Annotated in this window: 32 protein-coding genes (2 of these 32 cut by a window edge); 25 read left to right on the plus strand and 7 right to left on the minus strand. The window is 34.7% G+C overall.

The window, feature by feature from the left end:
• Positions 1-1,083 carry the 3' portion of an NADP-dependent glyceraldehyde-3-phosphate dehydrogenase gene (locus tag AC4FQ3_RS19460; protein ID WP_491182956.1) on the plus strand. The gene continues 552 nt to the left of window position 1, outside the view, so only the last 1,083 of its 1,635 coding nucleotides appear in the window; its start codon lies off the left edge, out of view; its stop codon occupies positions 1,081-1,083.
• A gap of 85 nt (positions 1,084-1,168) precedes the next feature.
• On the opposite strand, the gene acnA is transcribed toward AC4FQ3_RS19460, so the two are convergent.
• From acnA to AC4FQ3_RS19475, 3 genes are all read right to left on the minus strand, one after another.
• The gene (acnA, locus tag AC4FQ3_RS19465; protein WP_491182957.1) at positions 1,169-3,943 is read right to left on the minus strand and encodes an aconitate hydratase AcnA; all 2,775 of its coding nucleotides are present in this window, start codon (positions 3,941-3,943) and stop codon (positions 1,169-1,171) included.
• 321 nt (positions 3,944-4,264) lie between these two features.
• Complete coding sequence (locus AC4FQ3_RS19470; RefSeq protein ID WP_491182958.1) at positions 4,265-5,056, minus strand: DUF2490 domain-containing protein; 792 nt, start codon at positions 5,054-5,056, stop codon at positions 4,265-4,267.
• On the minus strand, positions 5,056-5,808 hold the full coding sequence (locus AC4FQ3_RS19475; protein WP_491182959.1) for a carbonic anhydrase family protein: 753 nt from the start codon (positions 5,806-5,808) through the stop codon (positions 5,056-5,058). Before AC4FQ3_RS19475 ends, AC4FQ3_RS19470 begins: the two co-directional genes overlap by 1 nt.
• A gap of 401 nt (positions 5,809-6,209) precedes the next feature.
• Here AC4FQ3_RS19475 and AC4FQ3_RS19480 point away from each other — a divergent pair, with 401 nt between their 5' ends.
• Entirely contained in the window at positions 6,210-7,565 is a 1,356-nt protein-coding gene (locus tag AC4FQ3_RS19480) for an MATE family efflux transporter (protein ID WP_491182960.1), read from the plus strand.
• Between the two features lie 24 nt (positions 7,566-7,589).
• Here the strand turns inward: AC4FQ3_RS19480 and AC4FQ3_RS19485 are convergent, their stop codons facing one another.
• The 3 genes from AC4FQ3_RS19485 to AC4FQ3_RS19495 are packed head-to-tail and all read right to left on the minus strand — an operon-like array spanning position 7,590 to position 11,111.
• Positions 7,590-8,891: a sensor histidine kinase gene (locus AC4FQ3_RS19485; RefSeq protein ID WP_491182961.1), complete on the minus strand. Its 1,302-nt coding sequence runs from the start codon at positions 8,889-8,891 to the stop codon at positions 7,590-7,592.
• A 33-nt stretch (positions 8,892-8,924) separates the two neighbouring features.
• On the minus strand, positions 8,925-9,365 hold the full coding sequence (locus AC4FQ3_RS19490) for a response regulator (RefSeq protein ID WP_073397923.1): 441 nt from the start codon (positions 9,363-9,365) through the stop codon (positions 8,925-8,927).
• 12 nt (positions 9,366-9,377) lie between these two features.
• Positions 9,378-11,111 (minus strand): PAS domain-containing sensor histidine kinase, encoded by a 1,734-nt coding sequence (locus tag AC4FQ3_RS19495; RefSeq protein ID WP_491182962.1) that lies wholly within the window; start codon positions 11,109-11,111, stop codon positions 9,378-9,380.
• 303 nt (positions 11,112-11,414) lie between these two features.
• Here AC4FQ3_RS19495 and AC4FQ3_RS19500 point away from each other — a divergent pair, with 303 nt between their 5' ends.
• From AC4FQ3_RS19500 to AC4FQ3_RS19540, 9 genes are all read left to right on the plus strand, one after another.
• Positions 11,415-11,840, plus strand: a complete 426-nt coding sequence (locus AC4FQ3_RS19500) for a response regulator (protein WP_073397924.1) — start codon at positions 11,415-11,417, stop codon at positions 11,838-11,840.
• Positions 11,841-12,261: 421 nt separating this feature from the next.
• Positions 12,262-15,000 (plus strand): substrate-binding domain-containing protein, encoded by a 2,739-nt coding sequence (locus AC4FQ3_RS19505; protein WP_491182963.1) that lies wholly within the window; start codon positions 12,262-12,264, stop codon positions 14,998-15,000.
• A 230-nt stretch (positions 15,001-15,230) separates the two neighbouring features.
• The gene (locus tag AC4FQ3_RS19510; protein ID WP_491182964.1) at positions 15,231-16,589 is read left to right on the plus strand and encodes a sugar porter family MFS transporter; all 1,359 of its coding nucleotides are present in this window, start codon (positions 15,231-15,233) and stop codon (positions 16,587-16,589) included.
• Positions 16,552-18,162, plus strand: a complete 1,611-nt coding sequence (locus AC4FQ3_RS19515) for a glycoside hydrolase family 32 protein (protein WP_491182965.1) — start codon at positions 16,552-16,554, stop codon at positions 18,160-18,162. Before AC4FQ3_RS19510 ends, AC4FQ3_RS19515 begins: the two co-directional genes overlap by 38 nt.
• Before the next feature lie 18 nt (positions 18,163-18,180).
• Entirely contained in the window at positions 18,181-21,285 is a 3,105-nt protein-coding gene (locus tag AC4FQ3_RS19520; RefSeq protein WP_491182966.1) for a SusC/RagA family TonB-linked outer membrane protein, read from the plus strand.
• Positions 21,286-21,305: 20 nt separating this feature from the next.
• Positions 21,306-22,997 (plus strand): RagB/SusD family nutrient uptake outer membrane protein, encoded by a 1,692-nt coding sequence (locus AC4FQ3_RS19525; RefSeq protein WP_491182967.1) that lies wholly within the window; start codon positions 21,306-21,308, stop codon positions 22,995-22,997.
• An 18-nt stretch (positions 22,998-23,015) separates the two neighbouring features.
• Positions 23,016-24,413 carry a DUF4960 domain-containing protein gene (locus AC4FQ3_RS19530; protein WP_491182968.1) on the plus strand — a complete coding sequence of 466 codons (1,398 nt, stop codon included), beginning with the start codon at positions 23,016-23,018 and terminating at the stop codon, positions 24,411-24,413.
• 21 nt (positions 24,414-24,434) lie between these two features.
• Positions 24,435-25,991 carry a family 43 glycosylhydrolase gene (locus AC4FQ3_RS19535; protein ID WP_491182969.1) on the plus strand — a complete coding sequence of 519 codons (1,557 nt, stop codon included), beginning with the start codon at positions 24,435-24,437 and terminating at the stop codon, positions 25,989-25,991.
• Between the two features lie 23 nt (positions 25,992-26,014).
• Complete coding sequence (locus AC4FQ3_RS19540) at positions 26,015-26,926, plus strand: carbohydrate kinase family protein (protein WP_491182970.1); 912 nt, start codon at positions 26,015-26,017, stop codon at positions 26,924-26,926.
• A 106-nt stretch (positions 26,927-27,032) separates the two neighbouring features.
• Here AC4FQ3_RS19540 and AC4FQ3_RS19545 read toward each other — a convergent pair whose 3' ends face one another.
• A complete protein-coding gene (locus AC4FQ3_RS19545) occupies positions 27,033-28,322 on the minus strand; it encodes a M20 metallopeptidase family protein (RefSeq protein WP_491182971.1) in 1,290 nt (429 codons plus the stop codon).
• 502 nt (positions 28,323-28,824) lie between these two features.
• Here AC4FQ3_RS19545 and AC4FQ3_RS19550 point away from each other — a divergent pair.
• From AC4FQ3_RS19550 to AC4FQ3_RS19615, 14 genes are all read left to right on the plus strand, one after another.
• Entirely contained in the window at positions 28,825-30,999 is a 2,175-nt protein-coding gene (locus AC4FQ3_RS19550) for an alpha-N-acetylglucosaminidase (protein WP_491182972.1), read from the plus strand.
• A gap of 280 nt (positions 31,000-31,279) precedes the next feature.
• Entirely contained in the window at positions 31,280-34,291 is a 3,012-nt protein-coding gene (locus AC4FQ3_RS19555) for a SusC/RagA family TonB-linked outer membrane protein (RefSeq protein ID WP_491182973.1), read from the plus strand.
• An 18-nt stretch (positions 34,292-34,309) separates the two neighbouring features.
• Positions 34,310-35,923 (plus strand): RagB/SusD family nutrient uptake outer membrane protein, encoded by a 1,614-nt coding sequence (locus AC4FQ3_RS19560; protein WP_491182974.1) that lies wholly within the window; start codon positions 34,310-34,312, stop codon positions 35,921-35,923.
• Between the two features lie 281 nt (positions 35,924-36,204).
• Complete coding sequence (locus AC4FQ3_RS19565) at positions 36,205-38,523, plus strand: GH92 family glycosyl hydrolase (RefSeq protein WP_491182975.1); 2,319 nt, start codon at positions 36,205-36,207, stop codon at positions 38,521-38,523.
• A 114-nt stretch (positions 38,524-38,637) separates the two neighbouring features.
• On the plus strand, positions 38,638-40,914 hold the full coding sequence (locus AC4FQ3_RS19570) for a GH92 family glycosyl hydrolase (RefSeq protein WP_042562784.1): 2,277 nt from the start codon (positions 38,638-38,640) through the stop codon (positions 40,912-40,914).
• Positions 40,915-40,927: 13 nt separating this feature from the next.
• Positions 40,928-41,494: a hypothetical protein gene (locus AC4FQ3_RS19575; RefSeq protein ID WP_042562783.1), complete on the plus strand. Its 567-nt coding sequence runs from the start codon at positions 40,928-40,930 to the stop codon at positions 41,492-41,494.
• Positions 41,495-41,650: 156 nt separating this feature from the next.
• The gene (locus tag AC4FQ3_RS19580; RefSeq protein WP_042562782.1) at positions 41,651-42,502 is read left to right on the plus strand and encodes a DUF4861 family protein; all 852 of its coding nucleotides are present in this window, start codon (positions 41,651-41,653) and stop codon (positions 42,500-42,502) included.
• A 20-nt stretch (positions 42,503-42,522) separates the two neighbouring features.
• On the plus strand, positions 42,523-44,352 hold the full coding sequence (locus AC4FQ3_RS19585; RefSeq protein WP_491182976.1) for a metallophosphoesterase family protein: 1,830 nt from the start codon (positions 42,523-42,525) through the stop codon (positions 44,350-44,352).
• Positions 44,353-44,404: 52 nt separating this feature from the next.
• The gene (locus AC4FQ3_RS19590) at positions 44,405-48,439 is read left to right on the plus strand and encodes a hybrid sensor histidine kinase/response regulator (protein ID WP_491182977.1); all 4,035 of its coding nucleotides are present in this window, start codon (positions 44,405-44,407) and stop codon (positions 48,437-48,439) included.
• Positions 48,440-49,017: 578 nt separating this feature from the next.
• A complete protein-coding gene (locus AC4FQ3_RS19595; protein ID WP_491182978.1) occupies positions 49,018-49,896 on the plus strand; it encodes an inositol oxygenase family protein in 879 nt (292 codons plus the stop codon).
• Positions 49,897-49,939: 43 nt separating this feature from the next.
• Complete coding sequence (gene lacZ, locus AC4FQ3_RS19600; protein ID WP_491182979.1) at positions 49,940-53,080, plus strand: beta-galactosidase, LacZ type; 3,141 nt, start codon at positions 49,940-49,942, stop codon at positions 53,078-53,080.
• Positions 53,081-53,225: 145 nt separating this feature from the next.
• Positions 53,226-54,368 carry an acyltransferase family protein gene (locus AC4FQ3_RS19605; RefSeq protein WP_491182980.1) on the plus strand — a complete coding sequence of 381 codons (1,143 nt, stop codon included), beginning with the start codon at positions 53,226-53,228 and terminating at the stop codon, positions 54,366-54,368.
• A 56-nt stretch (positions 54,369-54,424) separates the two neighbouring features.
• A complete protein-coding gene (locus tag AC4FQ3_RS19610) occupies positions 54,425-56,062 on the plus strand; it encodes a sodium/sugar symporter (RefSeq protein ID WP_491182981.1) in 1,638 nt (545 codons plus the stop codon).
• Between the two features lie 159 nt (positions 56,063-56,221).
• Positions 56,222-57,671, plus strand: the 5' portion of a protein-coding gene (locus AC4FQ3_RS19615) for a glycoside hydrolase family 28 protein (RefSeq protein ID WP_491182982.1). Its footprint extends 80 nt past the window's final position; the window shows 1,450 of its 1,530 coding nt (coding positions 1-1,450); its start codon is at positions 56,222-56,224; the stop codon falls past the right edge of the window.

Consider the following 57,671-nt stretch of genomic DNA (forward strand, 5'->3'; position numbering starts at 1 on the left):
CTAAGTATGGGACCATTTAATTATCCTCTTAATGAAATTTTCACCACTTTGATTCCCGCTCTTATAATGGGAAATACTATTTTGTTTAAATTACCTAAACATGGAGTTTTAGCGCATTATCCTTTGCTTAATGCTTTTAAAGAAGCATTTCCTCCGGGAACGGTAAATACGCTTTACGGTAGAGGAGCTGAGATAATTTCTCCGTTAATGGAGAGTGGTAAAGTCAATGTATTGGCTTTTATAGGCTCTAGTAATGTCGCAAATGGCTTAAAGAAATTGCATCCAAAAGCAAACAGACTAAGATCTATTTTAAGTCTTGACGCCAAAAATGCAGCAATTGTCACCAAACACGCCGATATTGACGTGGCAGTAAGTGAATGCCTTTTAGGATCGTTATCATTTAACGGACAACGTTGTACGGCATTAAAACTAATTTTTGTACAAAAAGAAATCGCAGATGAGTTTGTTAAAAAATTAAGTGATGCTGTAGCAGCTCTTAAACCGGGACTTCCGTGGGAAAAAGATGTTAAAATAACACCACTTCCTGAATTTGACAAGCCGGCTTATCTTAAAACTTGTTTAGACGATGCTTTGGCAAATGGAGCAAAAATCATAAATGAGAATGGCGGTTATTCTAATCATTCACTTGTTTTTCCTGCTGTTGTATATCCTGTAAATGATAAAATGAAATTGTATCATGAAGAGCAATTTGGACCCATAATTCCGGTTGTACCTTTTGATTCTATAGACGAACCTATAGACTATCAGATTAATGCCTCTCACGGTATGCAGGTTAGTATTTTTAGCGAAGACCCAAAAGAAGTTTCAAGCCTTATTGATCCGTTTGTTAATCTGGTAAGCCGCGTTAATATTAATTGTCTTTCACAGCGCGGACCGGATGTATTTCCTTTTACAGGAAGAAAAGACAGCGCAGAAGGAACTTTATCAATATCTGATGCTTTGCGATCTTTTTCAATACGTTCGCTTGTGGCGACTAAATCTACAGATGCAAATAAAAAATTATTTAATTCTATTATAAGGGATCATGATTCTAATTTTCTAAGTACAGATTATATATTTTAGAATTTAGACAACAAACTATATTAGTTGGTTATAAAACAAAGGCTGCAATAATTGCAGCCTTTGTTTTTTTAATTGCTTATAATTTTTATTCCGCTGCTTGAAGAAATTGTCTTAAAACATACTGTAATATTCCATCGTTTCTGTAATATTCAATTTCAATTTTTGAATCCAGTCTTGCAATAACATCAAAGCTAATCACTTCACCATTTTCTTTTTGAGCGGTTACTTGTAGCTCTTTTAAAGGTTTTATATCCTGTGCGATTCCGGATATAGAAAAAGTTTCCGTTCCGGTAAGTCCAAGACTTAAAGCATTTTCTCCATTTTTATATTGTAAAGGCAGAACTCCCATACCAACTAAATTGCTTCGGTGAATACGTTCGTAGCTTTCAGCAAGTACAGCTTTTACCCCCAATAAAAAAGTTCCTTTTGCGGCCCAGTCTCTTGATGATCCGCTGCCGTATTCTTTTCCTGCAAGGATGATTAACGGAGTATTAGCGGCTTTATATTGTATCGAGGCATCATAAACACTCATTTCTTCACCTGTTGGAAGATATTTAGTATACCCGCCTTCTTTATCTGCCAAAGCATTTTTAATACGCACATTGGCAAAGGTTCCTCTAACCATAACTTCATCATGACCACGACGGGAACCGTAAGAATTGAAATCGGCTTTTTCAACATTTCGGCCCAATAAATATTTGCCGGCTGCAGAATTTTCATTAAAAGAACCCGCAGGTGAAATGTGGTCTGTCGTAATACTGTCTCCAAGTACTAATAAAGTACGGGCATTTTCAATATCTTGTAATTCTTTTGGAAATTCGGTAAGATTTTTAAAAAATGGAGCTTCCTTAATGTACGTAGACTGATCATCCCAGGCATATATTTTTTGTTCCGGTATTTTTAATTTTTGCCATGTTTCGTTTCCGTCAAAAATAGTTTCATAACTTTTAGCAAATTGTTTAGGAGATAAAACATCGCTTAAAACCTGATGGATTTCATCATCTGTTGGCCAGATATCTTTCAGGTAAACCGGCAGCTGATTTGGATCAAAACTTACAGGTTCATTCATTAAGTCAATATCTACTTTGCCTGCAAGTGCAAAAACGACTACAAGCATGGGCGACATTAAAAAATTCATTTTAATCTGAGGATGAATTCTCGCCTCAAAATTTCGATTACCAGATAAAACAGATGCCAAAACAAGGTCGTGGTCTTCAATAGCTTTGGCAATATGGGCAGGCAAAGGACCTGAATTACCAATGCAGGAAGTACATCCGTAGCCCACAACGTGAAATTTTAAAGCTTCAAGATCTCCTAATAAATCTGCTTTGGCAAGATAGTCGGTTACTACTTTTGAGCCTGGCGCAAGTGAAGTTTTTACCCACGGCTTTACGCTAAGCCCTCTTTCTCTGGCTTTTTTGGCAACAAGTCCCGCACCAATCATTACATAAGGATTGGAAGTGTTGGTACATGATGTAATAGCAGCAATAGCAACTGCGCCATCAGAGAGCATAAATTGTTCATTGCCTAAAGTTACGGCAACGCTTTTTATACCATCTTCTACTTTTTCTTCAATTTTTGCATTCTCGGAAATTACGGCATCTCCCTGTATTGGCTGCGAACCTCCTTCGCCCGACCAACGAACAACTTGTTTTTGGGGAAGACTTTTTCTTCCAAAGCTTTTGTCGAGCATATCTACTAGAGAAGGCTGTAAATTCTTAAGCAAAATTTTATCCTGCGGTCTTTTTGGTCCCGCAATAGTAGGTTCTATAGTAGACAAATCAAGTTCAAGAATGTCGGTGTAGGTTATAGATTCATCGCCTGTTCTCCACAATAAATTAGCTTTACAATATTCTTCGACCAAATCAATCTGATCTTCAGAACGGTTGCTTAGGCGCATATATTCCAATGTTTTTTCATCAATAGGAAAGTAGGTAACAGTACAGCCAAATTCAGGAGACATATTACCAATAGTAGCACGATCAGGAACACTTAAACTGTCAAGCCCGGGACCAAATACTTCTACAAATTTACCGACAACACCATATTTTCGAAGTAGCTCTGCAATAGTAAGTACCATATCTGTGGCTGTTGAACCAAGCGGAATTTTTCCCGTAAGCTTAAGTCCGATAACCTCGGGCATAATAAAATAAATAGGCTGTCCTAAAATAGCGGCCTCGGCTTCGATACCTCCAACACCCCATGCGATTACACCTATTCCGTTTACCATTGGCGTATGACTGTCGGTTCCAACCAAAGTATCCGGAAAAATCTCTCCATTTCTTTCAATCACACCTTTAGATAAATATTCTAAATTAACCTGATGGCAGATTCCCATACCTGGAGGAACAACACTAAAATTACTAAAGGACTGCTGGGCCCATTTTAAGAATTCATAACGTTCAGAATTACGCTTGTATTCTTCTTCCATATTACTTAAGTAGGAATATTCCGTTCCAAAATAATCAACCTGTACAGAATGATCGATAACCAGGTCTACAGGAATCAATGGATTTATCATATCAGGATTTTTCCCTCTGCGCTGTGCTTCAGCCCTTAGAGAGGCAATATCCACAACAGCCGGAACTCCCGTAAAATCCTGCATAAGTACACGCGCAGGTTTAAAGGGAATATCTTTATCAGAAGCTTCTGGTTTCCAGTTCAGCAGGGTTTCGATGTTTTCTTTTGTGATGGCAAAATCATCATAATTTCGTAGTACATTTTCTAAAAGAATCCGAATAGAAAATGGCATTTTTTTAATATTAAATCCCTGGTTTTCCATCTCGGCAAGACTGTAATAAGAAAAAGTCTTGTTTTTAGAAGTTAACAGCCTTTTAATTTGATAAATGTCGTTTTGCATAATTAACAGTATTTAATTTAAAATGGTGTGATACAATTGAACGTGTAGATATACAGCTATTGATCAATTACTTTTTTGGTTCATAAACTTAAGTTTTATTGCCAAAAAGTCTGCCGTATTTTTAAAGTATTGATTTTTAGTACTTTTACGTGAAGTTAGTTAATTATGTTTATGATATATCGTTATTTGATAGTGTTTTTTTCGATAATTATGAAAAAAACAGATGAATATTTCGATTCAGAAGTTATTCTAAAAGATATAGAAAATAAAAAAGCTGAAAAGTGTTACTTTTCAGCTTTTTTTATGCGGGTCTTAAAAGCGCTATTCAATCGCTTTATTTGTTTTGGTCAGGTCAAAATTTAAATTGGTATTCAATATAAATCCATTATTGTTTTGAAAAACGTTTTGTCCGTTTATTTGTCGGCCCAATTGTACGGTTTGATTAAGATAACCTCCTTCAATTCGTACATTTTTATTAAATCGGTAACCTAATAAAATTCCGATTCTGTTTTGGTCAAACACATTGACATTTACATTTTTTCCAAAACCAATAAAAATTTCATCGTAGAAAGCCAAATAAGGTGTTTTGTCTTTTATTTCATTCCCTTTTAAAGGAACCTGAACCCTTATCATATATCTGATTCTGTTTAATAACGGAAATTCGTCTTCGGTTGTTTCTGCTAATGAACTGTAACGGCCGACGAATCTTTGTTCCAGCATAAATCGATGCGAAAAATCAACGATTCCTTCTTTATGTCCAAGCTGTACCATTTCAAAAATTCGGTGTTCTGTAAAATCCCTGCCCATTCCATTTATCGGGATTTCGCCATACGGATAAGTTTCTATCCAGCCATATCCAACTCGAAATTGTACTCTTGGATTTAGGTTATAATTTATTCCAACGCGCAATAAACTTTGCTGCCATTCGGTAATATATTCATTTCGGCGCCATTGGTATTCGGTATGGATTCCAAATTTTTCCGATATTTTAAATGTTCCAAAAAAGTTATACCATCCAATCTCGTTATTGGTGTGTATGCGATTGTTTTGTCCAACTGCCGATTGCAAACCACCAACTAAAAGGATGGTCCATAAATAATTCTTAATGCTCATTATTTTAAAAATTCAAGTGTTCCGTCTGTTAAGTTATAAAACACGCCTACAATTTTAATTTCACCTTTATCTTCCATTTCTTTAAGAATAGGACTCTTTTTACGAATTTGATCGATAGTATAAATTACATTGTTTTCTGAAACGTATTTTACAAATTTATCATTTTTAGACGTTTTTTCACCATTAAAATTCTGACTTATTGCTACAGCCGGTTTTATTTTTGAAAGCATAGCTGTAATGTTACCCAATTTTACATCATCAATTGCGCCTTTTATGGCTCCACAATGCTGGTGTCCCATTACTAAAACCAATTTTGCACCCGAAACTTTACAGGCAAATTCCATACTTCCCAATAAATCTTCGTTTACGAAATTTCCAGCTACACGTCCAACAAAAATATCTCCTAACCCTTGGTCAAAAACATCTTCAACAGGAACACGACTGTCTACACAACTTAAAATAACTGCTTTTGGGTACTGACCTGGTGCCGATTTTCTTGCTTGTTTACTGTGATCACGCACAGTTGTTGTACCACTTTGAAAACGTTTATTTCCTTCTATAAATTCCTGTAAAATAGCATCAGGCGTAAGTCTGGTTTGCTCTTCTTTGGTCATTACATGAGAAATTACAGGTTTTAAATCTTCTGCCGGATTAGAAATTAAATTTGATTCTTTCGTTTTTGTTGCGTTGTTGCAAGAAACCAAAAGCACAGCTGCGCATAGCATTACTATTGATTTAAGTTGATTCTCCATTTCTTTTTTTAAATTAATCAGCCTACTTTGTAAAACGGTTTTCGGCATTTCCGTTTATTATGTTTTTAATTTTATATAAAACAAGAAAAGAGACTGTTTCCCTACTTTGAAACAGCCTCTTAAATTTAAGTTGTGCTTTTAATTTTATGATTTTTTCCAAAATTTGCCTTCCATAAATCTGATCATCAGAAGGTTGATGCTATTTGAATATGATATTGACTAGAATAAAATACAAATCACATTATTAAATGAGCTGTAACAAATTACTGCTCATTTTTTTATTTAGAATTTCAATAAATGAAATTAACATTCGCAGGAGTTTAAATGACCTAATTGAGTTGTAGATTTGCAGTAATAATTAATAAAATGAAATTTTGCTTTGCCTGGAATAGTGAATTATTATGTTGAAAAAATACAAATCAAATAAAATATATTATCAAAGTACCATTGCGTTGGCTGGACCTGTTGTTATTTCACAATTGGGGCATACTTTGGTACAAACCGTAGATACTATTATTATAGGCCATTATGCAGGAACTATATCACTGGCAGCAGTTTCGTTGGTGCATTCTGTTTTTATGGTGATTCTGGTCATAGGATTGGGAATTGCCTATGGGTTAACGCCTTTAATTGCACAGGAAAACGGGAAATCAAATTTTAAGGAATGTGCTAAACTTCTTTCCAATAGTTTATGGCTTAATATAATTGCCGCAATCTTGCTTTTTATCATAGTCTATTTTGGCTCCATGTTTGCCATGCAGCATGCCAATCAGGATCCTAATGTTGTAGAAACAGCAAAACCTTATTTACTTATTTTAAGTTTATCGATTTTTCCTTTAATGATTTTTCAAACATTCAAGCAATTTGCAGAAGGACTTGGTTTTACAAAACAAGCCATGAACATTACTATTTGGGGAAATTTGATTAACGTAGTTATCGCAGTTATTCTGGTAAAAGGAATGTTCGGTATTGAACCAATGGGAGTTAAAGGAGTAGGAGTTGCAACTTTAGTCGATAGGGTTTTAATGATGGTGGTAATGGCGTGGTACGTATTCAGGTCACATAATTTTAAAGATTATATGCTGCATTTTTCTGCAAAGTATATCAATATTTCCAAAATCCTTGCGGTTGTAAAAATCGGTCTGCCGGTTGCCATGCAATATGTATTTGAAATAGGGGCGTTTGCAGCTGCAGCTTTAATTGCAGGTCAGTTAGGGGCAACAGAGCAGGCTGCTCATCAAACTGCTATAACCCTTGCGGCAATGACTTACATGATGGCGGGAGGAATTGCCTCTGCAGCAACCATTAAAATTGGAAATAGTTTCGGAAATCAGAATTATATGAGGCTTCAGAAATTTGCTCATGCTTCTTATCATTTAGTGATTATATTCATGCTTTTCTTCGCCGTTATTTTTACGCTTTTCAATCAATATTTGCCTTTTTTAATAACAAGTGATGTGAATGTGGTAGCAATAGCTGCACAATTATTGCTAATTGCCGGAATATTTCAGCTGTTTGATGGTACTCAGGTTGTAGGATTAGGAACTTTGAGAGGAATGGGCGATGTCAATATTCCAACTTTTATCACTTTTGTTGCTTATTGGATAATTGGTCTGCCGTCATGCTACATTCTGGGCATTTATTTCAATATTGGGATTCAGGGAATTTGGTACGGTTTATCTTTAGGTTTGTTAACATCCTCTGTTTTGCTTTATTTGAGATTTAAATATGTGATAAATAAAGCCTTGAGGAAATAATCTAATCTAAATGCATTGGAAATATCATAAAGCGCAATGCAATTCTTTTTGTTTGTGTTTTAATGCTACAGAACTTTGATCAAAACTTTCAGTGACCGGGATATAGATATTAAAACTAACTCCTTTATTTAAATTTCCATCAGCAAATATAATCCCATTATGATTCTCTACAATTTTTTTGACGATAGCCAAACCAATTCCTGTTCCTAAATATTCCTCGCTATGATGAAGCCTTTGAAATATAACAAAAATATTTTCGTTGTATTGGGCATCAAAACCAATTCCATTGTCCTGAAAATTAAGGTTCCAGTAATCACATATCTGCGGGCTATGCGGCAGATTAAGAAGCCTGAAATCTTCATTTTTTAGAATACTGGATTGTATAGTAATTTGAGGTGGAATCTCAGGTATTGAGAATTTTAGCGAGTTGCTGATTAAATTATAGATAAGCTGGCGAAATTGGAAAGCTATTATATTTACCGGCATTAATCCGTTTATTTTAAAAACAGCTTTTTTTTGCTGAATTATATCTGTAAGTTCTGATTTTACATCTTCAATAATATCCTCTAAATCGCTCATCTCATAATGATGATCTGTAGTACTGACTCTTGAAAAGTCCATCAAATCTTCAATGAGCTGTCTCATTCTGGTTGCCGCGACATGTATGCGTTTTAAATTATTTTTTCCTTGCTCTGTAATGTTATTCATTTCTTTTTCCATCATTATTGAAATGAAAATCTGAATTTTCCGAAGTGGTTCCTGAAGGTCATGACTTGAAATAAAATTGAAAGCAAGCAGTTCTTTATTTGCATTGAGCAGTTCAATAGCCCTTTTTTCTTTTTCAGCATTTTGAAATTCCAATTCCTGATTGGCCAATAGTAGTGCAGCAGTCTGAATTTTTAGTTTCTGCAGCAAATCTTCTTTTTCAATTAATTCCTCGGCTTCTTTGAGCGCACGGCTTATCTTTTGCAGTAAGGATGAGAAATTATTTTTAGAGACATAATCTGTTACACCTTCTTTTATAAGCATTACAGCATTTTCTTCTCCAATGGTACCTGAAATTATTATAAAAGGAATATTAAGGTTTTTGTCTTTTATAATTTTAAAGGCAGAAACAGCATCAAATGACGGAAGAGAATAGTCTGATAATATAATATCGGGTAAAAAGTTTTCGAGGGAATCTTCAAATGATTTTCTTGATTCAACGATTTTTGAGACAAACGATAATCCTGATTTTGTTAGATGGCGTACGAGTAAATCCGCATCAGCAGTATTGTCTTCTAATATCAATATTTTAATATCTTCTTTTATGTGATATGGAATCATAATTTTAGATTAAATAAATCGTTTGCTTTAAATTTATGTAGCAGGCTGGCTAAGAATCATCCAGTACATTCCCATTTCTTTTATGGCATTAAAAAAATTATTGCTGTCAACAGGTTTTACTATATAACTGTTGGCACCAAGGCTGTAGCATTTTGCTATATCAGGATCTTCCTGTGAAGAGGTCAGTATAACCACCGGAATTGATTTAAGACCAGGATCACTTTTAACTTTTTCCAATACCTGAATCCCTGACATTTTTGGCATTTTTAAATCTAAGAGAAAAAGTTTTGGATATGCTTTTGGATTTCTTTCGGCATAAATTCCCCTGCAGTATATAAAATCGAGCGCTTCAGCTCCATCTTTTACATGCAAGAGTTTGTTTGTAAAACCGCTTTTATTTAATGCGCGTATTGTTAACAAAGCATCTTCCATGCTGTCTTCGGCAAATAAAATTTCAATATCGTCGTAATTCATTTTTATATTTTTTTAATTTTTAATATCAGGCAGGCTAAAGTAAAATTTAGCGCCTGCGTCTAGTTTTGATTCGGCCCATACAGTTCCGTGGTGGCGGTTTACTATTTTTTGCACAATTGCCAGGCCAATGCCCGTTCCGGAAAACTCTTCCTGTGAATGAAGGCGCTGAAAAACACCAAACAATTTATCGTAATATTCCATATCAAAGCCAGCGCCCCAATCCTGTATGCTATAGATAATTTTATTATTTTTTGATGTTGAAGTTATTTTAATACGGGTTTCAGGTTTATGTTTTGAATATTTTATTGCATTTGAAATTAAGTTTACCCATACCTGTTTAATAAGTGAGGGATCACCATTTGAAGGAGCAAGTTCATCAAGTTCAAATATTGGATTGTTTTCGTCTTTTTCTATCGCTATGTCGCTAATGACTCCGTTTACTAATGCTGTCATATTTATATTGGTAGAAGATACCTGTTTACGTCCTAATTTACTAAATGCCAATAAGTCATCTATTAGTACTCCCATTTTATTGGAGTTTTTAATTATGGCATTAAACATGTTTTTCCCATCTTCATCAATTAAATCAATATGGTCTTCTATTAAAATTTGGGTATAACCATTAATAGCACGTATAGGAGCCCGAAGATCATGAGAAACAGAATAAGAGAAGGATTCCAGCTCTTCCTGGGCTTTTTTAAGCTCATCGTATGCAAGGGTTAGTTCTTTGCTTCGTTTTTCCTGATAAGCAAGTTCTCTGTTTTTTACAATCAATTCGGCTGCACGTTGTTGCTTTTCGACCTTTCTTTTTTCCTTCAGAATATTTTCTGCAGCCAGTTTTTTATTTGCAATTATCAATTCAGCGGCACGTTTTTCTTTTTCTTTGCTCTGTATGGCAAGTTCTTTATTGGCTATAATTAATTCCTTTGCTCTTTGTTCTTTTTGTTCGTTTTGAAATTTTAATTCTTTATTTGCAATTACAAGCTCAGCGGCACGTTTTTCTTTTTCTTTGCTTTGTACGGCAAGTTCTTTATTGGCTACAATTAATTCCTTTGCTCTTTGTTCTTTTTGTTCGTTTTGAAATTTTAATTCTTTATTGGCAATTATCAATTCCGCTGCACGTTTTTCTTTTTCCTCATTCTGAAAAGCAAGCTCTTTATTAGCGACGGCCAATTCAGAGGCGCGTTTTTCTTTTTCCTGTGCCTGTACCGCAAGCTGTAAAAATTGGGTTTTCGAAAGAGTAATATCTGTAGCTAATTTTAAGATTTTATAAGGCTTGCCCATAATATCCAGGATGGGATTGTAACTTCCTAAAAGCCATATTAATTTTCCGTTTTTGGCTACCCTGATGAATTCATCTTTTTGATAAATCCCTTTTTTTAGATTGCTCCAAAACAATTGATAGGCATTGGATTGTGAATATGCAGGATCAACTAAAAGACGATGATGTTTTCCTAACAAATCGGCCTCATTGTAATCCATAATTTCCAGAAAATTTTTATTTACACTAAGGATATTTCCATCAAGATCAAACTCTATTGATGCATTTGAAGTATCAATAGCATTAACATGATTGTTTAACTGCTGTTCTTTTGCTTTTAGCAGCTCCTTAAGGTTTTGGTTTTCTACTGTTAGATTTTTGTTATTTTCAAAGGAAGTGTTTTGATCGTTTTCTTTTTCATGAAAAGATATTTGATCTGAGAAAAGGACTGTTTCCTTTTTGTCATTTTTTTCTTGGATATTCATATAATGCGAAGTTATATTTAGAAAAATAATGGCAATAATTTGCTGGAAAAGCACCTATATTTTAGTAATTATTAGAACGGATACCTAAAAATAATTTTAGGATTATAAACGAATATAGCGAAATTAAGTGATTTAACACTTACTTACTTCTATTATTTATAGGATAAAGTAAGTACTGTAAAATAAAATGTAATAAACGATGCACCTTAACGGCTATTTTAATTAAATAGTTATTCTTTTTATTCCAGGATGAATGTATAGTTAAATTAAGTACCTTTCTCACAAATAAATATAAATGAATTTATGAATAAAGGCGGACCAATAATTATTATAGAAGATGACCAGGATGACCAGGAAATTCTGGGGTTGGTATTTAAGGAACTTAATTATAAGAACGAAATCATTTTTTTTGGTGATGGAGAATTGGCACTTGATTATTTAACCGCAACAGCGGTTGAGCCCTTTATTATTTTCTCAGACATTAATATGCCAAAATTAAATGGAATAGAGTTACGTTCAAAAGTTCACGAAAATGAAGATTTGAGAATGAAATCGATTCCATATTTATTTTTTAGTACAGGTGCCGAACAGCAGCATGTTGTTGAAGCTTATTCAAAATCTGTACAGGGATTTTTTATAAAACCTTTCGATTTTACAGAAATGAAGGACCTGATAAAAAGCATTGTAGAATATTGGCAGAAATGTGTTTCGCCAAATTATATAAAATAAAGAATAACGAATATGTTTTTATTAAGGTGTTGCAGAAAAAAAACATTAAAAGAAACTGGATTTTTTTAGATCGGAAGCGTTTGATTTTTAAAATACAATCTTCTTTTTTTGTTTAAAGTTATTTGAAGCAATAAATGCCCCTTCCCAAACACCCAATATACTTAGTTTCTTGGCTAAACAGTAGCCTCATTTATTTATTAGCAGATCAGACGATAATATTTAAGTTTTAAAGAAGAATATACGATTTGAATTTTTTATTTACTGGTTTGCATACACGAAATAAAAGTTTAATTTTACCTTATTATATATTGCCTTCCCGCTTGTCAGCGAAAAATAATCCTTCCTAATTATTTTGACAAGTTGTTGGTCTAAGAAGGCGTTTTTTGAAAACTCATTTTTCATCTGTATAAACTCTTTATTCATGTATTCAATTATAAAATATATTTTGATGCTTTTTTTAGCATCATTAAGTTTAGTTTCCTGTAAGCAAAAACAAGGTGATAAAATCAAGGTTGGATTTTCTCAGGCCATGACTACCGATGATTGGCGCAAGCAAATGAACAGCTCTATCAAAATTGAAGCTTCACTACAACCTGAAGTAGAATTAAAAATTAGCGATGCCAATAATAATATCGAGAAACAAATTGATGATATCGAAAGATTCATCTCTAATAAAGTAGATGTAATCATTGTATCTCCAATTCAATCAAAACCCTTAACTGCCGTAGTCGAAAAATCTATAAAAGCCGGAATCCCGGTTCTTGTTGTAGATAGAAAAATTGATGGCGAAAAATATACGGCTTATCTTGGAGCTGATAATATTGAAATTGGACGAATTGCTGGTCGTTATATAATTTCACACAGTAAAGGTTCAGGCAAAATTATCGAAATTACAGGAGCAATTGGTTCTTCGCCAGCATACGAGCGCAGTTTAGGATTTGGACAAATAATAAAGGAGAACAAGCGCATAAAAATCGAAAATACGATTCATGGTGATTGGGAGGGAGAATCGGTAAAAGAACCTTTAAAAGCAATTCTGTTAAGCAATCCCAATATTGAATACATTTTTTCTCATAACGATCGCATGGCTTTAAGCGCCTGGGAAACGGCTAAAACTGTAGGACTCGAAAAGAAAATTAAATTTATTGGTGTAGATGGATTGAATACCGTTAATGGCGGTATAGAATTGGTGAAAAGCGGCGTTTTAGACGGTACCATTTTATATCCTACAGGAGGAAATGAGGCATTAAAATTGGCGTTAAAAATGTACAATAAAGAACCAATTTCAAAAAACAATATTCTCAATACTATTGTAATAGACAAAAACAATGCTGAAATTATCGAAAATCAAATGGATAAAGTCGATCAGCAGCAAGCCGTTATTGATTCGCAGCAAGGAGCAATAAAAGTTCAGGAAAGAGAATATGCATCGCAGAACAATCTGGTTCGATTGCTCAGTTTCTTTCTGGTGATTATTTTGAGTTTGACGATTTACAGTATTTATTCGACTATTTCTATTTCAAGAAAGAAAAAACAGCTCGAGAGAATTAATCAAACGGTAATTGATCAGAATAATGAAATTCAGGAAATGGCTCAAATAGCCCAAAAAAGCAATGAGGCAAAATTGAATTTCTTTACCGGACTTTCGCATGAATTTAAAACACCCATAACTTTGATTATGAGTTATGTAGAATCGTTAATCGAAAATGAAAAAATTAAGGGAACTACACTTGTCGATGAAGTAAAACTGATTCATAAAAACTCAAACAGATTACTTCGATTAATAAATCAATTGCTGGATTTTAGAAAAATTGAAGAACAAAAATTTACGTTAAGAGCTTCAAACACTAAAATTTATGATTTTACAAATGAAGTAATGACCAACTTTAAAGGCGAAGCTGCCCGCAGAAATATTGATTTTCAGCTTACCTGCAAAAATAAAAACCTTGAATTGTTTATCGATAGAGGATTGATGGATAAAGTGTATTTTAATTTGCTTTCTAATGCCTTTAAATTTACACCTGATAACGGAAAAATCATTATTTCTATTGTAGAAAATCAGGACAATACCGTTAAAATTAGTTTTAAGGATTCCGGAATTGGAATCCCTGAAAATGAATTATCAAATGTTTTTAATCCGTTTTTCAGGGCTTCAAATAATAATAAAAACAGTTCAGGAATTGGACTTCATCTTTCAAAAGAATTTGTGCTTTTGCATCACGGAACAATCGAATTAAAATCAAAACAAGGAAGCGAATTTGTAATTACTTTATTAAAAGGAATTAGTCATTTACAGCCTTCTGAAATGATTAATAAAGGGGAAAATCTGGATGTAACGCCAAATTTAATATCAGATAATTTAGATATCGAGACTGAATTAAACGTTGTAAATGTAGTTTCTGAATCAGAAAAACATACGCTTTTGGTTATAGAAGACAATATCGATTTGGTCACATTTTTAAAAGCTAAATTATCGAATGAATATGTAGTTCATACTTCTGACGGAAGCGACGCTATAGAAAAAGCAATGGAAATTGTTCCGGACATTATCATTTGCGACATTAATCTCGTAGACAAAGACGGTTATGAAATTAGTAAAGAGTTGAAAAAGGATTTGCGTTCGTCTCATATTCCAATTATAATTTTAACCGCGCAAAGTGATAAGGAATCTACATTGAAAGGCTTGCAAAGCGGAGTAGATCAATATCTTACAAAACCGTTTAGTCTTTCTATCCTAAAACAATCCATTTCGGGTTTGCTTTTCAACAGAGAAAAACTTCGTTATTATTACACTAATAATATCTATCGCATTGAGCCTGAGTCTAAATTTGGCAATCAGGAACAGTCATTTATTACTAAAATGAATGATATTATTAAAAGAAATGTTGAAAATCCCAAATTCTCGGTTGAAGATTTAGCCGATAAACTTGGTGTGTCACGCGTTCAGCTGTATCGAAAGGTAAAAGCGATTATCGGAATTAATATCAGCGATCATATCAATAATGTAAAATTGGAGAAAGCGGCAGAGCTTTTAAAGTCCAATAACATGAATATTTCTGAAATTGCATACTCACTTGGGTTCTCTTCTCCAAACTATTTTTCTACAGCTTTTAAGAATAAATTTGGAATTTCACCAAAGGAATACAAATCTTCCAATTAATATAAGTTCAAAATTGATACAAATCAGGTATCAATTTTGAACTTAATGTAACAAAATCGAAACTACATGGTTTTCGTAAATAAATTTTAAATAGTGTAAAGCCTTGTAAATAAGGCTTTTTCTGTTTAAATATCAATCTGTCAGTATTTATAGAATTAAATTGTAACATCATTAAAAATAAGTTGTTTTTTTTGCGGATATCTTAGCGATAAGTTTTTAATACATCTACAATGAACAAGATATTAATTTGGTCTGTTACTGCTGCACTGGCAGGTTTTCTATTCGGTTTTGATACCGTAGTTATTTCTGGAGCTGATAAACAATTACAGCTTCTATGGCATTCTTCTGATGCTTTTCATGGATCTGTTGTTATGGCAATGGCACTTTGGGGAACTGTTGTAGGTGCTATTTTTGGAGGAATCCCAACTAATAAAATAGGTCGTAAAAAAACACTATTCTGGATCGGGATTTTATATTTCATTTCGGCTGTAGGTGCTGCTTTTGCAAATGATCCATTTGTATTTGCCGCCTTCAGATTTATAGGAGGTCTGGGAGTTGGTGCTTCTACTATTGCTGCTCCGGCGTATGTTTCTGAAATTGCCCCGGCTGACAAACGCGGACGATTGGTTGCTTTGTATCAGTTTAATATTGTACTGGGAATTTTAATTGCCTTTATCTCAAACTACTTTTTAAAAGATATTGGAGAAAATGCCTGGCGTTGGATGGTTGGAGTTCAGGCTATTCCATCTTTTATTTATATTCTTTTTATACTTACAATTCCGGAAAGCCCAAGATGGTTATTGTCTAAAAACCGTGATGAAGAAGCACGTAAAGTACTTTTTAAAATTGATCCAACTGCGAATCTTTCAGATATTATGGACGATTCCAGAGAAAATGGTGTTACCAAACATGAAAACATCTTCATGAAGAAATACCGTTTTCCATTGATATTGGCTTTTTTAATTGCATTTTTCAATCAGTTCTCGGGAATCAATGCCTTTTTATATTATGCGCCAAGAATTTTTGAAGAAGCAGGTTTAGGACAAAACACCGCTTTATTAAGCAGTATCGGAATCGGGATTACCAATCTTATCTTTACTTTAATTGGTGTAGCATTAATTGACAAATTAGGAAGAAAGTTGTTAATGTACATTGGTTCAATCGGATATATTATTTCTTTAGGATTGGTATCTGCTGCATTTTATTTCAATTGGGGAGGATTATCTGTACCTATTTTCCTTTTCTTATTTATTGCTTCTCACGCCATTGGTCAGGGAGCTGTAATCTGGGTTTTTATTTCAGAAATTTTTCCAAATCATATTCGTGCGTCGGGTCAGGCATTTGGAAGTTCAGTACATTGGGTTTTGGCAGCGATTATTCCATCTTTAATCCCAATGTTATTTTCAGAAATAGGCCCTGAAGTCGTATTCCTAATTTTTACGCTTATGATGGTCCTGCAATTACTGTTTGTAATTTTTCTAATGCCCGAAACCAAAGGAATATCATTAGAAGTTTTAAGTGAAAATCTAACTAAAAAAAATATCAAAAACCATGAAATCAAAGAAACATCTACCGCTGGCACTTTATAGTGCAGCTGTACTTTTAATAGGAGCTAGCAAACCGACTTCGGCGACAGCCCAAACAACAGCAGTAACTACAGTTTCAACTTCTGTTGAAGAAAAAATGTACCGTCCTAATTTTCACTTTACGCCAAAAAAAGGCTGGATGAACGATCCTAACGGAATGTTCTATGCAAATGGTTATTATCATTTATTCTATCAACATTATCCTGACGGAAATAAATGGGGACCAATGCATTGGGGACACGCTATTAGTAAAGATTTAATTAAATGGGAAGAACAGCCAATTGCTATTTATCCGAATAAAGACAAATTTATTTTTTCTGGAAGCGCGGTTGTAGATACAAACAATAGTTCAGGTTTAGGTACTGGAAAAACAGCTCCAATTGTGGCGATTTATACGCTGCATGATATGACAAAAGAAAAAGAAAATAAAATTGATGTCGAGCAACAGGATATTGCGTATTCGAACGACAATGGTTTTACATGGCAGAAATTTGAGGAAGGAAATCCTGTCGTGAAAAACCCTGGAATTCGTGATTTCCGCGATCCAAAAGCGACCTGGGATGAAACGCACAAACAATGGATAATGGTTTTGGCAGCTCAGGATCGATCGCAGTTTTATAAATCAAAAGATCTTAAAAACTGGGAATATCTATCTGATTTCGGAAAAAATATTGGTGCCCACGGAGGTGTTTGGGAATGTCCGGATTTCTTCGAAATTAAAGTGCAGGGAACCAACGAAACCAAATGGGTTTTAATTCAGAGTTTAAATCCGGGCGGCGCAAACGGAGGTTCAGGAACACAATATTTTATTGGAGATTTTGACGGTAAAACGTTTACGCTGGATGCTAATTTTGCAAAAAGAGTAGAACAGGAAAAAGCCATTTGGATCGATTATGGAAAAGATAATTATGCCGGTGTAACCTGGAATAATGTTCCAAGTGCTGATGGGCGACGATTATTTATTGGATGGATGTCTAATTGGGATTATGCGCAAGATGTGCCTACGACTGTGTGGAGAAGTGCTACTACAATTGCACGTGAAATTCAGTTAGTAAAAAAAGGAAATGATTATAGCTTAGTTAGCAATCCGGTAAAAGAAATCAACAAATATGTTTCTAAAACCATCAAAGGGAAAAACTTTAAAGGAAAAGGAAAACTTTCAATTTCGGAAGCTGGAAAAATTGATTTAACTCAGGCGATTGTCAATTTTGATTTAAAAAATTTAAAACAGGATACCTACACTTTTACACTTTCAAACGCAGCCGGAGAATCTTTAGTGTTCGGATTAAATAATTCAGATCATTATTTATTTCTGGATCGTTCGAAAGCAGGAAAAAATGATTTCTCAGAGAAATTTGCTTCAACAATTACCAAAGCGCTTGTAGACGGAAATCAGAAAGATGGCGCTTTTAAAATCATTTTGGACAAAACATCTATTGAAATATTTTACAACAATGGCGAGAAAGTAATCACCGAAATCTTTTTCACAAACCAGCCATTTACTTCTCTGTCGGTTTCTTCAAACGAAGGAATTGAATTAAGCAACATCGTAATTAACCAATTAAATATAAACTAACTAAAAACCACTAACCTCATGAAAAATAAAATTATTTATTTTCTATTTTTCTTCTTTCCAATGCTGATTTTGACAGCACAGGAAAACGGAATAAAAGGAACGGTAATTTCGTCTGATGACGGAATGCCGCTTCCGGGAGCAACCGTACTTATTTCGGGTACAAACACTAGTACAGTAACAGATTTTGATGGTAATTTTTCTTTCGGAAATATAAATGCTGATGCTGTAATTGTTGTTTCTTTTATCGGTTTCGCACCACAATCGATTCCCATTAAAGGACAAAATACAATCAATATAACTTTAAAAGTAGACAACAACCAGCTAAATGAAGTTGTTGTAACAGGATATTCCAAACAAAAGAAAACGGATATTACAGGAGCGGTTGCTGTTGTAAACATGAAGGATGTCATGAAACAGCCGGAACCAAACCCAATTAAAGCGCTGCAAGGAAGGGTAGCGGGGGTTAAGGTTTCATCTGACGGATCTCCGAGTGGAGCAAATACAAAAGTAGTGATTCGTGGAGTTGGAACTTTAAACAACACAGATCCTTTGTATGTAATTGACGGAATGCCAACTAAATCAGGAATGCACGAATTGAACCCGAATGATATTGAATCTATTCAGGTTTTAAAAGACGCTTCTTCGGCGAGTATTTATGGTTCTCGCGCCTCAAACGGAGTAATTATCATTACGACCAAAAAAGGAAAAGAAGGTAAAATGAGAATCAATTTTAGCACGTATACCTCTCTTTCTGATTATTCAAGAAAGCAGGAAGTTTTGAATGCAGATCAATTTGGTCAGGCTTTATGGCAGGCAAATATCAACGACGGATTAAATCCGAATAATAATAATTTGCGTTACCAATTTGACTGGTCTGTAAATAATAACAAACCACAATTAAATAAAGTTTTGATTCCTGAATATTTAGATGCTGCTCAAACGCTAAAATCAGCAAATACAGATTGGTACGACGCGATTTCTCAAACCGGAATAGCAAATTCGTATGATTTATCAGTTTCTAATGCATCTGACAAAGGAAGTTATGTTTTTTCTTTGGGATATTATGGAAATGAAGGTGTTGTGAAAACAACAGATTTCGAAAGAATTTCTGCCAGAATGAACAGTTCTTATAAATATTTTGACGGGAAATTGGTTATAGGAGAAAACTTCTCTATGACTCGTACCAACGAAGTTACAGATCCCGGAGTTCTGGATCCTGCGCTTCGTGCCTTACCAATTATTCCGGTACATACTGTTGACGGTAAAGGCTGGGGAGGACCGGTTGGCGGAATGAACGACAGACAAAATCCGGTTCGACTTTTAGAATATAACAAAGACAATAAATACGATTATTTACGTCTTTTCGGAAATATGTATGCCGATTTAGAGATTATCAAAAACCTTCATATCAAGAGTAGTTTTGGTATCGATTACGGGTTTTATAAAAAACGTACGCTACAAAGAAGTTACCAATCCGGTTATTTGCAAAACGATCAGACATCGGTTACCATTGATCAATCGGTAAGTGATAAATGGACGTGGACAAACACGGCTATTTACAGTTTGAATTTCGGAAAAAGCAATCTGAATTTAATGGCAGGAACCGAGATGTACAAAGATACTTATGATACCACGACTTTGCGTAAAAACGACTTTTTGATCGAAACGCCAGATTATATGTATCCGGATGCAGGAACAGGAGAATCGTTTACAAGCGGAACTTCAACAGTATATTCTTTGCTTTCTTATTTTGGAAAAGCAGATTATGAATTTGATAATCGTTATTTGCTTTCGGCTACAATTCGTCGTGATGGTTCTTCGCGTTTTGGTAAAAACAATCAATTCGGAACCTTTCCGGCAGTTTCAGCAGGATGGAGAATCAGCAATGAAAATTTCATTAAAAATAATGCACCCGTTTTTTCTGATTTAAAATTAAGAGCAGGATGGGGACAAACCGGAAATCAGGAAATCAGCAATACAGCCGTTTACAGTTTGTATATGGCTAGTTATGCAGGTGGAAGTCCAACCTGGGAAACGTCTTACGGAACAGCTTACGACATTGCGGGGAACGGAAACGGATTGCTTCCGTCAGGTTTCATTGCAACGCAATCCGGAAATGATGATTTAAAATGGGAAACCACAACACAAACCAACATTGGTTTAGATTTCGGATTATTCAAACAAAAATTAAGCGGTTCTGTTGATTATTATAGTAAGAAAACAGAAGATATTTTGGTTTTACCGGCTTATTTAGGAGTAATTGGCGAAGGTGGAAATCGTTGGGTTAATGGTGCTTCGATGGAAAATACAGGATGGGAAGTTTCTTTAGGATATCACGATGAAACATCATTTGGATTGAAATATGACATTTCCGGAAATATTTCGGCAAACAAAAACAAGATTACGCAATTACCGGATGAAGTACGAAATAACTACGGAGGAGACGGTTTAGACGATAATATTTTGGGCCGCCCAATAAACTCAATGTATGGGTATGTGACTGACGGATTGTTTAAAAGTCAGGACGAAGTAAGCAACTCGGCAATTCAGGAAGGAAAAGGCCTTGGCAGAATTCGTTACAAAGATTTAAACGGAGACGGAACCATTACAGATAAAGACCGTACTTGGATTGGTAATCCAAATCCGGGATTGACTTACGGAATTAATTTAGGTTTAGGATATAAAAATTGGGATTTCACCACTTTCTGGGAAGGAGCAAGTGATGTTGATGTGATTAACTATACAAAATACCAAACAGATTTTTGGAGTGTAAATGACGTAGGTTCAAACAAAGGGACTCGTTTATTAAATGCCTGGTCTGTAGATAATCCAAATTCTACTATTCCGGCTTTAACCACGGTTGATAGAAATGCAGAGTCAAGATTTTCAACTTATTATGTAGAAAACGGAAAGTATTTAAAACTGCGTGTTTTACAATTTGGATACAGTCTGCCTAAAGATTTATTGAAAAAAATGAATTTTGACAGCTTTAGATTCTACATCAGCGGACAAAATTTATTGATCATTGATGCTAAAAGTTTTACTGGTGTAGATCCTGAAAATGCAAGATTTGGATATCCGCAGCCAACGACTTTCACGGCTGGTCTTAATTTTACTTTATAATAAAGATTAAATCAAAAAAAATGAAAAAGATACTATATATAACAGGGTTTTTATTGTTGGGAATATTTGCTTCCTGTTCTGATTTTCTGGAAGAAGATCCTCGTGGCGTGTTGTCTGAAGAAGATATTGTAACACCACAATCTGTAGAAGGTTTTATGAATGCGGCATACGCACAATTGGGTAATGATCATTATGATTCGCCTTATAGTTTGTGGCCATTTGGAAATGTGCGTTCTGATGATGCCTACAAAGGCGGAAGCGGAACTAACGATATTCAGGATTTTCACTTTTTTGAAGTTTCGAATAATATCAGATCTGATTTTAGCGAATTGGATAACTTTTGGTACATCAGTTATGTGGGAGTTTCCAGAGCAAATAAAGCTTTGAAGGCATTAGAACAAATTTCAGAAGCTGATTATCCGTTAAGGAAAACTCGTATAGCCGAAATGCGTTTTTTAAGAGGACATTTTTATTTTATGCTGAAAATTATGTTCAGAAATGTTCCTTACATCACAGAAGATATCGCGATTGAAGATTATAAAACAATCTCAAACAAAGCACTTTCAAACGAAGAACTTTGGAATAAAATAGCGGAAGATTTTCAGGCTGCCGCTGAAGCTTTACCTGAAACGCAGCCACAAGTTGGCCGTGCAACTCAAAAAGCAGCGTATGCTTATTTGGCAAAAACCCGTTTGTATCAGGCTTATACGCAAGATGAAGCTTTTAAAGTAACAGGAATTAATCAACAGCATTTGCAGGAAGTAATTGATGCGACCGATAAAGTAATTGGCAAAGCAAGTTTAGAGCCGGATTTTGCAAATAACTTTTTGCCGGGGACTTTTGAAAACGGAACTGAGTCGATTTTTTCCATTCAATTCTCAGACAATGACGGAACTTTATACGGAAGATTAAATTTTTCAGATGTTTTGTCAACTCCTCAGGGTTTAGGATGTTGTGATTTTCATAAACCAAGTCAAAATTTAGTAAATGCTTTTAAAACAGGCGCAAATGGTTTGCCGGAATTTGATACTTATAACAATCAGGATTTTGATTATAAAAATATCGATGCCAATACGGTAGATCCAAGATTGTATCATACCGTTGCGATGCCAGGTCTGCCTTATAAATATGATCCGGAATTTTTATATGTTGAAGCGTGGGTTAGATCTCCGGGAACATACGGATATTTTGCATCCTTAAAAGAAAACGTGGCGCCAAGCTGCAGTTGTGTGGTGAATATTGATCCGTTTTACGGAAATTCTAAAAACAGAATCCAGATTCGTTATGCCGATGTGATTTTGATGCGTGCCGAAGCCCTGATTGAATTAGGAAGACAATCAGAAGCTTTACCATTAATCAATCAAATTAGAGAACGAGCTGCCCAAAGTACAGGACGACTTCCGTATGTAAGTAACTTTAAAGTTAATACTTATGAAGACGGCGTTAATTGCAACTGGACACAGGATTTTGCCCGTAAAGCTATGCGTTTTGAACGTCGTTTAGAATTGGCAATGGAAGGAAATCGTTTCTTTGATTTAGTTCGCTGGGGTGTTACAGATCAGGTAATGAATGATTTTTATGCTGGCGAAAAAACAAAACGCACTTATTATCAGGATGCCTTTTTTGATGCGAGTAAAGAGGAGTACTGTCCAATTCCGTTGAAACAAATTAATTTCAGTCAGGGAGTGTACAAACAAAATCCGGGTTATTAATCTTTAAGAATCATTAATATGAAAAAACATATAAATAAATATTGGGTTAAAGTATCTGCAGTATTGGCAATGATTTTTATGATTACTGCCTGTGAGAACAGTTTTGAAAACAGTGGCTTTGATATCAATTCACCCTCTAATGTTACTTCTTTTAAAATAAATGGAGTAGCTGGTGAAATTGACCAGAAAACAGGAAAAATTAATCTAACAATGCTTTATGGATCTGATATCACAGCAGTAAAACCTGAAATAATACTTGAAGGAGGTGCAACATCAAATCTTGATCTGACAAAACCAATCAACTTTACAAGCCCGGTAAAATTTAGAGTAGTAAATGGTAATTTGTATAAAGACTATACGGTAACAACAGTAGTGTTGAGTCCAATAAAAAGTTTTACTGTTAATGGAGTTGCAGCAACAGTCAATGATATAAGTAAAACTATTACAATGACACTGCCTGAGGGCACAAACCTAACGGCATTAAAACCGGTTATTGAGGCAACAGAGGGAGTTTCTATCTCACCGGCTTCAGGGACAACGGTAGATTTTAGCAATGCAGTAACTTTTGTTGTAACTGCTAACGGAAAAAGTGTTAATTATACGGCTAATGTAGGAGTTCCGGTAACAGGATTAGTAGTAGCGTTTTTAGGAACTGCTGCAACAAGAGCCGAAATTACTAATATAGATGAAATTACGGCAGCCGATTGGTTCTTTACAACTTTTAATGGAGCTAAATATATCTCATTTAATAGTATTCAAAATGGTGCTGATTTAAGTGATGTTGATGTAATTTGGTGGCATTTTGATTCTGCCGTTAATTTACCTTCAATTGCCTACAATCCTGAAGTAACAACTGCTTTGAAAAATTTCAGATCTAACGGGGGAAATTTGCTTTTGACATCTTTTGCTTCTCAATATGTAGATGCTTTAGGAATTGTTCCTTCAGGAAAAGGACCGAATAATGTTTTTGGAGATTTTCCTCCAAACGGATTTGTTGATGGAAATTCATGGGGAATGTCATTTGTGGGACATGAGAATCACCCAATTTTTGAAGGATTGATTACTTATGAAACCGGGAAAGCTAATTTATTACAAAGCGGTACTTTCCGGTTGAATCATACTGCCTGGTGGTTTTTACCAGAATGGGGAGGTTACGGCAACGGAGAAGGTTGGAGAAACCAAACAGGAGGAACCAACTTAGCAAGTGAAGCTTGGGATAATAATCTTGACGGAAGAGTAACCATTGCGGAGTTTCCAAATACAGGAACTGATAAAAATGTGATCGTGATTTCGATGGGTGCTTATGATTGGTATAACGAAACCAATAGTAGCGGTGTCCCAAGTCAGGCAAATGAGTTTATTGGTAATATCAAGCTTTTAACGCAAAATAGTATCAACTATTTGGCTAAAAATTAATCTACTTTGAATTCAACAAAAATGAAATATAGAAATATAATAACGATAGCTTCCGTTTTATTTTCGCTTGTTTCCTGCAGTCAGGACGATAAGTATATTGGAGGTTCTATTTCAGGAGGGAATTCTGAGATAACAAGTGTTTTTCCTGTGCCGCCGGCACAATGGATGGGCGCAAATGATCCTTATTATAGTGCGGGTTATACAGGAGACATTATGCCTTTTTTCGACAACGGAAAATTCCATATTTATTTCCTTCATGATGCGCAGAATAAACCGGCAGGAAAAGGTTTTCATGATATTCATGAATATTTAAGTACTGATTTGGCTCATTTTACCTACGAAGGGCAAATGATTCCATACGGAAAAACGACTGATCCTGACTTTGCCATTGGCACAGGATCAGTGGTAAAAGTGGGGTCTCTATATTATTTCTATTATACAGGACATAATGAAACTCCGGCTTATGTACAATCCAATGTGAGAGAAAGTGTTTTATGTGCTACAAGTTCTGATTTGAAAAATTGGACTAAAGTGCCTTCTTTTAAAATTACAGCACCGGCAGGATATTATAATTATGATTTCAGAGATCCGCATGTTTTTTATAATGATGAGTTAAAAAAGTATTCAATGTTGGTTAGTACACAGACAGAACCAGGCAGAAAAGCAGTTTTGCTGCATTTTACAACTGCTGATCCTGCATCAGGAAAATGGGATGTTCAGACGCCAATTTATACGACAACATCACAAGATAATTATTTAATGATGGAATGTGCCGATATTTTTAAAATCGGGAATTATTGGTATTTGATTTTTTCTGAAAACTGGAGTGCTAATAAAGGAACACATTACAGAATGGCAAATTCTATTAACGGACCTTGGATCAAGCCTGAAAATGATATGATTGACGGAGAATATTTTTACGCAGGTAAAACTGCTTCTGATGGAAATAAAAGATATGTTTTTGGATGGAATGCCCGCAAAACGCCTGAAAATGATTTAGGAAATAAAGATTGGGCAGGTAATATGGTTATTCATGAATTGACTCAAAATACGGATGGAACCCTTGGTGTACAGACACCACAATCTGTTAAAGATTTATTTTCTAAAAAAAGCAATACTGCTGAAGTTGATGTAACCACAGCAAATGCGACAGTAAATAATGGAAGCTATATTTTGTCAGGTGCTACCGAAAAAGCCATGGTAACTTTTAAAGCAATAGGTAAAAAAGCCAGAATAAAAGCAGAAGTGACCTTATCAAATAGCGCAGGAATGGCAGGATTTATTTTCCATACCAATGATACAGGAAGTTATTATGAAATAGTTTTTGATATAACAAAAGGTAAAGTCATAGGGTATAATTCCGCTTCACAGGAGGTAACACGTATACCATTTCAATTTCAGACAAATACGAAGTATGATGTTGAAATAATTGCAGAAGGAATCGTTGTAGTACTTTACATAAACGGAAAAACAGCTTTAACAAATCGCATTTACGGCAGAGATCAAAACAAATGGGGATTAATTGCTGAAGGACAGAATAGTACTTTTTCTAATCTTCAGATTACGAGACCAGAATAACATTAATAATAAATATTTTTAGAATGAACAACGGAAAAAACCTTAAGGCGGTTGCCTTTGGAGAGGTGCTTTGGGATGTTTTTGCCAATGAAAAAAAAATTGGCGGGGCACCATTAAATGTGGCTTTGCGAATGAAAACATTTGATTGCGAGGTAGCCATGATTAGTTGCGTAGGAAATGATAAAGATGGTGAGGCAATTATCAATGAGGTAAAAAACCTGGGAATTGATACGGATACTATTAGTAAATCAGAAGATTTTCCGACTGGCTTAGTAAACGTAACATTGAATGAACGCGGATCTGCAAGTTATGAAATCACGTATCCATCGGCATGGGATAAAATTGTTTTGAATGAATCTGGAAAAAAAATAGCGTTTGATGCTGATGTACTAATTTATGGAAGTTTGGTTTGCAGGGATGAGGTATCAGGAAAATCTCTGGAAGAATTGCTTCAGACACAGGCTTATAAGGTTTTTGATGTTAATTTGAGAAAGCCCCATTATTCTTATGACATGTTAGAAAAATTAATGCATTCAGCTGATTTTATTAAATTTAATGATGAGGAATTGCTGGAAATAGCAGGCGCAATGCATTCGCCATATTCGGGTTTGGAAGACAATATGAACTTTATTGCAGAAAAAACCAAAGTAACAGCCATGTGCGTAACAAGAGGAAAACATGGCGCTTTGTTAATGTGGGAAGGCCAGCTTTATGAAAATGGAGGTTATCCTGTAAAGGTTGCCGATACAGTTGGAGCGGGCGATTCGTTTTTGGCAGCTTTAATTACATCAGTGCTTAACGGAAAAGATCCGCAAACAGCTATTGATTTTGCCTGTGCAGTTGGGGCTTTGGTTGCAGAAGCACCGGGAGCTAATCCTGAGATTTCTAATTCCAGAATTGAAAATTTAATGATACAAAATAAAAGTATAATTTAACCATAAGCGTTTAATTATACCGATATATAAATTTCTAAGTTAAGACAAAAAAATGGCGCCATCTGCTTTCAGTTGGCGCCATTTGGTATATCTATTAATGTTTTGTTTACTTTCCTCTTTCAAATAGTAACGAAGAAAACGCTTTGACTCCAATTCTAATACACTCTTCATCAACTTGAAAATTAGGGGCATGATTCATTGCTATAATTCCTTTTTGGAAATTAGAACCTCCAAGTAAAAAATAAACTCCGGGAATTTTCTGTTGGAAATAGGCAAAATCATCATTGAAATAAGGAACCTGCCCGTAGTCGGTTACAACAAATCCTTTTCCGTAAATATTGTCAAGCGTAGTGATAGAAGTGCGTGTTAAATTTGGATCGTTTAAAACGGTTGGATTTTCTTTTATGAACTTAATAGAAATTTTCTGAGAACCATAATTATTGTCTTCAATTACCTTATCAATGGTAGGAATAATGTTTTTTAATCGGGTTGCATCAGTTTCGTAGATTTCTGCATTTATATGGAATGCATCGTTTTTAGAATACGTTCTAAAATTTTCGTCAGCAATTAAATAATCACTAAATATTGTTTTGGGATTCATCAAGCCCATTTCAGGATCTGAAATGAGCTGAATCTCCCATGGTTTGCTTTGGTTATTCGATCTAATCAAAGAATTACGAATTTTTGACGTAAGCTCTTTTAACTCTTTGGCAGGTAACACATTTTTAAATTGTATTCCTATTTCTTTTTGGTAAGCAAACACTTCATTTGGCTTTACCATTATTTGTCCTATAGGTAATCCTACTACGTGAAGTGCGTAAATTTCATCAATTTTATATTTGGCAAATAATTTGTTTTCAGTAATTTTTTTTGCTCCTATAAATGTTTCTTCTTCAGGCTGAAAAATAAAATAGACCGTGCCATGCAGCGACTTTTTATTTTTTGCTAAAACTTCTGCTATTCCCAATGAAATTGCCATGTGAACATCATGACCGCAACCGTGTTGAACACCTTTTGTGTTAGATTTAAAATCAGATTGATCAGGAAAGTCATTTGGCAATGCGTCCATTTCTGCACGCCAGGCGATTTTTTTACCTTTTTTTCCACCTTCTAAAATGCCAACGACACCATATCCGTAAATATCAGTTTCAACTTTAAGGCCTAAATTCAATAAATGTTTTTTTATAGTCTCTTGGGTTCTTTGTTCTTTACCCGCCAGTTCCGGATTCTCATGAAACTCCCTTCTAATTTGGACAAGCTTGTCGAAAATTGCATCAGTTTCAAGTTGGATAGATTCCTGAGTAACAACTTCACTCTTTTTTTCCTGTCCATAAACAATGTATTGTCTGCAAAATATATTTACAATAAGTAATGCCAATAGAATTTTTTTATTCATTTTGTGTTTTGCAAGGTTAGCTTAATTTACTTTTGAAATAGCTAATATAAACTAATTTTATAATGAATTGGTTTTAGATTGCAGATAGTAACCTTCTTTTAATACTATTGTTTAATGGAATTTTCGTTGATTAAAACATAGACAGGAATATAATTAGAGATCAACAAAAATGAATCTTTAAAAAATACTTATATAGATTCAAAATCAATATTTTACCTTTTTTCTCAATTTAAATCTTCTTATTAAGAAAAAAGAGGTTTCGAGAGAATATGTCTATGCTTTTGATTGATAAATCCATCTTATAGAATAGCATTATATATACTTTTATTTTTCGGTCTGACATTCCATTATTTGATTCTGAAATTTAATGAACACGATTGTTAATTATTAGTAATATATTTTTTGTTAGGTTTTGTTTGTTAGGGAGATTAGTTATTATTTAATCTCCCTTGTTTTTGTTAGGCTAAATACGTTAAGACAATTTAATTAAGATATGATTTATATGAAAAGAGAGAATTTAAAAAGTAAAAAGTACAATTCCTTAAAAATGGCTGTATCAGTTTTTATGCTGTTATTTCTTTGTTCGTTTAAAGGATATTCTAAAAATGAAGAAAATACAAAAGACGCATTGGCAGTAATAGAAAGACTTATAGGTAATCGTGCCAGCGAGTTTGAATTAAGCATTGTTGAGAACAAAGAGAATAATAAATCAGATTGGTTTGAAATTGAAACAAAAAACAATCAGGTAAAAATAAAGGGTTCAAACAATACTGCAATTTGTTATGCGGCTTATAATTTTCTTAGGGACATAGGTGCCGTTTTAGTGAGTTGGGAAGGAAATAGAGTTGCTTTACCTAAGGCATGGCCAGAATATTCAAAAAAAGGAACTACACCATTTCAATACAGAGAATATTTAAATGCCTGTACTTTTGGTTATACCACTCCATGGTGGGACTGGAAACGCTGGGAGCAGGAAATCGACTGGATGGCGATGCACGGAATCAATCTTCCCACTGCAATGGAAGGTCAGGAAGCTGTGTGGCAGGAATTATGGAAAGAGTATGGTTTAACCAGCACTCAATTAGAAGCACATTTTGCGGGACCAGCTTTTTTACCATGGCAGCGTATGGGAAACATCAATAGTCTTGAAGGACCATTGCCACAAGAATGGTTCAGCAAAAAAGAAGAACTTCAAAAGAAAATATTGGAAAGAATGAGGGCTTTAGACATGCATCCCGTTGTACCGGCATTTAGTGGTTATGTTCCTAAAGCTTTTGCAGAAAAACATCCGGAAGCCAAAATAACGGAACTAAAATCCTGGTCGGGAGGTGGTTTTGCAAGTACGTTTCTATTAGATTCTAAAGATCCTTTGTTTAAACAAATAGGAAAACGCTTTATTGAAATTTATACTAAAATGTACGGCAAGTCGAATTTCTATCTGGCAGATTCTTTTAATGAGATTGAACCTCCGGTTTCGGAACATAATAAATATGAAGAACTTTCTAATTACGGAAGTGCAATTTATGAAACTATAAATGAAGCAGCACCCGGTGCAGTCTGGGTTATGCAGGGATGGCTTTTTGGAGACAATAAAGAATTTTGGACAAAAGAAGCTACGAGTGCATTTCTTAGTAAAGTGCCAAATGACCGATTGATGATCCAGGATTATGCCAACGACCGATATAAGGTATGGGAAAATCAGGAAGCTTTTTATGGTAAACAATGGACTTACGGTTATGTACATAATTATGGCGGATCGAATCCTGTTTATGGAGACCTGAATTTCTATAAAAATGAATTGACGAGTTTACTTAAAAATCCAAATAGAGGAAATGTTGTGGGCTACGGCGCAATGCCGGAAGGTTTAAATAATAATTCAATTGTATATGAATATATTTATGACCTTCCGTGGAGCCAGGGGGAACAACCTGTAAACGATTGGCTGACTAAATATTTAAATGCGAGATACGGACAAACAACTTCAAAATCTGTTTTTCAGGCATGGGAATTATTACTAGAATCTGTTTACAATATTAAATATTGGGAAACCCGCTGGTGGAATGATAGGGCTGGAGCGTATTTATTATTTAAACGCCCGACTGCAACAATTACAGAATTTAAAGGAAATCCCGGAGATAAGAAAAAATTAAAAGAAGCTTTGGATATTTTAACTAAAGAAGCTAAGAAATATGATAAAAAGAATTTTATTAATTACGATTTAATTGATGCTTCAAGACATTACTACTCGCTTTGTATTGATGAGGATTTGATGGAATGTGTAAAAGCCTATCAGCAAAAAGATATTTCAAAAGGAGATCAACTATTTAAAAAGATAGAAAAACAAGCTCTGGATATCGATAAGATGATGTCACGACAACCATTAAACAGTCTGGATCAATGGGTAAAATCAGCTTCTGATTATGGGAACTCTCCTGAAGTATCTAAATTATACGTAAAAAATGCCAAAACATTAATAACGCTTTGGGGAGGAGAAGGACATTTAAATGATTATGCATCCAGATCGTGGAACGGAATGTATAAAGGATTTTACTGGCCAAGATGGAAAATGTTTTTGGAAGCTCTAAAAAAATCAGCAGTGGATAACACTCCTTTTGATGAAACAAAAGAAAGAGAATTAATTAAAAACTGGGAAATCAAATGGACTGAAAATAAATAAAAAATATACCAAGACTATAATTAATACGTATATAACCAAAATATAACTTAAACTTTTAACCATTACCTTAAACTATACTTAAAATATGAAATGAAATTTTTACGAAATCGATTAATTAATAAGTTTTTAACTATGTAATTTTAGAAAAATAATTTTGGAAACCCTTGCTATCATTGACTTTATATGAATTATCCATGTTTATGAATAACTTGTCCATTTGTTAACATTTCTTTACCATTAATTTCGTCAATACTATATTAACCAATTAACCAATATCAAAATGGAAAAACTTAAACTTTTATTATTAGCCTTTTGTTTTTGCTTCTCAATTAATACCTGGGCACAAAAAACAGAAGTGTCCGGTGTGGTTTTAGATGACAAAGGCATTCCACTGCCAGCCGCCAATGTACTAGAGAAAGGTACAACGAATTCAGTAACAACAGATTTTGATGGAAAATTTAAATTTTCGGCTTCAAACAAAAATGCTACACTAATAGTTTCTTATATGGGGTTTGAAGATTTGACTTTAAAACTAGACGAAACAAAAACAAATTATTCGATTAAATTGCAGCCTACCACAAACAGTTTAGAACAAGTTGTAGTAGTGGGTTACGGAAAAGGATCTCGTAAAAACCTTACGACTGCTGTAACTTCTGTAAAAGCCGAAGATTTAAACAGAGGGGCAATTAGTGATGTAGGACAGCTTTTACAAGGTAAAGTTTCCGGTTTGAACATTTCATCAAGCGGTGACCCTACAAAAACGGCTTCTGTAGTTTTGCGTGGAGCTTCTACATTAAATAGTTCACAAGGACCATTTTATGTAATAGATGGTATTCCGGGAGTTGATATCTCCGTAATTTCTCCAGACGATATTGCAACTATCGATGTCTTAAAAGATGCTGCTGCAACGGCAATCTACGGTAACCGTGCTGCAAATGGAGTTATCATGGTAACAACAAAAAAAGGAAGTAAGGGCAAAACTCAGATTGCATACAATGGTTATGTTGGTTGGGAAGAAGTTTCAAATAATCTGGACATGATGAATGCAGATCAGCTGAGAGATTTTACTACTAAAAACAATTTGAACTTTACTCCTGAAAATGATAAAGGTGCCAATACAAACTGGCAAAAAGAAATTTTAAGAACAGGACGTGCAGCATCAAGCAGCCATAACTTATCGATGAGCGGCGGCGGAGATCATGGAAACTATACAGCAAGTATCACTTCTCTTAACAAAGAAGGGGTAATGTTAAAAAGTGACTTTTCTCGTATTATTGCCCGTTTATCTGTTGAACAATTTGCTTTTGATGATAAAGTTAAATTTGGTTTAAACGTTACCAATTCCAGCACAAAATATCAAAATGTACCACAGAGAAATACTGTTCTTTTGCAGGCAGCAAGTTATCTTCCTGTTTCTCCGGTAAGAAATGCTGATGGAAGTTTTTTTGAAAATTTTACCAGTCCGGGATATTTTAACCCGGTAGCATTAATTGATCATGGTACAGATGAAACTAAAACGGAAAACCTTGTAGGTAACTTTACTGCAGAAGTAAAACTTCCGTTTGGATTCACTTATAATTTGAATTTGGCACACCAAAGATTAACTACTTCTCATGGAGAATTTTATGACAGTTATTATTCACAATACAACAGTGCCAACTTTTACAACAACCCAGATCCACCTTTGACAAAAACATTGGTTAATTTTGGTGTAAATGGTTCTGCATTGAGAAATTCTTACGAAACCAGAAACAATATTATTGAAAGTTTCCTTACTTGGGATAAAACATTTGGAGAGCATAAAATAAAAGCTGTAGCAGGTTACTCTTGGCAGGAGAATACATTAGGAGACGGTTTTCAGGCTACAACAACTAACTTTCCTGTAGACAATGTTGGGTATAACAACCTTGCTTTAAGTAATTACACTTCGGTTAATGGTTACGTAGTAAATTTTGGTGACAGTAAAGCTTATCAAAAAACACGTTTGATAGCTTATTTTGGACGTGTGAATTACAATTACAAAGATAAATATCTATTACAAGGATCAATTAGAAGAGATGGTGGATCTATGTTTGGACAAAATAACCAATGGGGATATTTCCCTTCTGTAGGTGGTGCGTGGAGAGTAGATAAGGAAGGTTTTATGAAGAATCAAGACTTTTTTAGTGATTTGAAATTCCGCGGAAGCTGGGGGGTAACAGGAAACTCATCTGGATTTAATGCTTATACAGCACAGTTTATTTCCGGAAGTTTAGGAACTTTCTATTATAACGGACAACAAATTGGAGCTTATGGTCCTAACCAGGCAGCAAATCCTGATTTAAAATGGGAAAAAACTGCTACCACAAATATTGGAGTTGACTTCTCAATCTTAAAAGGAAAAGTAACAGGTTCTGTTGATGTGTACGACAAAAAAACAACAGACATGATTTTCAATTATAATGTAAATCCGGTGCTTGTACCAGTAGGATCAATTGTTGCAAACGGAGGAACAATGTCTAATAAAGGTATTGAGGTTAGTTTAAGTACAACTCCTGTTAAAACAGCAAATTTCAGCTGGACAACTAATCTGAATTTGGCCCACAATAAAAATGAAATCGTAAAATTAACCAGTCCATTCTTTGTTGGTGGAGATTCTATTCGTCGTGTACAGCCAGACGGAGGCGGACAAACAGGAAGTACTTTACAGATTTTTAAAGAAGGAAAACCTTTAGGACAATTCTTTACCTTAAAATATGCAGGAAAAAATGCTGACGGAGTTTCACAGTATTACGATAAAAATGGTGCTCTGACAACAACGCCTTTAAACGGAGTAGATTATCATTATGCAGGAAGCGCACAGCCAAAACTATTAGTAGGATGGGCAAATAATTTTCAATACAAAAAATTCGATTTAAGTATTTTCTTCAGAGGAGTTTTTGGTAATAAAATTTTCAATGCCACTCGTGCCGATTTATTCAGACCTAGTACTGCAATGACCAATAATATTTTAGTTGATGCAGGAAACGAGTCTCCAAATGACTTAAACTCTTATAAATATTCAGATCGTTTTATAGAAGACGGCAGCTATGTAAGATTAGACAACATGACTTTAGGATATAATTTTGGTAAAGTGGGAAGGTATATAAACAGTGTACGTATTTATCAAACCGTAAACAACGTATTTGTTATTACCAAATACAAAGGAATTGATCCGGAAGTTGAACAAGGAGGAACAGCTCCTGGTGTAGATTCAAATAACTTCTATCCAAAAACCAGAACTTATATGTTTGGTGTAAATGTGATCTTCTAAAATTAAATGCTAAAAATTATGAAAAAGATATTAAAATATTTAGGGCTCCCAGTACTTATGGCTGGTTTAATCTGGTCTTGTGATGATCTTGAAGTGCCTATTACAACACAATTGACACCTGAAGTATTTCCTCAAAACTCAGCACAATACATTCAGACAACAGGACCTGTTTATGCAGCATTTCGAGGTGAATTTTCATTTGCCTGGTGGTGGTCTCAGTCTTTATCTACAGACGAAGCTATTTTGCCTGCAAGAGGAGGTAACTGGTTTGATAACAGAAACTATATTGCGATGCATTACCATGATTGGAATGCAGATAATGGAATCATAGGAAGTCTTTGGGACTGGTCGTCTAAAGTGATCGGAACAAGTAATCAGGCAATTTCTATTTTAAGACAGACAATGCCAGAAGGTGCAGATAAAAACACGTTGATTTCTGAGTTAAAAACAATGCGTGCCATTTCTTATTACATGTTAATGGACAGCTATGGCGATGTACCGTTGGATACTTTATACGGAGATTTTTCGTCTCATGCCAAAACGCCGAGAAAAGACGTTTTTAATTTTATTGAAAAAGAATTAAAAAATGCCGTTCCTAATTTAAATCCTGCAGCAGGAGTTGCCACTTACGGAAGACCAAATAAGCAAACAGCTAATGCAATGCTGGCTAAATTATATTTGAACGCAGAGGTATATACAGGCACATCACGTGTTAATGAATGTATTGCAGCTTGTGATGAGGTAATCAACTCAGGCTTATATGTTGTCGAGCCAAGAGCAACTTACCTTCAAATGTTTTACCCAACAAATGGACCGTTGATGAAAGAATTTATTTTTGCAGTTCCTTACGATCCGGCAGCTGTTACAGTAGGTTACAACGGACAAATGTACCATTCACGTTATGATGTACCGCGTTCTGAAAGAGCTAAGTTTGGTCTTTCATTTACACCAAGTGCACCAAGAAGTACCCTTCCTGAATTTTATGCTTATTTTGATGATGTAAATGATATTCGAAATAAACAATGGCTTACCGGGCTTCAGTTTATGAATGACGGTATTACACCAGTAACGGTTACAACAACCAAAAAAGGATACGATCAGTTTTATACAGGATCTGATGGAGGAGCTTCATATACCTATCAGGTAAATTTAACACCGGATATTATACCGCGTCAAAGTGAACCTTTATTTGATCTTGGAAACGACGAAATTGCATGGAATATGGGTTACAGAAATATTAAATTTTACCCGGATGCTACTTCAACAAATCGTAATCAAAAAAATGATGTTCCTTTCTTACGTTATTCAGATGTTCTTTTAATGAAAGCAGAAGCAATCCTTCGTGGAGGAAGCGTAACAATAGGACAAAGTGCAGACGCATTAGTAAACATGGTTCGTTCTAATCGTACAACATCTCCGGCATTAAGCGGTGTAACATTAGAAGATCTTTACAAAGAAAGAAGCCGTGAATTTACCTGGGAAGCATGGCATAGAAATGATATGATCCGTTTTGGAAAATATGAAGGGCAATGGGGTTACAAAACCAATGCAGATACCTATCGCCGTGTATTCCCAATTCCAACCAATGCGATGGTTTTAAATCCGGCTCTGATACAGAATGATGGATATTAAAAATAAGAATTAGTAAGTACGCATTGTTACCCAATTTTAATTTTGAAAAGGAGAGGAGCGTAAATTCTTCTCCTTTTTTTACTAAAAAACTGGTCTATTCAGTTGCTCGTAAGAATCAGTTTAGTTTTGTTTTTGAATGAAAGCAAGGCTTAATCGAATGCCGTTTGAGAAAGTAGTGAAAGATTAAGCTTTGTAACATTCATTTAGCTAATGTTTTGAGAATTATAATCCGATGAAATCCTGTCTAAAACAATATTGTCCCAACGATACAAACAGAATAAATGAAACTAAATAAAATCTATAAAATAGGACGCATTGGAATAGGTTTAACTCTTGTTTTTTTAGTGTCGTGCAATGCTCAGAAAACTATTTCTTTAAAAAAGAAACAGTTATCAGACATGGTTTATCCGTTGTTGGACACCGAAAATTCCAGATGGTTTTACTTTTCATCAGCAAGTCGTCCGTTTGGTATGGTAAACCTAAATCCCGATACCGAAATTAACGGCGATTGGGGCGGCGGTTATAAATATACTACAGATACAGTTAAAGGTTTCAGCCACGTTCACGAATGGCAAATGTCTGGCGTATCAGTTATGCCCGTGACAATTGCATCAGAAAACAAACCAACTATTTTTAAAGACTTTTACTCGAAATTCAGTCATCAAAACGAAATCATAACACCAGGATATCATTCCATAAAATTAGATCGATATCAAATAACGGCAGAATTAACCAGCACACAAAGAGTTGGTTTTCATAAATATACTTTTCCGCTAAAGGCACAAAAAGCAGTTCTTTTTAATCTGAACACTATTTTAGGACCTTGTGAAAATACAAATGGCAAATTAGAAAAAAACAATGATTATGAACTTTCGGGTTCATTAGTTTTGAGTACAAATTTCAGGCGCCCAAAACCATTAACCGTATTTTTTAAAATTAAAACAAACGAGCCAATTACTTCCATAGAAAGAGATAATCAGACAGGTAATTATTTGGTCAATTTTAATAAAACGAAAGAACAAGTATTGATGAAAGTCGGTATTTCTTATACTTCAATAGAAAATGCCAATAACAATATCGAAACCGAATTACCACATTGGGATTTTAATAAAACAGTTGACGATTCCAGAAAAGTATGGAGTGATTTATTGGGAAGAATTAAAATAGAAGGAGGAACCCAAACCGACCAAAGAAGATTTTATACGGATCTTTGGCATGCGCTTCAAGGCAGAAAAATGATCAGTGATGCAAATGGAGCCTATCCGGATAATACAGGAGAAAAATTCAGACTCGGACAATTGCCTTTAAATGCTGACGGAAAACCAAAATTCAACCATTACAATTCAGATGCTTTCTGGGGCGCACAATGGACGATTAATAATCTTTGGGGATTGGTGTATCCTGAAATTATGGAAGAATTTGTGTATTCGTTAATGCAGTATTACAAAGACGGCGGTATGATTCCACGCGGACCTTCGGGAGGAAATGATACTTATGTAATGACCGGAGCTTCGGCAACACCTTTTATCGTCAGCGCAGTTCAAAAAGGAATTGTAAAAGAAGATTTAGAAGAAATTTACATCGCCCTCAAAAAAAATCATATGCCGGGAGGTATTATGGAAAAAGCAGGATATGAACACAATACCAATATTGGCGGTGGCTTAAAATATTATTTAGAAAAAGGATATGTGCCTTATCCACTTCCCGATGGTAATTTCGGAAGTCATGAAGACGGTACAAGCCAGACTTTAGAATATGCTTATCAGGATTGGACTTTGGCGCAATTGGCTAAAAAATTAAATCATGAAGAAGATTACAATTATTTCATCAAAAGGGCAAAAAACTATCAAAATGTTTTTGATACACAAATAGGCTGGATGCATCCGAAAAACGTAGAAGGAAAATGGCGTGAAAATTATGATCCCTATCAATATGAAAATGGATTTATAGAATCAAATGGAGCACAATCAACATGGTTTGTTCCGCATGATATTGAAGGTCTGGCCGTTTTAATGGGAGGAAAGGAAAAAGCTGTCGCAAAATTGAACACTCAATTTGAAACGGCTAAAAAACAAAAGTATACTTCTGGTACATCGCATGATGCAGAATTACATCCGGAGTTTAGCAGAATTCCTGTAAATTTTGGAAATCAGCCTTCTATACAAACATCCAATATTTTTACGCTACTGGGAAGGCCGGATTTAGCACAGTATTGGACAAGAAATGTAGTAAAAGAAACTTTCAGCGGATTATCTCCGGCAACTGGTTATAACGGCGACGAAGACCAGGGATTAATGGGAAGTCTAAATGTATTGCTTAAATTAGGTTTATTTCAAATAAACGGAGGAACAGACCAAGATGCCGTTTATCAAATTGGAAGTCCAATATTCAATAAAATCACGATAGACTTAAATCCGAAATATTATTCAGGCAAAACATTCACCATCAAAGCCAATAATAACAACGCTGAAAATGTGTATATAAAGGATATCAAATTCAATCAGAAAGCAGTGCCAAAATTCAGTCTTTCACATCAGGAGATTACTAATGGAGGTGAGTTGATTTTAGAAATGTCAGATCAGCCAAAGCTAGAAAAATAGTAAAGATAACGTTGGGTTAAAACCCTATTAACGCATAAAAACATATAAATATAGTTATTTGAGAAATATTAAAAATAACTAAACACACAAACAAAAAACAAAGAAATAACCACAATGAAAATATCATCCAAGTTTATCTTTTTTTTAGGAATATCATTTCTTACAACAATTACAAGTAACGCTCAGAAAACCGTTCATCAATACGTTGACCCAATGATTGGATCAGAAGGAGTCGGCAGGGTTTTTATAGGCCCGTCGTGTCCATACGGAATGGTAAAACCAAGTCCGGATTGTACCTCAAGTCCAAACAGCGGCTGGCTTCCAATGCCAAAAGAAGCAACCGGTTTCAGTCAGGTACACGTAAGCGGAACAGGCGGTGGCCCGAAATACGGAAACATTCAAATTATGCCATTTTCCGGTGCTTTGGATAAAATGGATCAGACATCATTTCGAACAGAAGAAAATGTAAAACTGGGTTACTACGAAACTGTTTTCAAAGAAAATAAAATCAAAACCGAAATAACGACAGGCGAAAAAGTATCTTTTTACCGTATCACTTATCCAAAAAACACCTCAAAAGAATTAAAAATAGATCCGGGATTTTTTCTTGGAGAAGAAAAGATTCCTGATGCCAGAGAAGCACAGCAGTTTGTAGGTTCGCAGATCGAAATTGTTTCGGATACTGAAGTGAGAGGTTACAGCAGAATCAGAGGAGGCTGGAATAACGGACGCGCTTATACCGTTTATTTCTGGGCAGTTTTCGATCAGCCGATTGCAAAATATGTAACCTTTAAAGACGGAAAATTTTACAGCAATCAAAAAGTACAATTTGATTCTGGAAAGAAAACAGCCGCTTTACTTTCTTTCGGAAACGGGGGAAAAGAAGAACTGAATGTCAAAATCGGAATCTCTTTTTTAAGTGAATTAAAAGCAAAAAATAACATAGAAGTAGAAATTCCGCATTGGGATTTTAATACCGTTTTATCCACCTTAGAAAATAAATGGGAAAACTTATTAAGTCGAATTCAGCTTTCTGCAGACACTTCAGATGAATATAAAAAAATGTTCTACACAGGTTTATATCACACAATGATTATGCCTGTTGATAGAACCGGAGAAAATCCCTTATGGACAAATGACGAACCATATTATGATGATTTTTATACGATTTGGGATACTTTTAGAACATCAAGCCCTTTAATTACGCTGATCGATTCTAAACGTAAAGTTGAAATAATTAATGCGATGCTCAATATTTACAAACGCGAAGGCTTTTTACCAGAAGGAAGAAGCGGTAACGACAACGGAAGAACGCAAGGCGGCTCAAACGCTGAGGTTGTTCTGGCAGATGCTTTTGTAAAAAACTTAAAAGGAATTGATTACGAACTGGCTTTGCAGGCTATGCTCAAAGACGCAACCGTTCCGCCGGGAGGAAATGAAGAAAAAGAAGGAAGAGGCGGATTAATAGATTATTTAAAACTAGGATACGTTCCCTTCGGCACAGACCGCGCAGGAAACCGAACAATCGATTATGCCTACAACGATTATAATATTGCCGTTGTTGCAAAAGGATTAGGCAGAACCGATTTGTACAATCAATATATCAAACAAGCCGACAGCTGGCAGAATTTATGGCGTCCTGATTACGAAAATAACGGAGCCAAAGGTTTTATTATGCCAAAAGACAAAAACGGAAACTGGCTTGATGATGTTGTTTTCGGCGAATCAAAAATCCAGAAACCTACTTATAAATATACGCCCGTAATTATCGAATCGCCTTGGTATGTATGCCATTGGTGCGTGTTTTTCTACGAAGGAAATTCATGGGAATATTCATTTAGCATTCCGCATGATATTCCAGAAGTAGTTCGTAAATCAGGCGGTGAAAAAGCTTTTGAAGAGAGATTGAATACTTTCTTTAATTCAGATTTGTATAATGTAGCCAATGAGCCTTCGTTTTTAACGCCTTGTTTGTATCACTGGATCGGTAAGCCTTATTTGAGCAGTGACCGAATCAGAACGATTATCAAAAACAATTTCAATACTTCAAGAGAAGGATTGCCGGGCAATGATGATTCGGGAGCAATGTCTTCCTGGCTTGCTTTTCACATGATGGGCCTATATCCAAATGCCGGACAGCCTTATTATCTGATTAATACGCCTTTGATAAAAGAAACAACCATGCAATTAGAAAACGGTAAAAAGTTTACTATTTCGGCAAAAAAAATGAACGATAGAAACAAATACATTAAAGCGGCATTTCTAAACGGAAAACCATACAACAAAGCATGGATTTTACACGATGATATTAATAACGGAGGAGAATTAGTTTTAGAAATGGACTCTAAACCTTCGGCTTGGGGAACTACTATTTTACCTCCAGTTAAATAAAATGATAAGCAAGATGAAAAATATATTTTTAATGATTCTTTTTTGTATCGTTTATCAAAAAGGAACATCTCAAAACTACAATCCGACAATAAAAAATAATACAGAACTAAATTATGTCTGCAAACTGCACGGCCAAACTAGAACTTTATCACTTATAGCTCAAACGGCAGGTGACGGACTAACTTTTAAATTGGAAACCAGAGGCGTAAAAAGCAGTATTGTGATGCTTCCTGAAGCAGTAAAAAATGGAAATGCCTTAAGCTTTAACCAAGGAGAATACGCCCCGGTTTTAAACTTAAAACCGACAGAAACCTTTTTTATGATTTCAAGATCGGCATATCAGGATTTAGTAAAAAATAGTTCATTTGTTTATAATAATACAACTTATGTTTTAGATAAAAACGAAGACAAAAACGGAGTTTCGATTGACGGAAAATCAATCGAAGCTTTACATGTAATCGCACAAATTGATGAAACCGAAATGTGGATTATCAAAAATCCAGAATATCCATTAATCTGTAAAATAGCTAAAAATCCTTTAGGGATAAACTTTACTTTGGTGAAAGTGGCTGATAAGTAAAAAAAACACTTTTTCATCTGGTTTATATTGTCGTGTTTTCCCCTTTTTATCACAAAACAACTATTTATTGAGAAATCGTTTGCGTAATAGTGAAAGTATTGAAATGTTAGTTTAAATTTACGAAAATTAAATTTTAAACTATTAATAATTGAAATTATGAGATTATCAATCATAACCACTTTACTTTTTTGCTGCATTTGTTTTGGACAAAATAATACAGATACCAGTTTGTATATGAAGTCTGATAAAATTACCTATCTGACCGATATTGGTTCAGAAACGGGAGATTTATATAAAACAATTGGACATCACGGGCCTGCTGTTGAAAATGAATGGATGGCTTTGCGAATTTACTTCAGCGATAAAGTAGCGATTGATGTTTATTCTAAAGCAAAACCAGGTTTAGAGTTAAGAAAGGCAAATTGGTACCCAACGCCGGAACAGCAAAAAGAAGGATGGGGTGCTGATTACTATAAAGTAGCATCAACTGTAGGTTTGGGAGGTGTAAAACTTTGGGATGGAGAAAAAGTTGTGCCTTTAAATCCGGTAACAAATCGTTTAGCACGCGTGGGAAAAACAGATACAACTTCGTGGATGGAAATGATTTCAAGAGGAGTTCCTTACAAAGGAAAAAAAGTAGATATTTTAGTTCGTGTTACGGTGTTTTCCGGTAAAAGAGAGGCAAAAGTAGAAGCTGTTTCTTTAAGCGGAGAAAAAGTACAATTTGCCACAGGAATTAATTATTTCAAAGATTTCGGAACCAAAAAAGGAACCAATTATATTGCAGTTTGGGGAAAACATCCGGAAGATGTTGCAGCAGAAATCGTAGAGATTGGAGCAGCAATTATGTACAATCCAAAAGATTATGAAAAAACTACAGATGACGGGACACAATATTTGTTAATCTCTAAACCAACAAAAACATTAGAAACAAAAATCATTTCTTCGAGCGCAAGAGAAAGTGAATTAAATACTTTAGATAAATTAGAAGCTTACATTAAAAAATAATGCGCATTTAAAAAAATTACATGTTTAGAATATCGGCCATAATAGTAGTATTACTTTCTTTATATTCCTGCAAATCACAGCAGACCGCTAAAAAAGAAGTCCAAATTGCTTTTATAGCCGATGTTCATTTACAAGATATTTTTGCCCAATTTGAAGATAACAATTATCAGGGAATCAAAAATCCGGTTACGGGCGAATATGCCAATATCAGGACGATGAACGCTCAATTGCATTCTACGAGAATTTTCAATGAAAATTATTTTGCCTTTCTGGAAGCTTTAAACGATATCGTCAAAAGAGGCATCAAACAAGTCGTACTTCCGGGTGATTTTAGCGACGACGGACAACCCGTTCACGTGCGTGGATTGAGAAAAATACTCAACGAATATTCCCAAAAACATGGACTTTCTTTTTATGTTACAACTGGAAATCATGATGTTGTAAGACCCTTTCAGCAAGATGCCGCTAAAACTGATTTTTTAGGTAAAGACGGAAAAGAGCAGATTATCAGCAGTTCGAAAAATAATTTCAATAAAAGCAAAAGTGAACTTGAACCGATTATCACTGCCGATATAAAAAACTGGGGATATAAGGAAACGATTCAGGAAATGAGAGATTTTGGTTTTTTTCCAAAAAAGACCGATTTGTATTGGGAAACACCTTTTTCAAGCTACACATATGAACAATACAATTTTGAAGAGGCTTTAAAAGAATCTGTTTTAGAAAAAAGAACGTATCTAATTAAAAACACCAATCTATATCTTCCAGATGCCAGTTATCTTGTCGAACCAATAAAAGGAATCTGGCTTTTGGCTATAGATGCCAATGCTTATGTTCCAAACGAGAAATTATCAGGAAAACAAGATGATCCGCATGATTTTTCGGGAGCCAATACAGGTTATAATAACGTTCTGATTTATAAAAGTCACTTATTAAACTGGGTTAAAAAAGTTTCCGCGGAAGCGAAACAAAGAGGAAAAATACTGATTGCTTTTAGTCATTATCCAATGGTGGAATTTAATGACAATGCCTCGCCGGAATTAAAACAGCTTTTTGGTGCCGATAAAATGCAGCTGCAGCGAGTTCCTAACGAAGAAGTAGCGCAGCAATTTGCAGATGCCGGGATTCAGATTCATTTTGGAGGTCACATGCACATCAACGATACTGGCGTAAGAACATCCGAAAACGGAAATACTTTGTTTAATATTCAAACACCTTCGCTTGCAGCTTATATGCCGGCTTATAAAATATTGACGATTCATTCTAATTATGAACTTGAGGTTGAAACGGTAGTAATTGGCAAAGTGCCTAATTTCAATAGTTTATTTCCTTTTTATGAAGAAGAATATGCGCATTTGCAGAATAGTAAAAGCGAGCATATTTGGAACAAAGAAATTTTAAAAGCGAAGGATTATGCAGCATTTACAAACTGGCATTTAAAGGAATTAGTTCGTTTAAGATTTTTACCCGAAGATTTCCCGGCTGAATTTCTAAAATCAATAATAAATTTTTCAGGAAAAGAGTTATTAGAAATAAATAAAAATGCACCGGAAATTGATAAAGAGTTGAAATCAAATTCTCTCACAATTTCCAATTTTGAATTATGGACGGGTTTTGATATGATTTTCGATTTTTACCGTTTAAAAAGTGCTGATGAATTGGCTTATTCAGAAATTGGAAACAAGAGACTAAAGCAATATAAATTGGTTTGCAGTCAGTTAAAAAAATCAAATGATCCAAAACTGATTTTATGGGCAGAAATATTCTTGAAAACCATGAACGGCGATCCTTCCGATCATTTTATGATTGATTTGAAAAACAACAAAATTGATAATTTATCTGTTAAATAATTTTGATATTTATTAAATCAAAAAGATTAAATTGCATTTATAATTTATTTCGATGAGACAAAAATCTTTTACACTATTTTTATTTTTTGCCCTTTTTTATAATTCTTATTCACAGAATATAAAATTTGCGCATTATAATGACAATAACGGATTGTCTCATAATTCTGTACGCCATATTGTACAGGATAAAAAAGGTTTCATGTGGTTTGGAACGTTCTCAGGATTAAATCGTTTCGATGGTTATCAGTTCAAAAATTACATGAGTTCTACTCCGGGAAAAAATAAATTGTACAATGATGATATCACGGCTTTGGAACTTGATGAAGCTTCAAATCAATTATGGATTGGTACCAGAAAAGGACTGACACTTTTCCAGATGGACACGCATGTTTTTACGACCTTTTTTCATAAAAAAGAAGATCCAAACAGTCTGCCCGATGATGAAGTGAGATCTGTTTATGTAGATAAATTTAAAAGGGTTTGGGTGGGTACCAAAACAAAAGGTATGTATCTGTTTTTCCTGAAAGAAAACCGATTCGAAAAAATTAAGCTTAAAGGTTTTGATTATGTAAAAGAAATTTTTGAAGACAAAAAAGGCAATATCTGGGTTGGCAGTTATGAAAAATCAGGTATCGCAAAAATAACAATGGATGCTAAAGGAGCAATTGTACGAATTAATAATTACACGCTTTCTGTTCCGTATTCCAACATAAAAAATCCATATATTAATTTTATTTACGAAGATGCCAAGTCGGATATTTTTGTCGGAACCCGTGAAGGTTTATATAAACTTGATAAAACCAGTGATCAATTTGTCAATTTATATATAGAAAGCAAACAGATTAGAGGTGCTTTAGGACCTTATTTTTTATCGGTTGCACGCGCTCCCGATGGAAAATACTGGGTTGGAACTTTGGGCGGATTGCTGGTTTGCAATCAATTAGAAGATATTCAAAAGGGAAATTATAAATGGTATTATTCTATTTTATCAGATGATACTTCACTTGTAGATAATTTAATTTCAGCACTTTATTTTGATGCTTCCGGAGTTTTATGGATCGGGACAGAAGATGGTTTGGATAAATACGATCCTTATGAAAATCAGTTCACTTTAAACAAGGATATTTCACGTTCTATAGGTAATCAGGCACCGCGTATTAGAGGTTTTGCTAAAACGTATGATCAAAAAGTGATTGTGGCGACTTACCATAATGGACTTTTTATTTCAAATACAAAAGGCTCAACTCCTTTACATAACACAGGAAAAGATATTGCGAGTATTTATTCTGACGACGGTAAAATCTTTTATTGCGGCCTTTGGGACGGAAATATATTAGTGTACAATTACAGTACAAATTCTTCCAGAGAAATAAAGGCAGGATTTGAAAAATCCCCTGTTTTTGCTTTTACAAAGATTACAGACGATTCGATGATAGTAGGTTCTTTTGGAGAAGGCGCAGTAATTTTGAACACCAAAACGCTGCAAGTAGAAACATCAAGTAAACTTTTACCGGACTTTCAGATTAATGCAATTGAAAGAGATGCTAAAAATAATGTTTGGTTTGCCACAGAAACCGGAGTTGTAAAATACAATATCAATTCTGGAAAAATAGAAACCTATTCGTCGCTTTTTATCAAAGAAAAAGGAGTTCCTCATGATGAAAATGTGAGTGACGTTTTGGTTGATGCAAAAGGCAAAATATGGGCGTCAACACGTTTTGGGCTGTGTTTATATGATCCGAAAAAAAATGAATTTGAACCGGTAAAAAATCTTAAAGAACTTTCCGGGAAATGGATTACTGATATTTTATCAGATACACAAGGAAATTTGTGGCTGAATATCAATAACAATAATATTGCTTTTGTTAAAGCTAATTTAAGGGATATCAGTATTTATCATGTAAACAGCGGTAACAGATTGGACGTTTTTAGTTCAAGCGGCTTTTTTTACTTTAATAATTCGAATATTTTTCTGGGAGGTAAAAATGGAATTATTTCTTTTTCCCCACCAGCAATGAAAAGAAACAAATGGGCGCCGTTGCCCGTGATTTCCGAATTTAAAATTCAGAATGAAGAAGTTTTCCCGGAAATGGAGATTAATGGAGAAATCCCGCTTTCAAAAGATTTGAATTATGGAAATGAAATAGAACTTACCCATAAGAACCGCGATTTTTCGATTCAGTTTTCGGCTCCATCTTTTGCAAACGAAAAGCTGAATAAGTTTCAATATATGCTGGAAGGTTTTGATAAGCAATGGATTACAGTTAATAGTACGTCAAGAATAGTTCAGTATACAAATCTTTATCCAGGAAATTATGTTTTTAAAATAAGATCAAGCAACAGCGACGGATATTGGAGTAAAACAGTTTCATATAAAATAAAAATCCTGCCGCCTTTTTGGTTGACACCCATTTCTTTTATACTGTTTCTTGCCCTTTTATTTGGTGTTTTTTATTTCATTAGAAAAGAAATCAAAAACCGAATTCGTTTAAAACAAGAACTCCTTACTGAGAAAGTAAACAGAGAACACGACGTTAAATTGAATAATGAGAAATTACGTTTCTTTACGAATATTTCGCATGAATTAAGAACACCTTTAACGCTTATTTTAGGTCCGGCGAAGCAACTTTTAGATGAAAGCAGCAATGCTACCGATTATGAAAAAAGCAGATACAATTTAATTTATCAAAATGCCAGCAGATTACTGAATCTGGTAAATCAGGTATTAGATTTTAGAAAAGCGCAGTCAGGTGAATTAAAACTAAAAGTTACTAAAACCGATATTCTGGCTTATTCAAAAAATATTTTTGACTCCTTTAAGGAAATGGCTTATGATAAAAAGATTAAGCTCAATTTTATTACCGAAGATGATGAAATAAACGGTTGGCTGGATAATGATAAGTATGATAAAATCCTGTACAATCTCTTGTCGAATGCATTAAAGTTTACCAATAAAAACGGAAATGTAGACTTGTACATCAGGCTTAAAGATACGGTTGAAGATATTTTAGTGATCGAAGTAACCGATGACGGAATTGGTATTCCTTTAAAAAGCCAGGATAAAATTTTCAAACGATTTTATCAGGCAACAAACAGTAAAGCCCATAATACAGGATCGGGTATTGGTTTGTCATTGGTAAAATCTTTAGTAGCAATTCATAAAGGAATTATTTCTGTAGAAAGTACAACAGGAAAGGGAAGTACATTTAGAGTTGAAATTCCGATTGACCGTGATTCTTACGAGCATAAAGAGGTGTTTGAATATGCGCTTAAAAATGACAGTTTGAGTATGCTTATTCCAGAAAAAGCGGCTAAGAAAATCATTCAAAACACAGATTTAAAAGAAAAAATATTAGTAATTGAAGATAACAGCGAACTTAGAAAATATCTGGTTGACTATTTATCTGATTATTATAAAGTTTATGACGCTGAAAATGGAGAAGAAGGTTTGAAAATCTGTCGACAAATTAAACCAATTTTATGCGTTACAGATGTTATGATGCCTGTTATGGACGGACTGGAGTTTTGTCAACAATTAAAAAATGATGAATTTATAAGCCATATTCCGGTTGTAATGCTTACTGCACTTTCTGAAAACATGGATAAAGTAAAAGGCTATGACATGGGAGCTGATGGTTATTTGGTTAAACCTTTTGAACCACTACTGCTTAAAACAGTTATTGAAAACATAATCAAATCAAGACTAGAGCTTAAACAAAAATTCTCCGGCGAAGTAGAAGGAAAGATCAGCATGCTGACTCATTCGCCAATTGATGAAGAATTTATGGAAAAAGTAACCAATTTAATCAATGATAATTTGAGCGAAGTAGATCTTTCGACAGAATTTTTATGTGATAAATTGGGTGTTAGCTCTTCAAAATTATACAGAAAAATTAAAGAACTAACAGATTTAGCACCAAACGAATTTATCAGGACTATTCGTTTAAAAAAATCAGCAGAACTACTCAAAACTAAAAAGTATAATGTTTCTGAAGTGACTAATTTGGTGGGCTTCAATGATCCTTTGTATTTCAGTCGATGTTTTAAAAAGCAGTTTGGTTTTCCGCCGAGTAAGCTGATTAATTAATTTTCCTTTCGATGTCCCCGTGGTTGAAACCACGGGCTATATTTGAAATGCAATTCCGTAATTTTTTTATTTCAATATTAAAAACATAGCCTGTGGTTTCAACCACAGGAGCGTAATCTATATCCACAATCTAATTTCTTCCCATACGTTTCCCGTGGTTGAAACCACGGGCTATATTTGAAATGCAATTCCGTAATTTTTTTATTTCAATATTATAACATCGCCCGTGGTTTCAACCATGGGAACGCAATGTATATCCACAATCTAATTTCTCCCAATACGTCTCCCCGTGGTTGAAACGACGGGCTATATTTGAAATGCAATTTCCCAATCTTTCATATCTATATTCAAAACATTGCCCGCGGTTTCAACCGCGGGAACGCAATGCATATACATAATGTAATTTCTCAAACTATGTCTCCCGTGATTGAAACCTTGGGAACACACCAAAATAATCAGCTAAATATTTGTAAAAATCCTATAATAATAAAAATTATCCATGTTTTTGATGTATTAATCCATTTTGAACGGTATAGGTAATTCTATTTTTGTCTTTATAACTTTTAATTTTTAGCATTATGAAAAAGCATATAGATACAGATAATCCGTTGAATAATTTAGATGAATGGGAAGATGATTTGTTATTGCGATATCCTGATCCTTCTGAAAGTACGCCCGAAAAACAAAAAGAAGAATTCAGGAATTATGTCGATTCGGAAAGAGTAGAAACAGTTAAGGAATTTTATAGAATAAACCATACCTATCAAACTTATGATTTTGTGTGCAGCAAAGAGCAGGAGTTTCTACAATTCAATAAAAAAGAAATGTCAATCTGGGAAGCCGTTGATTTTTTAAATACGCTGGTAGATGATAGCGACCCGGATATAGATTTAGATCAGACACAACACCTTTTGCAGACTTCTGAAGCCATTAGAGCAGACGGTCACCCGGATTGGTTTGTCTTAACGGGATTTATCCATGATTTAGGTAAAATTTTATGTTTGTTCGGAGAACCGCAATGGGCAGTTGTCGGCGATACATTTCCGGTTGGATGTGCTTACTCAGATAAAATTGTTTATTCAGAATTTTTTAAGGAAAATCCCGATTATACAGACGAAAGATTCAATACCAAATTTGGTGTTTACACCCAAAACTGCGGACTTGATAAGGTAAAAATGAGCTGGGGTCATGACGAATATTTGTATCAGATTATGAAAGATTATCTTCCGGATCCGGCTTTATACATGATTCGTTATCATTCATTTTATTCACAGCATAAAGAAAATGCTTATGCTCATTTAATGAACGAAAAAGACATAGAAATGTTTGACTGGGTAAGAAAGTTCAATCCGTATGATTTATACACTAAAGCTCCGGTTAAACCAGATGTAAAAGCATTACTTCCTTATTATAAAGAATTAGTCGCTAAATATTTGCCTGAGAAGTTGAAGTTCTAGAAATCTCAGAAATTTCATTTGAAAGCTATCTAAAACCAAAATAATGCATAAAATAAAAACCAAAATACTTTTATTAACCCTGCTCGTACTTTGCGGAAATTTTGTTTCTGCTCAGGAACAAGATCGCAACGATTGGGAAAATCCGCAAGTATTTCAAATTAACAGAGAACCGGCTCGCGCTGCCTTTCTTCCTTATGCAGACGAAACTTCTGCAATAAGCGATAAATATGAAAACTCTCCGTGGTATTTCTCTCTAAACGGTCAATGGAAATTTGCGTGGTCGCCAACACCAGATCAGCGTCCGAAAGATTTTTATAAAACAGATTTCAGTACGCTGCATTGGAAAGAGCTTCAAGTGCCGTCGAATTGGGAACTGAATGGTTACGGTATTCCAATTTATACTAATATAACATATCCTTTTGAGAAAAATCCTCCTTTTATCAATCATTGGGATAATCCTGTTGGGTCTTATAAAAAAGATTTTGTTTTGCCAGAAAACTGGAAAAACCGACATGTTTTTCTTCATTTTGAGGCAGGAACAGCAGCGATGTATATTTGGGTAAATGGTGAAAAAGTTGGTTATACCGAAAATACAAAAAGCCCGGCAGAATTTGATATTTCTAAATATTTAAAGCCTGGAAAAAATGATTTAGCTGTAGAAGTTTACAGATGGAGTGACGGTTCGTATCTGGAAGATCAGGATTTCTGGAGACTTTCCGGAATTGATAGAAATGTTTATTTGTATAGCACAGATAATGTTCGCATTTCAGATTTTTTTGCCAAACCAGATTTAGATGCGAAATACAAAAACGGAAGTTTAAATGTAGAAGTAAATTTAAAAAACCTGACAGCAACTATTGTTAGCAATCAAAAATTAATAGCAAAATTAGTAGATGCTTCAGGAAAAAATGTATTTACAAAAGAATTGAATGTCAATTTTGAAGCATCAAAAATTCAGACTTTAAATTTTGCTCAGAATGTTTCCAATCCAAAATTATGGAGCAGTGAAACACCAAATTTATACACTTTGCTTTTGACTTTAAAAAATGCAAAAGGAGATCTTATAGAAACCGTTTCAACTCAAATCGGATTCAGAAAAGTAGAATTAAAAGGCGGACAATTACTGGTAAACGGAGTTAGACTGATGGTTCATGGTGTCAATATTCATGAACATAATCCGAAAACAGGACATTATCAGGACGAAGCTACGATGATGAAAGACATCAAAATGATGAAACAGCTGAATATTAATTCAGTGCGCTGCAGTCATTATCCAAACAATATTTTATGGGTAAAACTATGTAACAAATACGGTTTGTTTTTGGTGGATGAAGCCAATATCGAAAGCCACGGAATGGGAGTAGAAGGACAGCCTGTTATGTGGATGAATCCAAAAACTAATCCGGGTTTTCTTCCGGAATGGAGAGAAGCACATTTAGACCGAATTTACAGCTTGGTAGAAAGAGATAAAAATATGCCATCGGTAATTATTTGGTCATTAGGTAATGAAAGTGCCAATGGACCTGTATTTCATGAAGCCTATAAATGGATTAAAAAAAGAGACAATACAAGATTGGTTCAGTTTGAGCAGGCCAAAGAAAACGAAAACACAGATATCGTTTGCCCAATGTACCCAACAATAGAATACATGAAAGAATATGCGGTACGTAAAGAAGTTACACGTCCTTATATCATGTGTGAGTATTCGCATGCGATGGGAAACAGCAGCGGTAATTTTCAGGAATACTGGGATATCATTCGCGGAAGCAAAAATATGCAAGGTGGGTTTATCTGGGATTGGGTTGATCAGGGATTTGAAACAACAGATGAAGTTGGTAGAAAATATTGGGCTTATGGCGGCGATTTGGGAAGTCAGAATTATACAAATGATGAAAATTTTTGCCATAACGGATTGGTTTTTCCTGACAGAACACCGCATCCCGGAGCATTTGAAGTAAAAAAAGTCTATCAGGATATTTTATTTAATGCAGTTGATATCAAAAACGGAGTGATCGAAATTATTAACGATTTTGGATTTACAAACCTAAATAAATACAACTTTAAATATGAGGTTTTAGAAAATGGAAAAGTAATCAAAGAAGGCACAATCGATGTTGCTTTAAATCCGAAATCTAAAAAACAATTTAAACTTGATTTGCCAAAATTACAGTCAAAAGAAGGGACAGAATATTTACTGAATGTTTTTGCATACACCAAAACGGGTTCTGAATTACTGCCACAGCATTTTGAAATTGCCAAAGAGCAGTTTGTAATCGAAGATTCCAACTATTTTACGAAATCAGAAAAGGCAAATGCAGCCAAAATTCAGGACGAAAAGGAGCAGTTTGTATTGACATCAGATAATGTTGTGGTAAAAATCAGCAAAAAAACGGGATTAATTTCTTTCTATAGTTTAAAAGGCGAAGAATACTTTAAACAATATCCTGAACCTAATTTCTGGAGAGCACCAACGGATAATGATATCGGGAATAAAATGCAGATTAGAACGAATGTTTGGAGAACAGCCGGTAAAAATACCAGTTTAGAAAGCATTCAGCAATCGGAGGAAAACGGAAAGCAATATATCGTTGCCAAATTAAAACTAAATGATGTCGCTTCTGATTATACCATCAAATATTCATTAGGAAATGACGGTGCTTTAGAAATACAAGCATCTTATAAAAAGGGCAATAATCCGGTGCCGGAAATCCCTCGTTTCGGAATGATTTTCACCTTAAAAAACACATTAGAGAATCTGGATTATTACGGAAGAGGACCGTTAGAAAATTATTCAGATAGAAAAACATCATCATTAAAAGGAATTTATTACAGTAAAGTTGCAGACCAATATGTGCCTTATACACGCCCACAAGAAAATGGATACAAGACCGATATACGCTGGTTTAAGTTGTCAGGCAATAATGGAAATGGCCTGGAAATAAAAGGTCTGCAACCTTTATGTATGAGTGCTTTAAATAATTATCCGAGTGATTTTGACGGAGGAATTTCTAAGAAAAACATCCACTCCAGCGATATTACGCCACGCAATGAAGTTGTAGTTTGTGTTGACCTTGCCCAACGTGGTTTAGGTGGAGATAATAGCTGGGGAGAATATCCACACGAGCAGTATTTATTGAAAAATAATGAATACAGCTACGGATTTATTATAAAACCAATTTTTTAAAGTATTCAGTTTTTAGTCTCAGTATTCAGCCCCGGTTTCCACTGAAATACTGAGATTGAATACTATCAACTGACCACTGAGACTGAATACCGAATACTGAGACTAAAAACTGAACACTATCAACTGACCACTGAATACTTAAAAAATGAGTAACACTACAAAAGGAAGATTAATTTCTTTGGATGCGCTTCGCGGATTTGTTATGTTTTGGATTATGAGCGGAGAACATATTATTCATGCTCTTGCCAAAGCTGCCCCAATTCCCGTTTTTATCTGGATGTCATCGCAATTGCATCATGCAGAATGGAATGGAATTACGTTTTATGATATGATTTTTCCTGTTTTTCTGTTTGTGGCAGGAGTTTCAATGCCGTACTCTTTTGAAAAGAAAATGGAACTCGCTGGTGTAAAAACGCCGCAGGAATTACCAAGCAACGAAAAGAAGAAAATTTACTTATCAATGCTCAGAAGAACCTGTATTTTACTGGTTTTAGGATTTGTGGTAAATGGATTATTGCGATTCGATGGTTTTGATCATACCCGTTTTGCAAGTGTTTTAGGAAGAATTGGTCTGGCTTGGTTTTTTGCAGGAATCATCTATTTAAATTTTGACATTAAAAAACAATTAATTTGGTTTTTCGCTATTATGATTGGCTATTATGCCGCAATGAAATGGATTCCTGTTCCTAATTTTGGTGCAGGAGTTTTGACCAAAGAAGGATCACTGGAAGGATATATTGATCGTTTGCTTTTACCAGGCAGGCTGCACAGTACCGTTTATGATCCGGAAGGAATATTTTCTACCATACCTGCTATTGCTACAGCATTATTAGGTGTTTTTACAGGAACATTTTTAAAAGCAAAATTCTCTTTTTCTATAAAAGTAAAATTGCTTTTAATGGCTCTTACGGCATTAGTTCTGATTATGGCAGGATTGCTTTGGGATATTAATTTCCCAATCAATAAACATTTATGGACGAGTTCATTTGTATGTTTTGTTGGAGGATTTAGCATTTTGTTTTTTGTCTTTTTTTATTTGATAATTGATTTTTTTGGATTTCATAAATGGGCATTTCCATTAATATTAATCGGTTCAAATTCTATTTTGATTTACATCGCTGCCGAAGGTTTAGTTGATTTTAAACATACAGCAGATTATGTTTTTGGCGGACTTATCAATTTTACGCCGCTTGTATGGCAGCCTTTTTTTGCTGCTTTATCAGTAACCGTTGTACAGCTTATTTTACTTTACTTTCTATATAAAAGAAAATGGTTTCTAAAAATTTGAGAGACATTCAAATTTAAATACATTTTACTATCTAACCACACAATAACCACACTATTATGAATGTATTACAAACCGCAGATTACATTGTTTTCTTTATTTACTTTGTCATAGTCACGGCTTATGGAATGTATATTTACAGAAGCAAGAAAACCGCAGCAACCAGTTCCAACGAATATTTTTTAGCCGAAGGATCGCTTACCTGGTGGGCAATTGGAGCATCACTGATCGCTTCTAATATTTCGGCAGAACATTTTATTGGTATGAGCGGTTCTGGTTTCGCAATTGGACTTGCAATTGCTTCTTACGAATGGATGTCTGCAGCCACATTAATTATCGTGGCGATGTTTATTTTACCCATTTATCTTAAAAATAAAATATTTACCATGCCGCAGTTTCTGGCCAAAAGATACAGCGGGACAGTAAGTACCATTATGGCTATTATTTGGCTTTTAATTTATGTGTTTGTAAATCTTACTTCTATCATTTATTTAGGTGCTTTGGCTATTTCATCAATTGCACCTGTAAGCTTTCAGTTTTGTGTTATTGCGCTAAGTTTATTCTCTGTAATTGTAACTTTAGGCGGAATGAAAGTAATTGGATACACCGATATGTTTCAGGTTATCGTTTTAATTCTAGGAGGATTAGTAACCACTTATTTGGCATTGACTTTACTTTCGGATCAGTTTGGTTTTGGAAAAGACATTCTAAAAGGACTGTCTATCATTGCCCATGAAGCGCCGGGACATTTACATATGATCTTAGAAAAGTCAAATCCGCATTATACTGAATTGCCGGGAATGTCAGTTTTAATCGGAGGTATGTTAATCAATAATCTGGCGTATTGGGGATGCAATCAATATATTGTTCAGAGAGCTTTAGGAGCCGATTTAAAAACAGCCCGAAAAGGAATTTTATTTGCCGCTTTTCTAAAATTATTAGTTCCAATTATTGCCGTTTTACCGGGTATCGCAATGTTCGTAATGCATTCAAACGGAATGTTTCAACAGGAAATGGTTGATGCTGCTGGAGTTTTAAAACCAGATCAGGCTTATCCAACTTTAATGAATTTACTTCCTGCGGGATTAAAAGGTGTCGCTTTAGCCGCTTTGACAGCAGCAATTGTAGCTTCTTTGGCAGGAAAAGCCAATAGTATTTCGACTATTTTTTCTTTAGATATTTATAAAAAATATTTCAATTCGCAGGCGTCAGAAAAAAAACTGGTACGTACCGGAAGATGGTGTGTGGTTGTCTGTATGATTATTGCAGCTATTGTAGCTCCGGCATTAAAATCATTAGATCAGGCGTATCAATTTATACAGGAATATGTAGGCTTCTTTTCACCTGGTGTTTTAGCGGTTTTCTTACTGGGAATGTTCTGGAAAAAAACAACACCATCAGCCGGACTTGCAGGTGCATTGTTAACAGTGCCTCTCGCTGCCATATTGAAATTCCTGCCAATGTGGACAGATGGCGCTTTTCCTGATTATCCTTTCTTAGACCGAATGACTATTGTTTTCTTTTTAATTGTGTTTATAATGGTTGGTATTAGTCTGGCAAATCCAGCATCTGAAGAAGAAGCTGAAATACATAAAATAGAAGTCGATAATTCGATGTTTAAAGTGTCATCAGAGTTTATTGTAGGATCATTTATTATCTGCGGAATATTAGTGGCTTTATATACCGTTTTTTGGTAATTTTTATTTTGCCACAAAGCCACAAAGGCTCAAAGTTTATTTAAAAAGAATAAATTGAAAATTGCTTGCAAAGGATTGAGGCGCAAAGTTTATTGAAAGAAACTGTAGAGAAAAAAGCTTAGCGACTTAGTGTCTTTGTGGCATAAAAAACAAAAAGAAATGAAAAAGAAATCTATAATCGCGATCCTAATTTTTTGTCTTTCCCTGACCGTTTCGGCGCAAAAGATATTTGACATTAAAAAATATGGCGCCGTAGGAGACGGAAAAACTTTAAATACAAAAGCAATTCAAAAAGCGATTGATGCGGCTAACAAAAATAAAAGCGGAAGAGTTGTATTTTCTAAAGGTGAATTTTTATCAGGAAGTATAGTCTTAAAAAGCGGCGTGGAACTGTTTTTTGAAGAAGGAGCAATTTTATTAGGAAGCACCAATCCGGATGATTACCCGAAATATGAAGGAATAAGAGCTTTAATTTTAGCTAATGAATCAAAAAATATTGCGGTAAACGGAAAGGGAATTATAGACGGACAAGGAAGAGAATTGGCATTGGCAATCGATAGTCTGCATCATACAGGAATTCGAATTGATCCAAAATACAATTACAGAAGAATGCGTCCTGAAGATGGAAGAGGAAAACTGATTTCGTTTGTAAAATGCGATTCTATAACAATGATCAATATCACATTAAAAAACAGTCCGGGTTGGGTGCAGTGTTTTACGGAATGCAAAAATATTGTAATTGATGCTATGAAAGTCAATAGTACCGCTTATTGGAACAATGATGGAATTGATGTTAACGGATGTGAAAATGTTCGAATTACAAACTGCAATGTAAATGCCGCAGATGACGGAATTTGTTTAAAATCGGAGTCGCCGGGATTGCAGAACAATAATATTTACATTGCAAACTGCAGAATTAGATCAAGTGCCAATGCTGTTAAATTTGGTACAGGATCTTATGGTAGTTTCAAAAACGTAACCGTTGAAAACATAGAAGTTTTCGATACTTTTAGATCGGCAATCGCAATTGAATCTGTGGATGGAGCCGAGATTGAGAATATTAAAGTTTCAAATATTACGGCCGTAAATACAGGAAATGCGATATTAATTCGTTTAGGCCACAGAAATGGAGATAAGCCGGGTTATATCAAAAATGTATCTATTAAAAATGTAAAAGTGCAGGTTCCTTTTGGTCGTCCTGATATTGATTATGATTTGCGCGGACCAGAAGTTGATTATTTCCATAATCCGTTTCCGGCTTCTATTGTGGGAATTCCGGGGCATTTGATAGAAAATGTGACTTTAGAAAACATCGAAATTACGTATCCGGGAAGAGCTTCTAAAGGAATGGCGTATCATCCTTTAAGCCGATTAAAAGATGTAAAAGAAAACATAAATGGTTATCCCGAATTTTCCATGTTTGGAGAATTACCTTCTTGGGGATTTTATGTTCGTCACGTAAACGGAATCGAAATGAAGAATATAAAACTGATTTTAGAGAAAGAGGATTTTCGTCCAGCTTTTGTTTTTGATGATGTAAAAAATCTTATGATGAAAGCTATTGATATTCCTTCAGACAAAACTAACCAGATTATTTTTAAAGATGTTT

Source organism: Flavobacterium sp. AK-345 (assembly GCF_058310175.1).

What these genes read in the sequence shown, in the direction of transcription:
- acnA (WP_491182957.1), bottom strand. Translation starts at nt 3,943, where the DNA reads ATGCAAAACGACATTTATCAAATTAAAAGGCTGTTAACTTCTAAAAAC.
- AC4FQ3_RS19470 (WP_491182958.1), bottom strand. Translation starts at nt 5,056, where the DNA reads ATGAGCATTAAGAATTATTTATGGACCATCCTTTTAGTTGGTGGTTTG.
- AC4FQ3_RS19475 (WP_491182959.1), bottom strand. Translation starts at nt 5,808, where the DNA reads ATGGAGAATCAACTTAAATCAATAGTAATGCTATGCGCAGCTGTGCTT.
- AC4FQ3_RS19480 (WP_491182960.1), top strand. Translation starts at nt 6,210, where the DNA reads ATGTTGAAAAAATACAAATCAAATAAAATATATTATCAAAGTACCATT.
- AC4FQ3_RS19485 (WP_491182961.1), bottom strand. Translation starts at nt 8,891, where the DNA reads ATGATTCCATATCACATAAAAGAAGATATTAAAATATTGATATTAGAA.
- AC4FQ3_RS19490 (WP_073397923.1), bottom strand. Translation starts at nt 9,365, where the DNA reads ATGAATTACGACGATATTGAAATTTTATTTGCCGAAGACAGCATGGAA.
- AC4FQ3_RS19495 (WP_491182962.1), bottom strand. Translation starts at nt 11,111, where the DNA reads ATGAATATCCAAGAAAAAAATGACAAAAAGGAAACAGTCCTTTTCTCA.
- AC4FQ3_RS19500 (WP_073397924.1), top strand. Translation starts at nt 11,415, where the DNA reads ATGAATAAAGGCGGACCAATAATTATTATAGAAGATGACCAGGATGAC.
- AC4FQ3_RS19505 (WP_491182963.1), top strand. Translation starts at nt 12,262, where the DNA reads ATGTATTCAATTATAAAATATATTTTGATGCTTTTTTTAGCATCATTA.
- AC4FQ3_RS19510 (WP_491182964.1), top strand. Translation starts at nt 15,231, where the DNA reads ATGAACAAGATATTAATTTGGTCTGTTACTGCTGCACTGGCAGGTTTT.
- AC4FQ3_RS19515 (WP_491182965.1), top strand. Translation starts at nt 16,552, where the DNA reads ATGAAATCAAAGAAACATCTACCGCTGGCACTTTATAGTGCAGCTGTA.
- AC4FQ3_RS19520 (WP_491182966.1), top strand. Translation starts at nt 18,181, where the DNA reads ATGAAAAATAAAATTATTTATTTTCTATTTTTCTTCTTTCCAATGCTG.
- AC4FQ3_RS19525 (WP_491182967.1), top strand. Translation starts at nt 21,306, where the DNA reads ATGAAAAAGATACTATATATAACAGGGTTTTTATTGTTGGGAATATTT.
- AC4FQ3_RS19530 (WP_491182968.1), top strand. Translation starts at nt 23,016, where the DNA reads ATGAAAAAACATATAAATAAATATTGGGTTAAAGTATCTGCAGTATTG.
- AC4FQ3_RS19535 (WP_491182969.1), top strand. Translation starts at nt 24,435, where the DNA reads ATGAAATATAGAAATATAATAACGATAGCTTCCGTTTTATTTTCGCTT.
- AC4FQ3_RS19540 (WP_491182970.1), top strand. Translation starts at nt 26,015, where the DNA reads ATGAACAACGGAAAAAACCTTAAGGCGGTTGCCTTTGGAGAGGTGCTT.
- AC4FQ3_RS19545 (WP_491182971.1), bottom strand. Translation starts at nt 28,322, where the DNA reads ATGAATAAAAAAATTCTATTGGCATTACTTATTGTAAATATATTTTGC.
- AC4FQ3_RS19550 (WP_491182972.1), top strand. Translation starts at nt 28,825, where the DNA reads ATGAAAAGAGAGAATTTAAAAAGTAAAAAGTACAATTCCTTAAAAATG.
- AC4FQ3_RS19555 (WP_491182973.1), top strand. Translation starts at nt 31,280, where the DNA reads ATGGAAAAACTTAAACTTTTATTATTAGCCTTTTGTTTTTGCTTCTCA.
- AC4FQ3_RS19560 (WP_491182974.1), top strand. Translation starts at nt 34,310, where the DNA reads ATGAAAAAGATATTAAAATATTTAGGGCTCCCAGTACTTATGGCTGGT.
- AC4FQ3_RS19565 (WP_491182975.1), top strand. Translation starts at nt 36,205, where the DNA reads ATGAAACTAAATAAAATCTATAAAATAGGACGCATTGGAATAGGTTTA.
- AC4FQ3_RS19570 (WP_042562784.1), top strand. Translation starts at nt 38,638, where the DNA reads ATGAAAATATCATCCAAGTTTATCTTTTTTTTAGGAATATCATTTCTT.
- AC4FQ3_RS19575 (WP_042562783.1), top strand. Translation starts at nt 40,928, where the DNA reads ATGAAAAATATATTTTTAATGATTCTTTTTTGTATCGTTTATCAAAAA.
- AC4FQ3_RS19580 (WP_042562782.1), top strand. Translation starts at nt 41,651, where the DNA reads ATGAGATTATCAATCATAACCACTTTACTTTTTTGCTGCATTTGTTTT.
- AC4FQ3_RS19585 (WP_491182976.1), top strand. Translation starts at nt 42,523, where the DNA reads ATGTTTAGAATATCGGCCATAATAGTAGTATTACTTTCTTTATATTCC.
- AC4FQ3_RS19590 (WP_491182977.1), top strand. Translation starts at nt 44,405, where the DNA reads ATGAGACAAAAATCTTTTACACTATTTTTATTTTTTGCCCTTTTTTAT.
- AC4FQ3_RS19595 (WP_491182978.1), top strand. Translation starts at nt 49,018, where the DNA reads ATGAAAAAGCATATAGATACAGATAATCCGTTGAATAATTTAGATGAA.
- lacZ (WP_491182979.1), top strand. Translation starts at nt 49,940, where the DNA reads ATGCATAAAATAAAAACCAAAATACTTTTATTAACCCTGCTCGTACTT.
- AC4FQ3_RS19605 (WP_491182980.1), top strand. Translation starts at nt 53,226, where the DNA reads ATGAGTAACACTACAAAAGGAAGATTAATTTCTTTGGATGCGCTTCGC.
- AC4FQ3_RS19610 (WP_491182981.1), top strand. Translation starts at nt 54,425, where the DNA reads ATGAATGTATTACAAACCGCAGATTACATTGTTTTCTTTATTTACTTT.